The 55,463-nt window shown below is 61.2% G+C and carries 59 protein-coding genes, 2 tRNA genes and 1 pseudogene (2 of these 62 only partly in view); 34 read left to right on the top strand and 28 right to left on the bottom strand.

What is annotated here, in order from left to right; all coding sequences use genetic code 11:
• The 4 genes from FHT75_RS17110 to FHT75_RS17095 form a co-directional block, all read right to left on the bottom strand.
• On the bottom strand, positions 1-706 hold the 5' portion of the coding sequence (locus FHT75_RS17110) for an ABC transporter ATP-binding protein (protein ID WP_063475429.1). The gene continues 353 nt to the left of window position 1, outside the view; only the first 706 of its 1,059 coding nucleotides appear in the window; it begins with the start codon at positions 704-706; the stop codon falls past the left edge of the window.
• Between the two features lie 7 nt (positions 707-713).
• A complete protein-coding gene (locus tag FHT75_RS17105; protein ID WP_047614729.1) occupies positions 714-1,505 on the bottom strand; it encodes an ABC transporter permease in 792 nt (263 codons plus the stop codon).
• Positions 1,502-2,326 (bottom strand): ABC transporter permease, encoded by an 825-nt coding sequence (locus FHT75_RS17100; RefSeq protein ID WP_063475430.1) that lies wholly within the window; start codon positions 2,324-2,326, stop codon positions 1,502-1,504. Before FHT75_RS17100 ends, FHT75_RS17105 begins: the two co-directional genes overlap by 4 nt.
• Positions 2,327-2,446: 120 nt before the next feature.
• Positions 2,447-3,487 carry an ABC transporter substrate-binding protein gene (locus FHT75_RS17095; RefSeq protein ID WP_047614733.1) on the bottom strand — a complete coding sequence of 347 codons (1,041 nt, stop codon included), beginning with the start codon at positions 3,485-3,487 and terminating at the stop codon, positions 2,447-2,449.
• A 72-nt stretch (positions 3,488-3,559) separates the two neighbouring features.
• On the opposite strand from FHT75_RS17095, the pseudogene FHT75_RS17090 reads away from it, so the two are divergent.
• Positions 3,560-5,635, top strand: a pseudogene (locus FHT75_RS17090) (adenine deaminase).
• Positions 5,636-5,743: 108 nt separating this feature from the next.
• Positions 5,744-6,034 carry a DUF6074 family protein gene (locus FHT75_RS35880; RefSeq protein WP_080759889.1) on the top strand — a complete coding sequence of 97 codons (291 nt, stop codon included), beginning with the start codon at positions 5,744-5,746 and terminating at the stop codon, positions 6,032-6,034.
• Here the strand turns inward: FHT75_RS35880 and FHT75_RS17080 are convergent.
• From FHT75_RS17080 to FHT75_RS17050, 7 genes are all read right to left on the bottom strand, one after another.
• Positions 6,007-6,525: a hypothetical protein gene (locus tag FHT75_RS17080; RefSeq protein WP_063475432.1), complete on the bottom strand. Its 519-nt coding sequence runs from the start codon at positions 6,523-6,525 to the stop codon at positions 6,007-6,009. The two genes, FHT75_RS35880 and FHT75_RS17080, sit on opposite strands and share 28 nt — an antisense overlap.
• Positions 6,522-7,142 (bottom strand): hypothetical protein, encoded by a 621-nt coding sequence (locus FHT75_RS17075; protein WP_063475433.1) that lies wholly within the window; start codon positions 7,140-7,142, stop codon positions 6,522-6,524. The genes FHT75_RS17080 and FHT75_RS17075 overlap by 4 nt, the downstream gene beginning before the upstream one ends.
• Positions 7,139-7,756 (bottom strand): hypothetical protein, encoded by a 618-nt coding sequence (locus tag FHT75_RS17070; protein ID WP_047614741.1) that lies wholly within the window; start codon positions 7,754-7,756, stop codon positions 7,139-7,141. Before FHT75_RS17070 ends, FHT75_RS17075 begins: the two co-directional genes overlap by 4 nt.
• On the bottom strand, positions 7,753-8,511 hold the full coding sequence (locus tag FHT75_RS17065; RefSeq protein ID WP_063475434.1) for an ABC transporter ATP-binding protein: 759 nt from the start codon (positions 8,509-8,511) through the stop codon (positions 7,753-7,755). Before FHT75_RS17065 ends, FHT75_RS17070 begins: the two co-directional genes overlap by 4 nt.
• Entirely contained in the window at positions 8,508-9,572 is a 1,065-nt protein-coding gene (locus FHT75_RS17060) for a FecCD family ABC transporter permease (RefSeq protein WP_082849731.1), read from the bottom strand. Before FHT75_RS17060 ends, FHT75_RS17065 begins: the two co-directional genes overlap by 4 nt.
• Before the next feature lie 4 nt (positions 9,573-9,576).
• A complete protein-coding gene (locus FHT75_RS17055) occupies positions 9,577-10,680 on the bottom strand; it encodes an ABC transporter substrate-binding protein (protein ID WP_183845035.1) in 1,104 nt (367 codons plus the stop codon).
• 113 nt (positions 10,681-10,793) lie between these two features.
• Positions 10,794-11,885: an alpha/beta hydrolase family esterase gene (locus tag FHT75_RS17050; RefSeq protein WP_063475435.1), complete on the bottom strand. Its 1,092-nt coding sequence runs from the start codon at positions 11,883-11,885 to the stop codon at positions 10,794-10,796.
• A gap of 257 nt (positions 11,886-12,142) precedes the next feature.
• Between FHT75_RS17050 and FHT75_RS17045 the strand changes: the two genes are divergently transcribed.
• The 3 genes from FHT75_RS17045 (at position 12,143) to FHT75_RS17030 (ending at position 13,732) form a co-directional block, all read left to right on the top strand.
• Positions 12,143-12,457 (top strand): PepSY domain-containing protein, encoded by a 315-nt coding sequence (locus FHT75_RS17045; RefSeq protein WP_063475436.1) that lies wholly within the window; start codon positions 12,143-12,145, stop codon positions 12,455-12,457.
• Between the two features lie 36 nt (positions 12,458-12,493).
• Entirely contained in the window at positions 12,494-13,105 is a 612-nt protein-coding gene (locus FHT75_RS17040; RefSeq protein ID WP_063475437.1) for a general stress protein, read from the top strand.
• Between the two features lie 219 nt (positions 13,106-13,324).
• Positions 13,325-13,732, top strand: a complete 408-nt coding sequence (locus FHT75_RS17030; RefSeq protein WP_047615366.1) for a low affinity iron permease family protein — start codon at positions 13,325-13,327, stop codon at positions 13,730-13,732.
• Here the strand turns inward: FHT75_RS17030 and FHT75_RS17025 are convergent.
• From FHT75_RS17025 to FHT75_RS17015, 3 genes are all read right to left on the bottom strand, one after another.
• Positions 13,729-14,088: a low affinity iron permease family protein gene (locus tag FHT75_RS17025; protein ID WP_063475439.1), complete on the bottom strand. Its 360-nt coding sequence runs from the start codon at positions 14,086-14,088 to the stop codon at positions 13,729-13,731. The genes FHT75_RS17030 and FHT75_RS17025 overlap by 4 nt on opposite strands.
• 139 nt (positions 14,089-14,227) lie before the next feature.
• The gene (locus FHT75_RS17020) at positions 14,228-16,345 is read right to left on the bottom strand and encodes a catalase (RefSeq protein ID WP_063475440.1); all 2,118 of its coding nucleotides are present in this window, start codon (positions 16,343-16,345) and stop codon (positions 14,228-14,230) included.
• Positions 16,346-16,538: 193 nt separating this feature from the next.
• Entirely contained in the window at positions 16,539-17,435 is an 897-nt protein-coding gene (locus FHT75_RS17015; protein WP_047614757.1) for a membrane protein, read from the bottom strand.
• A gap of 324 nt (positions 17,436-17,759) precedes the next feature.
• On the opposite strand from FHT75_RS17015, the gene FHT75_RS35875 reads away from it, so the two are divergent.
• A complete protein-coding gene (locus FHT75_RS35875) occupies positions 17,760-17,939 on the top strand; it encodes a hypothetical protein (protein WP_080759894.1) in 180 nt (59 codons plus the stop codon).
• Between the two features lie 268 nt (positions 17,940-18,207).
• On the opposite strand, the gene FHT75_RS17010 is transcribed toward FHT75_RS35875, so the two are convergent.
• A complete protein-coding gene (locus FHT75_RS17010; protein ID WP_017991185.1) occupies positions 18,208-18,462 on the bottom strand; it encodes a hypothetical protein in 255 nt (84 codons plus the stop codon).
• Between the two features lie 135 nt (positions 18,463-18,597).
• Positions 18,598-18,672, bottom strand: a tRNA-Asn gene (locus tag FHT75_RS17005).
• 117 nt (positions 18,673-18,789) lie between these two features.
• On the opposite strand from FHT75_RS17005, the gene FHT75_RS17000 reads away from it, so the two are divergent.
• Both FHT75_RS17000 and FHT75_RS16995 read left to right on the top strand, forming a co-directional pair.
• A complete protein-coding gene (locus FHT75_RS17000) occupies positions 18,790-19,107 on the top strand; it encodes a hypothetical protein (protein ID WP_047614760.1) in 318 nt (105 codons plus the stop codon).
• A gap of 95 nt (positions 19,108-19,202) precedes the next feature.
• A complete protein-coding gene (locus FHT75_RS16995; RefSeq protein WP_063475441.1) occupies positions 19,203-19,541 on the top strand; it encodes a hypothetical protein in 339 nt (112 codons plus the stop codon).
• Here the strand turns inward: FHT75_RS16995 and FHT75_RS16990 are convergent.
• On the bottom strand, positions 19,538-19,876 hold the full coding sequence (locus FHT75_RS16990) for a KTSC domain-containing protein (RefSeq protein ID WP_063475442.1): 339 nt from the start codon (positions 19,874-19,876) through the stop codon (positions 19,538-19,540). The genes FHT75_RS16995 and FHT75_RS16990 overlap by 4 nt on opposite strands.
• A gap of 260 nt (positions 19,877-20,136) precedes the next feature.
• On the opposite strand from FHT75_RS16990, the gene FHT75_RS16985 reads away from it, so the two are divergent.
• Positions 20,137-20,210: transfer RNA gene (locus FHT75_RS16985), tRNA-Cys, on the top strand.
• Between the two features lie 118 nt (positions 20,211-20,328).
• On the opposite strand, the gene FHT75_RS16980 is transcribed toward FHT75_RS16985, so the two are convergent.
• Positions 20,329-20,667, bottom strand: a complete 339-nt coding sequence (locus FHT75_RS16980) for a tyrosine-type recombinase/integrase (RefSeq protein ID WP_082849732.1) — start codon at positions 20,665-20,667, stop codon at positions 20,329-20,331.
• 32 nt (positions 20,668-20,699) lie between these two features.
• Here FHT75_RS16980 and FHT75_RS16975 point away from each other — a divergent pair, with 32 nt between their 5' ends.
• Positions 20,700-20,846: a hypothetical protein gene (locus FHT75_RS16975; protein ID WP_176707381.1), complete on the top strand. Its 147-nt coding sequence runs from the start codon at positions 20,700-20,702 to the stop codon at positions 20,844-20,846.
• On the opposite strand, the gene FHT75_RS16970 is transcribed toward FHT75_RS16975, so the two are convergent.
• Genes FHT75_RS16970 through FHT75_RS16960 form a run of 3 tightly spaced genes read right to left on the bottom strand, consistent with a single transcriptional unit; the run spans position 20,828 to position 22,130 of the window.
• Complete coding sequence (locus tag FHT75_RS16970) at positions 20,828-21,463, bottom strand: hypothetical protein (RefSeq protein ID WP_063475443.1); 636 nt, start codon at positions 21,461-21,463, stop codon at positions 20,828-20,830. The two genes, FHT75_RS16975 and FHT75_RS16970, sit on opposite strands and share 19 nt — an antisense overlap.
• A complete protein-coding gene (locus FHT75_RS16965; protein ID WP_063475444.1) occupies positions 21,460-21,729 on the bottom strand; it encodes a hypothetical protein in 270 nt (89 codons plus the stop codon). The genes FHT75_RS16970 and FHT75_RS16965 overlap by 4 nt, the downstream gene beginning before the upstream one ends.
• Positions 21,726-22,130 carry a hypothetical protein gene (locus tag FHT75_RS16960; RefSeq protein ID WP_125853747.1) on the bottom strand — a complete coding sequence of 135 codons (405 nt, stop codon included), beginning with the start codon at positions 22,128-22,130 and terminating at the stop codon, positions 21,726-21,728. The genes FHT75_RS16965 and FHT75_RS16960 overlap by 4 nt, the downstream gene beginning before the upstream one ends.
• Here FHT75_RS16960 and FHT75_RS16955 point away from each other — a divergent pair.
• A complete protein-coding gene (locus FHT75_RS16955) occupies positions 22,099-22,416 on the top strand; it encodes a hypothetical protein (protein ID WP_125853749.1) in 318 nt (105 codons plus the stop codon). The two genes, FHT75_RS16960 and FHT75_RS16955, sit on opposite strands and share 32 nt — an antisense overlap.
• A gap of 167 nt (positions 22,417-22,583) precedes the next feature.
• Here FHT75_RS16955 and FHT75_RS16950 read toward each other — a convergent pair whose 3' ends face one another.
• Positions 22,584-23,846 carry a hypothetical protein gene (locus FHT75_RS16950; protein WP_063475447.1) on the bottom strand — a complete coding sequence of 421 codons (1,263 nt, stop codon included), beginning with the start codon at positions 23,844-23,846 and terminating at the stop codon, positions 22,584-22,586.
• A gap of 77 nt (positions 23,847-23,923) precedes the next feature.
• Between FHT75_RS16950 and FHT75_RS16945 the strand changes: the two genes are divergently transcribed.
• A complete protein-coding gene (locus FHT75_RS16945; protein ID WP_063475448.1) occupies positions 23,924-24,208 on the top strand; it encodes a helix-turn-helix domain-containing protein in 285 nt (94 codons plus the stop codon).
• A 244-nt stretch (positions 24,209-24,452) separates the two neighbouring features.
• Complete coding sequence (locus tag FHT75_RS16940) at positions 24,453-25,142, top strand: hypothetical protein (protein WP_183845036.1); 690 nt, start codon at positions 24,453-24,455, stop codon at positions 25,140-25,142.
• 106 nt (positions 25,143-25,248) lie between these two features.
• On the opposite strand, the gene FHT75_RS16935 is transcribed toward FHT75_RS16940, so the two are convergent.
• The 3 genes from FHT75_RS16935 to FHT75_RS16925 form a co-directional block, all read right to left on the bottom strand.
• Entirely contained in the window at positions 25,249-25,872 is a 624-nt protein-coding gene (locus FHT75_RS16935) for a hypothetical protein (protein WP_063475450.1), read from the bottom strand.
• Between the two features lie 362 nt (positions 25,873-26,234).
• Positions 26,235-26,714, bottom strand: a complete 480-nt coding sequence (locus FHT75_RS16930; RefSeq protein ID WP_063475451.1) for a hypothetical protein — start codon at positions 26,712-26,714, stop codon at positions 26,235-26,237.
• A 433-nt stretch (positions 26,715-27,147) separates the two neighbouring features.
• Positions 27,148-27,450 carry a hypothetical protein gene (locus FHT75_RS16925; protein ID WP_063475452.1) on the bottom strand — a complete coding sequence of 101 codons (303 nt, stop codon included), beginning with the start codon at positions 27,448-27,450 and terminating at the stop codon, positions 27,148-27,150.
• A gap of 531 nt (positions 27,451-27,981) precedes the next feature.
• Here FHT75_RS16925 and FHT75_RS16920 point away from each other — a divergent pair.
• The 6 genes from FHT75_RS16920 (at position 27,982) to exoR (ending at position 35,956) form a co-directional block, all read left to right on the top strand.
• Complete coding sequence (locus tag FHT75_RS16920; protein ID WP_174824495.1) at positions 27,982-28,647, top strand: protein-L-isoaspartate O-methyltransferase family protein; 666 nt, start codon at positions 27,982-27,984, stop codon at positions 28,645-28,647.
• 277 nt (positions 28,648-28,924) lie between these two features.
• A complete protein-coding gene (locus tag FHT75_RS16915; protein ID WP_063475453.1) occupies positions 28,925-29,797 on the top strand; it encodes a DUF2497 domain-containing protein in 873 nt (290 codons plus the stop codon).
• 115 nt (positions 29,798-29,912) lie between these two features.
• The gene (locus FHT75_RS16910) at positions 29,913-32,756 is read left to right on the top strand and encodes a valine--tRNA ligase (protein WP_047614767.1); all 2,844 of its coding nucleotides are present in this window, start codon (positions 29,913-29,915) and stop codon (positions 32,754-32,756) included.
• A 399-nt stretch (positions 32,757-33,155) separates the two neighbouring features.
• On the top strand, positions 33,156-34,433 hold the full coding sequence (locus tag FHT75_RS16905) for an OmpP1/FadL family transporter (protein ID WP_047614769.1): 1,278 nt from the start codon (positions 33,156-33,158) through the stop codon (positions 34,431-34,433).
• A gap of 229 nt (positions 34,434-34,662) precedes the next feature.
• Complete coding sequence (locus FHT75_RS35660) at positions 34,663-35,133, top strand: hypothetical protein (RefSeq protein WP_245294588.1); 471 nt, start codon at positions 34,663-34,665, stop codon at positions 35,131-35,133.
• 19 nt (positions 35,134-35,152) lie between these two features.
• Complete coding sequence (gene exoR / locus FHT75_RS16895) at positions 35,153-35,956, top strand: exopolysaccharide production regulator ExoR (protein ID WP_047614771.1); 804 nt, start codon at positions 35,153-35,155, stop codon at positions 35,954-35,956.
• Positions 35,957-36,007: 51 nt separating this feature from the next.
• Here exoR and xth read toward each other — a convergent pair whose 3' ends face one another.
• Both xth and erpA read right to left on the bottom strand, forming a co-directional pair.
• Positions 36,008-36,799, bottom strand: a complete 792-nt coding sequence (xth, locus tag FHT75_RS16890) for an exodeoxyribonuclease III (protein WP_047614772.1) — start codon at positions 36,797-36,799, stop codon at positions 36,008-36,010.
• 124 nt (positions 36,800-36,923) lie between these two features.
• Entirely contained in the window at positions 36,924-37,256 is a 333-nt protein-coding gene (erpA, locus tag FHT75_RS16885) for an iron-sulfur cluster insertion protein ErpA (RefSeq protein WP_063475454.1), read from the bottom strand.
• Between the two features lie 222 nt (positions 37,257-37,478).
• Here erpA and FHT75_RS16880 point away from each other — a divergent pair, with 222 nt between their 5' ends.
• The 13 genes from FHT75_RS16880 (at position 37,479) to FHT75_RS16820 (ending at position 53,022) form a co-directional block, all read left to right on the top strand.
• Positions 37,479-38,696 (top strand): deoxyguanosinetriphosphate triphosphohydrolase, encoded by a 1,218-nt coding sequence (locus tag FHT75_RS16880; protein ID WP_047614775.1) that lies wholly within the window; start codon positions 37,479-37,481, stop codon positions 38,694-38,696.
• A 65-nt stretch (positions 38,697-38,761) separates the two neighbouring features.
• Positions 38,762-40,519 (top strand): arginine--tRNA ligase, encoded by a 1,758-nt coding sequence (argS, locus tag FHT75_RS16875; RefSeq protein ID WP_063475455.1) that lies wholly within the window; start codon positions 38,762-38,764, stop codon positions 40,517-40,519.
• A 61-nt stretch (positions 40,520-40,580) separates the two neighbouring features.
• Positions 40,581-43,781: an SPOR domain-containing protein gene (locus FHT75_RS16870; RefSeq protein ID WP_063475456.1), complete on the top strand. Its 3,201-nt coding sequence runs from the start codon at positions 40,581-40,583 to the stop codon at positions 43,779-43,781.
• A gap of 112 nt (positions 43,782-43,893) precedes the next feature.
• Positions 43,894-44,907: a beta-N-acetylhexosaminidase gene (nagZ, locus tag FHT75_RS16865; protein ID WP_047615369.1), complete on the top strand. Its 1,014-nt coding sequence runs from the start codon at positions 43,894-43,896 to the stop codon at positions 44,905-44,907.
• Positions 44,908-44,925: 18 nt separating this feature from the next.
• Positions 44,926-45,783 carry a segregation and condensation protein A gene (locus tag FHT75_RS16860; RefSeq protein WP_047614779.1) on the top strand — a complete coding sequence of 286 codons (858 nt, stop codon included), beginning with the start codon at positions 44,926-44,928 and terminating at the stop codon, positions 45,781-45,783.
• The gene (gene scpB / locus FHT75_RS16855) at positions 45,780-46,496 is read left to right on the top strand and encodes an SMC-Scp complex subunit ScpB (protein ID WP_063475457.1); all 717 of its coding nucleotides are present in this window, start codon (positions 45,780-45,782) and stop codon (positions 46,494-46,496) included. Before FHT75_RS16860 ends, scpB begins: the two co-directional genes overlap by 4 nt.
• Positions 46,497-46,681: 185 nt before the next feature.
• Complete coding sequence (locus FHT75_RS16850) at positions 46,682-46,873, top strand: twin-arginine translocase TatA/TatE family subunit (RefSeq protein WP_003538990.1); 192 nt, start codon at positions 46,682-46,684, stop codon at positions 46,871-46,873.
• 51 nt (positions 46,874-46,924) lie between these two features.
• Positions 46,925-47,536, top strand: a complete 612-nt coding sequence (tatB, locus tag FHT75_RS16845; protein WP_063475458.1) for a Sec-independent protein translocase protein TatB — start codon at positions 46,925-46,927, stop codon at positions 47,534-47,536.
• Positions 47,533-48,360, top strand: a complete 828-nt coding sequence (tatC, locus tag FHT75_RS16840; RefSeq protein WP_047614785.1) for a twin-arginine translocase subunit TatC — start codon at positions 47,533-47,535, stop codon at positions 48,358-48,360. The genes tatB and tatC overlap by 4 nt, the downstream gene beginning before the upstream one ends.
• A 101-nt stretch (positions 48,361-48,461) precedes the next feature.
• Positions 48,462-49,745 carry a serine--tRNA ligase gene (serS, locus tag FHT75_RS16835; protein ID WP_063475459.1) on the top strand — a complete coding sequence of 428 codons (1,284 nt, stop codon included), beginning with the start codon at positions 48,462-48,464 and terminating at the stop codon, positions 49,743-49,745.
• 4 nt (positions 49,746-49,749) lie between these two features.
• Positions 49,750-50,523, top strand: a complete 774-nt coding sequence (surE, locus tag FHT75_RS16830; RefSeq protein WP_017964058.1) for a 5'/3'-nucleotidase SurE — start codon at positions 49,750-49,752, stop codon at positions 50,521-50,523.
• A complete protein-coding gene (locus FHT75_RS16825; protein WP_047614790.1) occupies positions 50,520-51,173 on the top strand; it encodes a protein-L-isoaspartate(D-aspartate) O-methyltransferase in 654 nt (217 codons plus the stop codon). Before surE ends, FHT75_RS16825 begins: the two co-directional genes overlap by 4 nt.
• 244 nt (positions 51,174-51,417) lie before the next feature.
• The gene (locus FHT75_RS16820; protein WP_063475460.1) at positions 51,418-53,022 is read left to right on the top strand and encodes a peptidoglycan DD-metalloendopeptidase family protein; all 1,605 of its coding nucleotides are present in this window, start codon (positions 51,418-51,420) and stop codon (positions 53,020-53,022) included.
• Positions 53,023-53,113: 91 nt separating this feature from the next.
• On the opposite strand, the gene FHT75_RS16815 is transcribed toward FHT75_RS16820, so the two are convergent.
• A complete protein-coding gene (locus FHT75_RS16815; protein WP_183845037.1) occupies positions 53,114-53,986 on the bottom strand; it encodes an ATP-binding protein in 873 nt (290 codons plus the stop codon).
• Between the two features lie 206 nt (positions 53,987-54,192).
• On the opposite strand from FHT75_RS16815, the gene yajC reads away from it, so the two are divergent.
• Complete coding sequence (gene yajC / locus FHT75_RS16810; protein WP_047614795.1) at positions 54,193-54,540, top strand: preprotein translocase subunit YajC; 348 nt, start codon at positions 54,193-54,195, stop codon at positions 54,538-54,540.
• 45 nt (positions 54,541-54,585) lie between these two features.
• Positions 54,586-55,463: the beginning of a protein translocase subunit SecDF gene (gene secDF / locus FHT75_RS16805; protein ID WP_097623109.1), read on the top strand. It continues 1,663 nt past the right edge of the window; 878 of the gene's 2,541 nt are visible here — the first part of the coding sequence; its start codon is at positions 54,586-54,588; the stop codon falls past the right edge of the window.

The raw sequence follows: 55,463 nt of genomic DNA, 5'->3' as shown, positions 1-55,463 counted from the left end.
CGACGAACCGGGCGACGAAGGCATTGGCCGGCTGGCGGTACAGCACCTCCGGCGCATCGAGCTGCATGATGCGCCCGGCATTCATGATCGCCACCCTGTCGGAGATCGAGAATGCCTCTTCCTGGTCGTGAGTGACGTAAAGCGATGTCGTGCCGTTGGCGCGCTGGAGCTGCCTGATCTCGACGCGCATGTCGATCCTGAGCTTTGCATCGAGATTGGAAAGCGGCTCGTCGAACATCAGCAGCGGCGGCTCGATGACCAGTGCCCGGGCGAGCGCCACGCGCTGTTTCTGGCCGCCGGAGAGAGCCGAAGGCAGGCGGTCGGCGAAGGCGGAAAGGCCGACGCGCTCCAGCATGGCCATCGTTCTTTTCGTCCGTTCCGGCTGGGGAACATGACGCTGCCTCAGGCCGAAGGCGACATTGTCCTGCACGCTCAGGTGAGGAAAAAGCGCGTAGTTCTGAAAGACCAGACCAATGTCGCGCGCATGCGCAGGAAGGCCGGTCAGGTCGCGTTCGCCGAGCTTGATGCTGCCGCTGGTCGGCTGCAGAAAACCGGCCACCAGGCGCAATGTCGTCGTCTTGCCGCAGCCGCTGGAGCCGAGCAGGGAAACCAGCTCCCCGGCCATGACTGAGATCGACAGGTCCTTGAGAACCTCAGTGCTACCGTAATGGGCGGAGATGGAATCGATGGTGAGGGATACGGTCAAGAGCGTTCTACTTTGTCAGGAAGGTGAGACCGAGCGTGGCCTCGACGACGGCCATGACGCCGACTGTCACGAACATCAGCAGCACCGATACCGAGGCGATCGTCGGATCGAAGAACTGTTCCATATGCGCAAGGATCTGGATCGGCAGCGTCGAGATGCCAGGACCGGTCAGGAAGACTGACACCGACACGTCGTTGATCGAGGTGATGAAGGCGAGGATGAAGGCGGCAATGACCCCGGCGCGGATATTTGGCAGGACCACGGTCAGGAAGGTTTTCAGCGGCGGGCAACCCAGGCTGATCGCCGCCTCCTCGACGGAAAAATCGAAGGCCGCCAGGCTGGCGCCGACGACCCGCACCGAATAGGGCAGGATCAGCAACGCATGACCGACCAGCAGGCTGATGAAGATCGGAAGCCCGAGGCCGATCGTGACCGACTTCATCAGCGAGAATCCGAAGACGATCTCCGGCACCAGGATCGGCAGGACGAAAATGGTGGAAAGCCAGCGCGGCAATTCCACCCGGTAGCGGTTGATCGCATAGGCGGCCGGGATGCCGATCAGCAGCGATAGCGCCGTGCCGAGAAAGGCGACCTGCAGGCTGGTCAGCGCCGTCGTGCGGAAGGCCTCGATCTCGAAGATATTGACGAACCAGCGCAATGTCAGGCCCTGCGGCGGGAAGGTCAGATAGGTCGTGTCGCTGAAGGCCGCACCGACGATGATGACCAGCGGTGCGAGCAGGAAGAAGAAAACGCAGGCCGCGAAGGCGGCGAGGATCGGGTGAACGCGCCTGTCCATCACACCGCCGTCGGATTGAGCCGGCGTGCAATGCGGCTCATGATGAGGACGACGCCGAGCGTCAGCACCACCATGATGGCGGCGATCGTCGATGCACCCACCCAATCGAAGGTGACCATGGCGCGCTGGTAGAGGAAGGTCCCCATCATCATCTGCTTTTCTCCGCCGAGCAGTTGCGGTGTCGCATAAGAGGTGAAGCTGCCGGTGAACACCAGCACGGCGCCGACGATGAGGCCGGGTGTCGCCAGCGGCAGGATCACCTGAAGGAATGTCATCAGCGGTCTGGCGCCGAGCGAAGCGGATGCATCGATCAGATCGCGCGGGATGCCCTCAAGCACGCCGACGAGCGTCAGGATCATCAGGGGAACGAAGAGATAGACCATGGCGACGATCACCGAGCCTTCGGTATAGAGCATCGAAAGCGGCTCACTGAGGATACCGGTCGAGATCAGCATGGTGTTGAGGATGCCGTTCTTCCCGAGAATAATCAGCCATGCGAAGGATCGGACGACGACACCTGTCAGCAGCGGAAAAACCGCTGCGATGATCATGATACTCTTCGCGCGGCCGGGCATTTGGGCGATCACATAGGCGGTGATGAAACCCACGGTGAGGGAGATCGCGGTGGTGATCAGAGCGATCTCCAGCGTTCGGTAAAGAACCGCCCGGCGAAAGCCGCTGCTGAAAAATGTCACATAGGGCGCAAACACGCCCGTCGGTTCCGCAAACGTCGCCGCGATGGTGATGGCGACGGGAACGATGAGAAGCGCAACGACGGCAATCGTCGCCGGCATCGTCAATCCCCATCTGGCAAAATGCTTCATCTCAAAACTCGTGGCATGTCCTGATATCGGGAGCGCCGCATCTCGGACTCGGATGTGCGGCGCTTCCAGGTCTGACCGAGGCCCGGCAATAAACCGGCCTCGGGCCGGGATACCGGCAGCTTACTGAGCGAAGACTTCGTTCCAGCGGTCGATCCAGTCGGCCTTGGCGGCATTCATCTTGGCATAGTCGATGCGGGTGAGGCTCGCGACCATATCCGCGCCATAGGTCCAGATCTTCGCCTGATCCGGAGTCAGGCTGACCTTGGTCGAGATCGGCGCATCGACGCCTTGTTCGGCTTCAGCCTGCTGGACGTCCTTGGACAGGATGAAGTTGATGAACTGATGCGCCAGTTCGACATTTTCCGAACCCTTCGGGATGTTCACCGTATTCAGCGTGGCGATGTCGCCGTCCTTGAGCTTGGCCCATGTCATCGTCGGAACGGCCGCCTGCATCGATGCCAGGGTAAAGTCCTGGGCCAGCGCAACGCGCACTTCGCCTGTCGATATCAGGTTTACCAGCTCCGAGCCGGTGTTGTAGTTCTTGACGACATTGGGCTTCAGCGCCTCGATTTCCGAGAAGGCCTTGTCGGTGTCCTCATAGGCATCCGCGCCGCCATGCTTGCCGGCTTCCAGAACGACCAGCGGGCCGGCGGTGGTGGTGATGCCGGGCAGGGAGACGGAGCTTTTCAGATCGTCGCGCCACAGGTCGCCCCAGGCAGTGATCGGCGGGTTGACCTTGGCGGAATCATAGACGATGCCGACGCGCCCGATCGTATAGGCGGGGCCGTATTTGCCCTGAGGCGCCTTGCCCAGTTCGTAGATATCCGCAAGGTTGGGGATCTTCGAGGGATCGATCTCCTGGAACAATCCCTGTTCGATGCCGAGCTGCGAGAAGCTGTCGGTGAGGTAGATGACATCGACGCCCTTGCCATCGCGCAGTTTCAGCTTGTTGAGCCGGTCGGCGTTGTTGCCGGTCTCGAACACGATCTCGCAGCCGCAGATCTTCTTGAAGGGCGTGATGATGTTGGCGTTCATCTTCTCGCCGTTATAGCCCCACCAGGAGATGGTCAGCGTCTTCGATTGCGCATGGGCCGCAGCGGTGCCGCCGGCGGCGGCAAGCAGCGCAAGAGACAGGATTCGGGCGAAACGTCTGGCCTTCATGAGCAATATCCTTCTGTGAAAACGGCGTTGATAATCGGGATCATGCCCCTTGGATTTGAGGGATACTATTTTTTGATCGATCGGCTCGCAAGCTCAATACTTGGGCAAATGCGTACTTGCTTGGGGAATTTTCCAAGATCGAACCATCAGTAGCTCTCGGTTGATGACGTCTTGTTGTTGATCGCAAAACGTGTTGCGCCAGCGCTTTACACATTCGCGCGTGGTCTTTACGGTCCGCGGCGGTTCCAGCGTCTCACGGGCATTTCATTCATGGTTACCTCGCGCACCGCACTTCCTGATGACTTGCTGATCAATGCGTCCGACGAGGTTCGGACGCGCCAGGATCTTGTGCTGACGGCGCTCGGACGCCGGCCCGCCGACAGGCTGCTGCGCGTCGGCAGATTGCTCGATGTCCACACCAGGACATGGCTCGACGATCAGGAGATCGTCATCAAGGGCCGCCGTATCGCCTATGTCGGTCCTGCCGGCAGTTATGTTGGCGAGGTGAACGAGCGCTTTTCCGAGCCGGACCTTGCGGCCGTGCCGGGCTTCGGCGAGGCACACAAACATATCGAAAGCTCCCATCTGACGCCCGAATGGGAGGCGGCGCTGGTAATGCCGCATGGCGTGACCTGGACGTGTGAGGCGAGCCACGAATTTTCCAACGTCAACGGCGCCCGCAACCTGGAATTCTGGCTGGAAGCGCGCCGGCGCGGATCGCCGATGAAAATCTTTCCCCTGCCTGGCTCCGCCGTGCCGCCGACCGCCTACGAGTGGGGTGGCGGCTGGTTCGGTTACGACGAACAGAAGGCCTTCCTGTCCGAAAGCCTGATGGTCGCCGGGCTCGACGAGGTCATGGACTGGCCGTCCATATGCGATCCCGGCAATCCTTCCTACAACAGGCTGTGGGGCATGATCGGCGCCACCTTCGAGCAGCGCGGCGTCGTCGAAGGCCATGGTGCCGGACTGCGCGACATGGCCTCGATCAACGCCTTTGCCGCGGCGGGTCTCGCCTCCGATCACGAAGGCTGGTTTCTCGATGAGATCTGGCAGAAGCTCCTCCACGGTCTATTCATCGAGCTCAGGCCGCATTCCCTGCCGGAGGTCATCCGCGGCCTGATCGACAAGGGACTGACGGACTGGTCGCAGATCGCCCTGGTGACCGACGACCGCAGCGCCTCGGACACGCTGAAAATCGGTGCGACCGACCACAATGTCCGCCTCGCCATCGAAAACGGCCTTGCGCCGGAGATCGCCATCCAATGCGTCACCCTCAATCCGGCGCGCCATATGCGGCTGACGCCGTGGGTCGGATCGATCGCACCGGGCCGCTTCGCCGATATCGTTCTTCTCAGCGACGTCGGCAGCCTGTCGATCGAAAAGGTGTGGGCGGACGGGCGTTCTGTGTCCGAGGGTGCGACCTTCATTGGCGTGCGCCCGGAAATCGACTGGCCGCAATGGGCGACGCGCACCGTGACCATAGACAGGACGGTCACGGCAGACGATTTCCGCATCGAGGCGCCGCCGAACCGGGCCACGGTCAACGCAGCACTTTTGCGGCCGTTTCACTGGCACGACGATTTCATCACCATGGAATTGCCGGTGGAAGATGGCCTCGTGCAGCGGGATCCCGCGCGCAATGTTACCAAGTTCTCGATTGTCGACCGGTTTTCCGGGGAGGCCAAGATCTCCAGGATGTTCTGGCTGGGCACCGGACCGCGCACGCCGGAGACGGCGCTCGCCTCCACGCTCGGGCACGACAAGCACAATATCTGGACGGTCGGTTCGTCGGACGAGGCGATGGCGCTGGCCGTCAATGCCCTGAACGAGCAGCAGGGCGGCTGGGCGCTGGTATCCGGCGGCAAGATTCTCGCCCGCGTCCGCTACGAAGTCGGCGGCCTGATGACGGCTCGTTCGGCCGAAGCGCTCGATGCGGAGATGCAGGCTCTTTATGCGGCCGGTGCCGGGATCGACTGGATGTACGAACCGACATTTTCGCCTCGATGGTGGCCGGGCTTTCCCGAACGCCTGTCGTTTGCAACGCTCACCTGCTCACCCTGGCGCTGGGTCCTGGTCGCGCCGTCGGAGCTGGCGCCGGAGGGGTTCGTGAACGTGCTCACAGGCAAGACCCATCCGATTGTCTGGTGACATTGCGGAGCGCCAAAAATCCACCTGATTGATCTTCTGACTGCAGCAATAGAAAGCATTAACCATAGTCCCTTAGATAACGAACAGGATCAAGGGAACCTGTGTTCGATGGCTGATGAAATGACCCACCGCCCCGCCGCTTCCAGTGAAGGCAGGGTGATTGCTTTCCCCTCCGGAACCGGAACTGCCAATATCGAGCGTTGCGCCCGCGAACTCGGCCGACGGCATGGCGCGGATGCGCTGGAATTCTGGAAGGCCGAATGCCGCAGGCTTGCCGATCAGCTTCTGGCGGCCGGGATACCGGAGAGCGACGTCCGTCAGCGGGTGATGTGGTTTCAGGAGGATGTCCAGAACGAACTCGTCCTCAGCCATCAAAAGCGGGCCGTTGCCTCTTCGTAAACTGCCTCTGGCGGCAGCGCCAGCAACCGGTCGGCCATCTCCTGCTTGAGCCAGGCGAGGCGCTCCTCTTCCGCGGGCGTCCGGTTGGTCTTGCGGCCGAGCGTGATGAACTCCTCGCGGACATGGCCGTCACGCAATTGCAGGGTGACGGTTCGTCCGCGATAGCTGAGTTCGAAGACGTAGCGAGCGAGGATGTCGCCGCGCTCCGTCCGGTCGAGCGAGGGGTCGACGCTATAGCGTCCTTCCGTCAGCGCACGCGTCACCATTTCAAAGGCGTCACGCCCGCCGGGACCGCGAAAGGCCGTGCGGATCGAGATTTCGCGGCGCTCCGGTGGTCCGTCGACGCTGAGCAGCGGAAAGGCACGCTCCATCACCTTGAAGGCATGGGCGACACCGCCGGGAAAACCGTAGCCGTGATAGTGCATGATATCGGCAAAGCCGTAGGCAAGCGGCTTGCCGTCTTCGAGAACTTCGATCCTCGCTTCGCTCATTCCGATCTTCCATTGTCCAATTCCCGGCGCATCCAGGGGAGAAAACCATCCAGGAAACGCGTCGTCGCCGGCATGAAATGCGATCCGTGGTGGAAGCAGGGGTCGAGGCTGGTGATCACCATGCGCCCCGCCGTCGTGACCTCGTCCACATAGAGGATCGGCTTGCCTTCCTCATTCACCGCAAGTACCTCGACGCCCTCGGGTGGATCGAACCAGCCGTGAAGATGCCAGGTCAGGTCGTCCTGCCCGAGATGTTCGAACAGTGAATGGTGCGGGGAGGCGATCCTGACACCGAGATCGGCGCCCTCGGTCAGCCACCACCACCAGTTCGTCGGCTGAGGCGTGAAATGGATGGCAGGCAGGAACGCCTGCCAGGCCGTCTCGCCGGTCGCGACGATCGTGCCGCCCTGGTCGAGATAGTCGCGCAGCTGCGCTGCGTGCGGCGCCAACCGGTCCGCCGGTGTGCGGCAGGGAATGAACAGCACCTGGTGTTTGCCGAGTTCGACCGAGGGCAGGTCCTCCGGCCGCACCAGGCTGTCGAAATAATGCCGGTAACGCGGCGCTTCCAGCGTCTCGATATGGTAGTAGGCGCCAGGATGGATCGCGAGCACGCTCATCGGTTCAGTTCCCCCGCCAGCCAGGCGATGGCGCGGCCGGCCAGATGCTTCTGGATGTCGGGGTCGTCTCCGCAACCCCAGAATTCGTTGCCGGCATGCGACAATATCTCTCCGCCCGCCGGCCGCGCCCAGATCCAGTCGATGGGCACCGCAGCCGGTCCCAATGTATTGATCGCGACGGCGCCTGATGGCATCGGATTGTGTCCCCGGCCGTAGAACCCGGCGACGCCGCGGTTCGTTTCCAGCATCCTCTGATCGATGCCGGCAAAGACCGGATGATCGAAGCGCCTGATTTGGGCGAAGTCTGACCGCTTCGGCTGCGGCATGGGAATATAGACGCCGAGTTCCGGCAGGATCGGCCGGAGCATATGGCCGTTGAAGATCCACCGGCCGCCGCGATCGAGGAAGGACGCCACCGCCGAGGCATATTTGAGAAAGCCGATCTGATCGAGATGGATGGTGGTGATCAGGCCGCTTGCGGCGGCAAAATGCGCCTCCGCAAGCTCCGTCTCGCGTACCGTCATCAGCTTGCCCTGCGCGGTTGCCTCCGCGAAAGCCGGCGCGCTCAGGGTGAAGGGGTCCTGATAGTGCGACTGGATGAGAAGAATGGTCATGCGGCGCGAATTCCTGCAAAGGCGGGCAGGACCGCCTGATGTCTTTCGCCTGCCGGACCGACAAGCTCGACAACCCGCATCGGCACCCCGTAGAGCCGTTCCAGATGGTCCGGCGTGATCGTCTCCGCGACCGGGCCGAACAGCGATTGACCATCAGGCATCATCAGCAGTGCGTCGTCGGCGGCCGCGAGCGCATGGTTCGGATCATGTGTGGTGAAGGCGATCGCCTTGTCGCGCGGCTCGCGAAGGCTCTTGAGCAGGTCGAGCAGCCGCTCCTGGTTGCGAAGGTCGAGTGCCGCTGCCGGCTCATCGAGGACGATCGCCTGCGAGCCGGTGGCGAGCGCCCGTGCCAGAAGCACGAGCTGCCGTTCGCCGCCGGAAAGCCGGTCGAAGAAATGATCGGCAAAGCGGGCAGCGCCCGCCCGCTCGAGCGCGGCATGGGCAATCTCGAAATCATCAGGTCCCGGCTGTCCGAAGAGGCCGAGATGCGCTGCCCGTCCCATGACGGTGACATCGATGGCGCGGTAGCGCTGGTTGCTGCTTCCGGTCTGCGGGACATAACCGACAATGGCGGGCGCGACGCGGCTGCCTTCGTCCAGCCGTTGAAAACCGAGCAGTGCTTTCAGCGTCGTCGTCTTGCCGCGCCCGTTGGGGCCGAGAATGGCGAGCGACCGCCCGACGGCAACCGAGAAGCTGAGACGGTCGAGAATGATGCGCGTCCCGAACCTGACGACCGCATCCGTCAAGCCGATCATGATCCCGTCCTTTCCCGATAGTGATGACGCAGCAGCGTTGCGAAGATCGGCGCGCCGACGAGGGCGGTAATGACGCCGAGCGGGATCTCCGCCGCCGTCGCCGCGCGGGCGAGCGTATCGATGCAGACCATGAACCCTGCGCCGAGCACGGCGGCCGCCGGCAGCAGCGCGCGGTGATCATGACCGACCAGCAGGCGGGCGGCGTGGGGAATGACGATGCCGATCCAGCCGATGATGCCGGAGACCGCGACCTGGCTGCCGACGATGACGGCGATGAGGCAGAAGACCAGCCATCTCTCGCGTGTCGTATTGGCGCCGAGGCTGCGGGCCTCGGCCTCGTCGAGCGACAGGATGTTGAGCCGGAAACGGAGCATCCACAGGAAGCAGCTTCCGAGGATGAGGCCCGGTGCCGCCACCAACGTGCGTTCCCAGGTGGCGGTCGCAAACGATCCCATCAGCCAGTAGACGATGGCGGGAAGGGATGTGTTGGGATCGGCGATGAATTGCAGCAGCGAGACGACCGCCGAGAACATCGAACTGATGACCAGTCCCGACAGGATCACGGTCACCGTTTCCGACCGGCCGTTGATGCGCGAGAGCAGTCCCACCAGGATGACGGCCGCCATGCCGCAGAAAAACACCATGGCGATCAGCGGAAATCCCCAGATACCGAGCATGATCGCCAGGGCGCCGCCAAAGGCTGCACCCTGGGATATGCCCAATATGTCGGGCGAGACCAGGGGATTTCGAAACACACCCTGAAGGCCGGCGCCCGAGATGGCGAGCCCGGCGCCGGCAAGTGCGGCCAGCACCACGCGCGGCGCCCGCACCAGCAAGACGATGCGTTCGTCGATCCCGGCAAGCTCCCGCGACGGATCGCTGATCCCCTGCCAGATCAGCTCCAGCGCACGTCCTGGCGGCACCGAGAACCGTCCGACGCAGAGGCTGACGGTGAAGGCAATCGCCAGCAGCGCCAGCAGCAAGGCGAAAATCAGCGTCTGCCTGGCGAGGTGGATTCGGCGGGCAGCGGGCACCGCCTCGTCCTGCGTCATCGTCGTCATGACATTACCTAGCCTCGAACTGCGCGTAGTCGGCGGAGGCGCCCTGATCCTTCAGCCAAAGGATATTGTCGATATCGCCGTCGGTCAGGTCGTAGTTGTAAAGCGTCTTGTAGGCCGTCTTCATTTCCGCCCGCAGATCGTATTTGAAGATATCGGGATGGAGCAGATTGGCGGTCCACATCCACGACAGCGGCGATTCCTGGTTCGGCGGATCCCAGCGATAGCCGCCGAGCGGCATCTTATAGACTCGCTTGGATTTGGCGGCATTGGTCAGGGACAGGATCGGATCCTTATAGACCCAGTCGACGTTCAGCTTCGCCTCGAAAGCATTGAGGAAGATGACGTCGGGGTTCCATTGCGCGATCTGTTCCTTGTTCACCGAGACCGTGCCGTTGAGTTCGGCAGAGGCGTTTTTCCCGCCCGCAACCGCGATGGACCAGGCATTGTAATTGCCCTTGGTGCCCGATGCGCTGATATCGGACAGCGCGCGGCCGAGATAGAGAACGTTCGGCCTCTTGTCATCGGGAATAACGGTCGCCTTGGCTTCGATATCCTTCTGGACGCGGTCGCGCCATTCCACCAGTTCGCCGATCCGCTCGGGCTTGCCGATCGCCTTCGAAGCCATGGTCATATAGTCGCGGGTCAGCTCTTCCGTGCCGTAGAGGATCAGCATCGTGGTGAGGCCGGCATTGGTGATCGGTGCGACGATATCGGCGCCGCGATCGCCCCACTGGATCACGAGGTCGGGATTGGCGGCGGTCAGCGCCTCGACATTCGGCACGAAATTCGGCGCAGTCACGTCGGAGGGAATATCCTTGGCTTCGGGGAAGATCTTTCCGAGAATCCCTTCGACCACGGCACTCTTCGCCGTCGGGTTCATGCCGACGAGCTTCCTGGTGCTGCCATCCAGCGCAATGACGGTGGACGCCATCGGGATGACGATCGAGACGACGCGCTCGGCCGCTTTTGCCAGCCGTACCTCGCGGTTTCCCTGATCCTTGAAGACGATCTCTTCGGCAAAAGCTGCCGGTGCAAAAAGCACGGCGGCAAGGGCTGCCGCCATGCGGCGGCGGCAAGCAGTTGCGATAACAAGCGAAAGCGGAACCATGGTGTCTCCCCGTATAGGCATATGCGATGAGCGCCATTCCTATTCCGCGTATTTAATCTTGTCTACAAATCTCCACTTTAATTAGCGACGTGTCGTGGAACCCTCATCGATACCTAGCGCAGCAGCCCGGCGGACCGGAGGGCATCTTCAATGACCTTCTGAATACCGCCACGGTCGCTGCCCGCGCCAAATGGATCCGGGGTATTTTCCGGTTGAGTAGCTGAGGGCCTCGCGTCGCGCCGTTTCTCAAACGAGGGAACGAGACCCCAGGACCTGGCAATTTCGACAGTCGAGGAAATTCCGACGTCAAGCATGAAGGGGCCGCTTGCCCCGTAGCCGGTGCCGACATCGAGTGGCGTGCCGTGACCCATGCCGGCAATCGTATAGAGTTCGATCACCTCGCTACCGTGCGGATCGGTCCAGACCTGACGCTGATGTTGTCCGATATCTTCGATGCGCGCCGGCGATGCGCCGACGCCGTGGACATGTCTCCATTGCTCGATGATCGCATTCGCGTTGGATGCGGCGACGGTTCTGTCTGCGGTCCCCTGCCAGAGTGACAATGTCGGCCACGGGCCTTCGTGTTTTGAAGCGTTTCTCAACCGCAGTTCAAGCTCTTTGCCAGTCGGGCCACCTTGACCGCGCATCCGGTCGAACGCTTCGGGAATGGTCGCGGCACTTGCGTATGGCAGGCCTGCGATGATCGCGCCGCCGGCAAAAACCTCGGGATAGGTCGCGAGCATGGCGGCGGCCATGGCGCCGCCGGCCGACAGCCCCGTCACAAACACACGTCTGCCGTCAATACCGTGTTCCGCAACGACCTTTGCGATCATCTGGCGAATGGAAGAGACCTCGCCATAATCCCGGCGAATATCCTCCGGGTTGAACCAGTTGAAGCAGAGGTTTGGATTGTTTGCCCTTTGCTGCTCGGGAAACAACAGCGCGAAGCCATAGTCCTCGGCCAATCGCGACCACCCGGATCCGCTATCATAGCCGGCGGCGGTCTGGGTGCAGCCGTGCAGGACAACGACCAGGGCCATGTTTTTCCCGCGCTTCGACGGCAAATAGGTGTAGCCCCCCAAGGCACCCGGGTTTGTGCCAAACGCGTCCAAGGCGACGAGATCGGAGTTGCCCTGCGTGGGTTGAGTGCGAAGTGTTCCTCGCAGCGCAGCAAGGCGTGCAAGGGTGTCTGACATAGATCTCATGAAACTCTCCGCCAATCAGCAGCCGGGATGGCGGTGATGCCTGACTAAACGCTTCAGCCTACGAAAGGTTGCTGCACTGCACAATGTTTATTTTTGGAACGGCAGCCTTTCCAAGGGCGGGCGCGCTCTTCTGAGGAGCGCACCCGCTAAGTTATTCAGATATCTTATTTTCTTTTAGCAAAACGAGGGAACATACCCGCTTGGACCGGGTTATCAGCGGCAATCTTCCCCATGAAGATACGAACGCGAGGAAACCAATGAAAAAGATTCTACTGACAACGGCTGCCTTCCTGATGGCGGCCACCGTTTCGCTCGCCCAGAGCCAGACACCGACGACAAGCCAGGAAACGCCGGCTGTGGCGACGCCTGATACCAACAACCCGGGCGCGCCTGTCCAAGGCAAGAACAGTTTCACCGAAGACCAGGCCAAGTCGCGGCTTGAGGATGCGGGCTACAGCGCCGTCACCGGTCTCAAGCTTGACGATCAGGGCGTGTGGCGTGCGTCCGCGACCAAGGATGCCAAGCAGGTGCAGGTGGCACTCGATTACCAGGGCAACATCGTCGTCAAGTGACGGCCGCGCCTTTCCTCAACATCGAAGGATAACATTATGAAGACTGTAACAGGACTGTTCGACAACTACGAAGCTGCGAAGTCGGCCGTTGGTGAGCTCGAAGCCGCCGGCATTGCATCGAAGGAAATCAGCATCGTTTCGAATACCGGCGATGGCCGCACCGTCGAGGGGCAGGGCAGTAACGCTGCCGAAGGCGCCGGCACCGGCGCCGGGATCGGCGCTCTCGCAGGCGGTGCCGGCGGTCTGCTCACGGGTCTTGGCATGATCGCCATTCCGGGTGTCGGCCCTGTCGTTGCCGCGGGATGGCTGGTCGCAACGCTGGCCGGAGCAACTGCCGGCGCAGTCGTCGGAGGGGCCGCAGGCGGCGTGGTTGGCGCGCTCGTCAAATCGGGTGTGCCCGAAGAAGACGCCCACGTCTACGCCGAAGGCGTCCGTCGCGGCGGCTCGCTGGTCACAGCCCGCGTCGAGGATGATAAGGCCATGGCGGCCAAGGCGATTCTCGACCGCTCCGAAAGTGTCGACATTGCCGAGCGGCGCGCATCCTATACCAAAAACGGCTGGGAGCGCTTCGACGATACGCTCGACCCCTATACACCGGCCGAAGTGGATGCCGAACGTGGCCGGTATTCGACCGGCCCGCGTATCTGATCTTCTCCGAATAGTTTTGGAAAGCCGGCCTCACCAGGGCCGGCTTTTTCATGGCGGCGGTTCAACTTGTGAAGGCTGCCAATTCGATGGCAGTTTGCTGGCAGCAAAGAGGGCCGCCCAACTGGATTGACCTCGGCGGCGCGAGGAACTTCGGCCTGGATATGGAGTTGATGTTGTCGATTGACAGCACTGATGCTGCGATCGAACGAGGCCTTTCAGATGTCGAACAAACCTAACTTCTTCTCTTCCTTTGCAACTGCCGTCGCCGACCTCTCGGGAAAGCCGTTCACCTTTGTCGCGGCTCTGGCGCTTGTGTTCGTCTGGGCGGTGTCCGGCCCGTTTTTCGGCTATTCTGAAACCTGGCAGCTTGTCATCAATACCACCACGACCATCATCACATTCCTGATGGTGTTTGTGTTGCAGAACAGCCAGAACCGTGACGGAAAGGCTTTGCAGGCCAAGCTTGACGAACTCATCCTGACGAGCCAGGCCGCCAACAAATTTGTCGGTATCGAAAAGCTGGAGGAGGGCGAACTCAGGGAAATGAGCAAGACCCTTGCCGAAAAGGCAGAATGCGTCGAGGAAAAAGCGGATGAGAAATCTGCCGCAGAGGCAGCGTCCGCCTAATTCGCGCTCTCTGAGATTTGGCCGTGATGTTGCTGGCGCATTCCCTCGATTGCGTCGGCGTCGTTCTTCTCAGCCGCAATCCAGTGGTTTCCTGCCTTGCTTGAGCGGATCAACTCATCGAGCTTGGCATGGAGTGCCATCATGTCCCGATTCTGGGAGTGCTGCACCAGCAGCAAAATGAAAAATATAGTGAGTGTCCCGAGCATGTTGGTCAGCAGAAACCACTGCCGTGGGAAGGAAATGCTGAGACCCACTGCCGCCCATAGAGCTATCAACGCGATCAGCATGACCGGGACCACACGATGCCCTGCCCATGAGACGGCCAAGTCAGAGATCTGTCGAAAGCGCCAGTGCATACGGCTCTCCACAGCGCGTAAAAGGAAGATAGAGCAGATCGGGACAGCTTCCATCGCCCGGGCTGATAAATAGACGCTGCAAACGACATAAAACCCGCGTTTCCACGGGTTTTATGTTACGAACATGACGACGAGACGGTCAATTCAATTTGACCGATGGCTCCCGACCCCAGACCCGCAGTTTGCCAAGCGCCTTGATAAAGGCGCTGACATCCTTCGCCGCTCCGAGTGCAATCACGCCCTCATCCAGAGAATCGGCAATGCCGGCTTTTTGCATCAGCGGCAGCGCTGTCTCCACATAGCCGATGAACTTGCAGTGCACGAAGGCATCCGCCACGAAATCGCGGGCCGTTGCCTCCTTCAGCAGATCGCCGGTTCCCTCGGCCGAGGGGAGGAGGGCGACGGCGTCGTAAAGCACCGAAGGTCCGCCGTCGATCATCTGATGCGCCTCGATCCAATTGCCGTCCGAGAGCGTCACGCCGCCGATCTTCGGCGCGATCACTTCGAATGTTGCCTTCTGCTCGGTGATCTCGGCAAGCAGCGCCTTGAAGACAGCGCCATCGCTGCCGTCGCTGACAAGAATGCCGAGCTTGCGTCCTTCGAACCGACCCGGGCCGCGCTCGATAATGCTGAGCGCCGGCGACGGCTCGAGATCCTGCCGGGTCGGCATGGCCGCGTCGGCAGGCTTCGGCATCGACTTGAAGCCGAGGGCGTGGCCAACCTTGCTGGCCAAGGTCTCATCGATGTTCATCAGATGCGAGACCATGCGCTCGCGAATGACCGGCGTTTCGACCTTGCTCAGTTCGAAGATCAGCGCCGCGGCAATATGGCGTTGCTCCGGCGGGGTCTGGCTGATGTAGAATTGCCGGGCCTGGCTGTAATGATCGGCAAAGCTTTCCGGCCGCAGCCGAACCTTGGGACCCTGTTCCTCGGCGGGGAAGTGGCGATAGCCCTGCACCGGCGATTCCCGTGGCCCCTGATTCCAGGAGTTCGGCTGGTAATTGACCCGTCCGACAGGATTGCGCATCGCCATATGGCCATCCTGCTGAAAATTGTGGAAGGGACACTTCGGCGCGTTGATCGGCAGATGTGTGAAATTCGGACCACCCAGACGTTTCAGCTGCGTGTCGAGATAGGAGAAGTTCCGTCCCTGCAGAAGCGGATCGTTGCTGAAGTCGATGCCGGGAGGAACATTCTGCGTCATGAAGGCGACCTGTTCGGTCTCCGCAAAAAAGTTCTCCGGCATTCGGTCGAGAACGAGACGGCCGATCGCTTTGACCGGAAGGATCTCCTCCGGAATGATCTTCGTCGGATCGAGGATGTCGAAGTCGAACGTGTCGGCGAAGTCCTGATCGAAGAGCTGCACGCAGAGTTCCCATTCCGGGAAGGCTCCCGACTGGATCGACTGCCAGAGGTCGCGGCGATGGAAATCCGGATCCGCACCATTGATCTTGACTGCTTCGTTCCAGGCGACGGACTGCAGACCGAGTTTCGGTTTCCAATGAAATTTGACGAAGGTCGACTCATCCGCTGCATTGACGAAGCGGAAGGTATGGACGCCGAAACCCTCCATGAAGCGGAAGGATCGTGGAATGGCGCGGTCCGACATCACCCACATGATCATGTGCATGCTTTCGGGCGTCAGCGTGATGAAATCCCAGAAATTGTCATGCGCCGACTGCGCCTGCGGAAATTCCTTGTCGGGCTCCGGCTTTACCGAATGGATGATGTCGGGAAACTTGATTGCATCCTGAATAAAGAAGACCGGGATATTATTGCCGACCAGGTCCCAATTTCCCTGCTGGGTGTAGATCTTCACAGCAAAACCGCGCACGTCGCGCGCCAGATCAAACGAACCCTTGCTGCCGGCGACGGTCGAAAACCGCACGAAAGCCGGTGTTTTTTCGCCGGGCCGCTGGAAAAGATCGGCCCGGGTATAGGCGGCCAGGGATTCGTATGTTTCGAAGTAGCCATGGGCGCCGTAACCGCGGGCATGGACGACCCGTTCGGGGATGCGCTCGTGGTCGAAATGAAAGATCTTCTCGCGGAAGTGGAAGTCATCGATGAGGGTAGGGCCGCGGGCGCCGACGCGAAGCGTATTCTGATCGTCGGACACGGGGCCGCCTTGAGCGGTGGTCAGCACAGGCTTGCCGTCTTCGGCAAACTGATGAAGCTCGCCGCCTGCGCCGCGGTGCAGCTTCTGATCATGGATCGTTGCATTGTCCGAGGGCGAGGTTTTGGACGTGTTCTTGGCCATCTATATTCTCCGGAAAGGGTGACCTAACCGAAGCTCCACAACGGCCACATGTTCCGCTTGATGCGAAATAAACCGCCACTGAGGAGAGAAGCCGCTTCACTGCGGCCGATAACCAGCCACACGAGGCAGGGATAGCCCCAGATAAAAATGGGACGCGGAGCCTTTCGACCTCGCGTCCCCGTTTCGTCCGTCCCTAGGTTCGGGAGGTAACGATAAGATCTTCCTCTTCGTCGCGTTGCGATCCGCCGAAAGCTGCGGCGGCCGCGGCGATGAAAGCCCCGATCAGAAGTGACAACGAGCCGAGCAAGGCCGTTGTGGAGGCCGCCTTGCGTGCCTCATCGGCGGCTTTCTGGGCAGCGACCTTGGCGTCTTCGATGCGCTTCAGGACGGCGTCGACGCGGGTGCGTGCATCGGCTTCGGAAAGGCTGGTGCGCGCAGCGACGATCGTGGCAAGATAGGCCTTGTCGTCATCCGGGATCTGGCCGGCGGCGGCACCGTTGAGGAGAATACGGGAGACCTCAGCCGTTGCCGCAGTATCATCGGATGTCGCGCCTGCTCGGGCCTGTTCAGGACGCAGCAATGCGTCGGTAAAATAGGCGGTGGAGAGATCGACAGGCGATGAAGTCGACGATGCTGCCGTACCGGCGGCAGTGGCGGCCGAACTTACGGCTTGTGCGCCCGCACCGGCAAGCGAAGTCAGCGACGAGGCGAGAAATCCGGCGACGAAGATCGTCGCCAGCGCCCAGCTTATGAAGCCATGCGCCGTGTCACGGAAGAACACCTCGTCAGTGTGGACGGCCGCCCACTTGGTTCGCAGCCGCCCGGTGATATAGCCGCCGAGCCCGGAGGAGAGCCATTGCACGACAACGAGCCAGATCGCTGCCGTGACCCCCACGGTGCCGAGCGAACTGCTTTGCCCCGACCAGGGCGACACCATCGTCAACCCGACCCCGGATCCAAGCAGCAACAGAATGAGGGTCACTCCGATGGCCGCAGCGGCGCCGCCGAAGATAGGCCCCCATGCCATGGCGGATTTGGAGGATTCGACCGGAGTAGCAATCTCTCCGGCACCTGTCATTGAAACCGACATGATCTGTTCCTATCGCATAAACAGAGCAAGAAGGATGATGATCGGCAGTGGAACACCAAGCAGCCAAAGCAAAATACCGCGACCCATGAAAGACCTCCTGTCAGAACCTGACGTTACGTGGTTGATGCCACTCAACTTTGAACCACGGTCTTTGTTCCCGGCCGGCTTGGTCATCGACGATGCTGATAGGAAGCGACAAGAATCTTCCGCATTCGGAACTAACGCAAGCCGGGCAGCGCCCCTATATCTTCAGGCGAAAGGTGATCTGGAAGGGAGAGCAGCGGCTTTCATCGCTCGGTCACGGCCTAAACGGGAGAAGCATCGATGAACAGATTTCGGGCATTTGTCGCAGCCGGCGCAATCAGTCTTGCCGTCATGGCCTCGGCCTGCTCGACGCCGCCGAATTCATATGGCACGGCATCAGGATATCAGCCGGGCGATTCAATGAACCGGGCCTGTGCGGACGGCTTCCGTCCCGGTGACGGCCGTTCGTGTAGCTATTAGAGATAGCCGCCTCTTTGTCGCTTGCGAGAGAGGTGCTGCGTAAGCGGTCATTCCGTTTAGTGACAGCCGCAACGGCAGCGCCGATCGCAGCGTCATCGAACAGTATCGGGCCGAATGCGCCGCCTATTCCGATTCCTATCGCCATGGCGATCGGAGAGCTCGACCGATTTGACGCCGACTGGATTGCGGACGATGAACGGCACGAGAGCTTGTGGCAGATCCAGAGGCTGGCCGCGCCGGATTGTCCTTCGACGGCCCATCCATCCCATTACCGTTTTTTCCGGAGATCACCTGGCAAAGCGTCAATGAGTTGATGCACTTTTCCGGTAGCGAACGCGATGTCCTCGCGCGGCAGATGGACTGTTATCTCAATCTCTTCCCACCTGCCGCCATGGTCTTTTGCGAACCTGACGGCGGCTTCCAAAGATGTGAATTGCACGGCCGGTGCATTGGCGGTCCAGAACTGCACGCTGCAGTCCGCCGCACTGTAATCTAAAAATGCTTTTTCGGGATCTAACGCCATGGAGTTTGCTTTACACCGCCGGCGGTTGGTTGGCCAGCGAATGCCTACCCGTCGTAAAAAGCGCGTTGTCCGCCGAGGGGGAAGAAAACGCCTGATTTCGGATTCATCAACGAAACAGGCGTTTGCTTGAAAAAATGGCTCCCCGGGCCGGATTCGAACCGGCGACCTGTCGATTAACAGTCGAATGCTCTACCGCTGAGCTACCAGGGATCACTGCTTGGCGCGGTGTGAGTGGGCTAATACAAACGCTTTCCCGATTTGCCAAGCGGTTTTTTCAAAAAAATGAAATGAACTTGTATTTGGGTTGCCTGGGCCCATCTCTGGGGAATGACAAAAGGGAATGATCGCAGAGAGACGAGGGGCGGCGAAAAGCGCGAGGCGCGGGCAAGGCGCTTCGGCATCGATCATGCCAGCGGCAGGCTTGTGCTCGGCTCCTTCAGCATCGGCTTGCCGCGCTCGCGCATCGCGCGGATGGGGCTCGGCGTAGCTCTCATCTTGTGCGGGTTCCTGGGCTTCCTGCCCATCCTCGGCTTCTGGATGCTGCCGCTTGGCTTCATCGTGCTCTCGCACGATCTGCCGTTTGCGCGCCGGCTTCGGCGTCGGCTGGCGGTCTGGTGGCACAGGCGGGGGAAACCGGCTGGCTGACGGCCGCCCCCGTGAAGGGTTCCGTGGAACGGTGGAGCGCTTTTCGCATTTGTGGTTTATGAAGTGTAAGTGCGCCACAATGCCCAGGTGACGAAATGAAGCTATTTTTTGTGGTTGTCCTGTCCGCGGCGAGCATGCTCTCCGGCGCTCCCGCCGAGGCCCAGAGTGTCGACAGCGGCGGTTTCGACGCCCGCGGCATCTGCCGCCGGCCCGAAGGCTGCGTGGTCGATCATGGCCAGGGCGGCTATAGCGGACCTCGCAACTATCGCAACTTCAACGGTCGCAACGAGCGCAATGGGGACAATGACCGCGACCGGATCAATCGTCGTTATCGTTCTCAGAACAGAAGCGACAATTTCGCCCCCACAGCCAACCGCCTTGCCGCCGGCCCTGTGATGGAACTGGGCGTGCCGCCTATGCAAATTCGGGTCTAGTTGGATCTGAGTTCGCTTTCCTCGAAAACTCCGCCATGGTCCGGGTCGAGGCTGGTCGCCATCAACAGGCTGCAGGCGGCAAGGAGGAGGACGAGCTTCATGGTGTAAGACGCCACGGAAACCGGTTGCCGACGGCCCTGTGATACGCGAGACGGCGCTATGTAATATCTATAATAGAAGTGCGGATCATCCGTTTCCAGCAGGTTCTGATAGACGTGCGGCGGGATGTTCGTGTGTTTCATTGGCGCAGAACCGGGAAACTTGACATGGAGATCCCTGGTTTCGCCGTCGTATGTCGCATGCATATGCTTAAATTTGAGGGCAGCCCAATCCATCGCAGCTCCTTACCCTCCCGAGGATAATTGAGGCCCGGACGGCGATCGAAGTCAAGCTGCCAATTTGTTTCAAATGCAATCATTGGCAGAAAATGGGGCATCGCGACGGTCATGGAAATTCCAGCCTGCACCCGTGCCGTTCCGGGATCGAAAAATGCCCTTTTCAGTAGAGGTGGAATGGCGTTTTTCCGAAATGCCCTCTTGCGATTTCCTTACGATCATTCTAAACGCTCGCCACGGCTCAGATAACGAGCGCGTGAGGCCTCGTGGCGGAGTGGTGACGCAGAGGACTGCAAATCCTTGTACCCCGGTTCAATTCCGGGCGAGGCCTCCAACAATCTTTCACCGCATCGATAAGCGATTGCAAAACCTTGGTAATTTCCGAGGTGTGGCAGTTTGGACTTGAACCGTTCCGCCACACCAAAGGCGGGGTGTGGCAGTGTGTTCCCGGTTTATCCGTTCGCCGTCTCGGATTCGGCGGCGACCGCGAGCAGTTTGGTACCGACGCCATCCCAGTTGATTCGTGCGACAGTCTGCCGCGCCAACCGAGCGCGATCGGCATTTCTCGTATAAATTTTTGATGTTTTTCCATCGCGCCAGGCGAACATCGCCTCGAGCATGCTATCGGTCGCCTCGTTGTGGGCGACGTCAGTAGCCAATCCCTTGCGGACGGAATGAGCGGTGAGGTGGCCGATGGCGGCCTGTCGGAACCAATCCGATATCCGATTTCCGAGACCCTTGATCGAGAAGGGCTTGCCGAATTCGGTTACGATGTAGGTGAGCGCCGTCACCTTTGCATTGAGAGCACCGCCTCGAGAATCGGATGGATGGCGATCTCGATGTCATATGGCTTGCAGTTTCGGTTCTTGAAAAGCCTGAGCTTGAATATGTCCTTGCGGCGATGCTGCGGGCCGAGCTGCGAGACATCCGAAACTCGAAAGCCAGTAAACATCAAAATGGCGAGGCATAGGACCGCCTTGGAGCGCATTCCGTGGTGGTCCATGAACCTGCAAGCTCCTCGGGCGTCGCCGTCGCGTGGCCGTCTGTATGGACGGCGAATGGTTCGGCCAGCCGCGCAACATTCGGAACGATCGTCTTGCCGCCCTTCTTCGTGTCGAACACCTGGCGCAGCACCTTTAAGCGCTCGTCGGCTGCGAAGGGAGTGCCGTTCTTGCGATCGCGCAGAACCTCGATGTTGTTGTGGTCGAGGTGGGCAAGGGGCATATCGCCAAACAGTCGGCTATCCGTCGGCGTGACGGGCTCAAGCCACATTGCCTCCATGATTTTCCGCCTCGCTTGCTGCGTCGTCAGATCAAGCGTGGTAAAGACATCGCTTCGCATATATTCCATGCAGAGCCAGCGAAGGTGTTCGGCTTGACGATCGACGATATGGTGCGAGCGCTCCTCGGCTCGCCGTCGGGCGGCATTCCTGGCTTTCCAGTAGGCTTTGGAAAATTCTTCGCTTCCGATGTCGTCAGGAAGGCGGCAGACACGCTTTCCATCGATGCGCAGATAATAGCGCACCGTGCCGTGCCGGCTCTTGTTTCTCTCCACATAAGGCAGATCGATATTGGCCACGTCGTTCATACGGACGCCCTCCAGCTGTCGCCGGCGTCGACGTCCTCTCCCTTGCCTACCGGGACACCCTCTTCCGGCCATTCCGACATCGATGCCTCGATCTCGGAAACCAGCCAGACCTTGCGGGTGTGCCAAACTTTTGGCTTAGGAAGAAAGCCCTCCGCAACCATCACGTCAACTGAATTTGCACTGACGCCGATCGCAAGCGCGACTTCGGCCCGGTTGAGGGCAAGCCGGGGCACTTTTCTGCTGATCGACGTTGGATCGGCACTCATGGCTCTCTTTTCCAATTCTCGAAATCAGAGCGTAAGGATTTCCAGCGCGCAGCGGCTGCCTCGTCGGTATCCAGTTCGTTGAGAGACTGGATGTTGAGGATCGAATGCATGCGGGTTTTGATGCGCTCGAAGTCGGTGGCGTCGCGCAGCTGGTGGCGTTCGATCAGGTACTGGCGGAAGGCCTGGTCGTTCCGGCACTTCATGGCGCAATCAGCGGCATAGCGTTTCGGTTTTGGCTGCCTGTCGAGGAGCTGGCGATAGGCGCGGCCGCAGCGGTCGAGCATGTTGAGCAGGAACTGCTGGCGCTCGCCGGCACGGATCAGGAAGTCTTGGAACGTGAAGGGCGCGTCGGCCGCGATCGCGGCGATCGTGCGCGGGCCGCCGTCGACCGGATCGCGCACGACGCGGGCGAGGTTTGTCCCGTCGGCCTCGATCACCCAGTCGGCGCCGACCGCCTGGCGCGATGAGGTCTACCGGCGGCTCGCCAAATGCGGCGGCGTCGACGTCGGCGCGATTTACCCGCCTGAGGCGGGCGGCAGGCTGTGGCGCTGGCGGATCTGGCTGACGGCGAGCGGGACGAAGGCCGAAGGCACAAGCGGAACCGAAGCCGAGGCGCAGCGGCGCGTCGAGGAGCGTTTCCGGCAATTCCTGACGGCGGCGTCTCTGTCGCCGTCAGGTTCGAACTGACTGAAATACGAGGGGCAGACTATGAGCAACTTAGCGCGCAATGCGGCATGCGAGCGCACCGGGACCATCGTCCGACGACTAGGCCGCCTCCAGCCCGATCACCAGGCGCTTGCCCGTGGCCGCAAGGCGGGCGGTTTTCCCGAGACGCGGCCACCTATGCGCTCACGTCATCCGCCAACCTTGGGAAGATCTTGTCCATATTTCATGATGTCGGTCATGCTCGGCGGGTCGATCGTCTCCGGCCCGTGGCCGGGAGCTCGACGGAACATCGCCTCCAGCAGGGCGCCGCGATCCTGCAGCGTCGCGGCGCCCTGCTTGATCAGGAAGAGGTAGGTGTTGAGCATCGTGATCCGCTGAGAAGCGTCGTCCATCAGAAGCAGCGAGCGATTGTTATAGCGAACGATCAGTTTAATAGCCCAGACGACGAAGCCAATCGGCACTCCGATCAACAGCAGCCGACCGAAGGCGATCAGCGTGGCGGCGACGCCCTCCTGCGGAACGCTCTGAACGTTGATGACATTTCGTTCGATCTCGGAGAGAAAAGAGAGGACTTCTTCGCGGTAGAGGTAGGCCGCCACGGGAGCGCCGGTCAGGACGGTGAGGAGCAGGAAGAGCGAACTATAGTATCCGATGCCCGCCCTGACGGCACGACGCCCCCAGAGGCGTCGCGTCTCCCGCAGGCCGAGCTGCTCGCGCATCTCGAATTCTGCCAACTCGATACGCTCTTTTACGCTGGCGAAACTATGTTGCGTCAACAGCGCCTCCTGGCGGATCACCTGCTGCTCGGTCTGGAGCCGGCTGACATCCTCCCTGACCACCGCAAGATCCGACGATGCTTTTCCAGCGTCTTGCTGGACCAGTATCATGCGTCGCTCGATCCTTTGCAAATCGGCGGATCTTTTCCCGCTCGTCTCCTCTTCCACGACGGAATCGATCTCGTGTTCCTGCCACCGGATGTAGCTTTGAAACTCGGCAGCTATCGCCGGCTCCCCGTAGTCGATTTGGCGATCATATGGTTGCAAGTGGAATGGAAGGACGAAGCGAAGTTCGGCCAGCAGCTGTCCAGCCAACTGGCAAAAAAAGCGGACGGCGCCCTTTCCCTCTTGTGCGGACGCGCCGACGGCGAGCGCTTCGTCGAATGCTTCAAGGTCGTCTGCCAGTTCCCTCATATTATTGACGGCCTCTGCGATCATGGGCTCGATCGCATTGGACGCGGCTTCGAGCCGGGAGCTAATATCGATCAACACACCAACGACGCGGTTGGTGTCGCCGATATGCTCGCGCGCAAGCTGGATCTCCTTATTGACGATGAACAGCCATCGGTTGAGCTGGAAGCGCCACGCCAGTTCTCTGGCTTCAGGCGTGACGAGCGTTCTCTTCTCCCCACCTTTGAACGGAGACTGAAGGAACTGATAAGTGGCTTGATCCATGACCGGCTCCGCGAGGTTTTGGGGGATTTATGCAGTAAAATCCGGTCGGCACAAGGTGCAGTTGCAGGTGGTGTCGCATGAGCCATGACGCCACCAATTGGGCCAGCAAGCAGCGCGGCATCAGCTGCGCTGAGGCGAGGGTGCTATGGCACCTCTCTGACTGCCATAATCCCGTCTTCGGCTGCTATCCCAAGCAGGAGTATCTGGCCGACGCCTGCGATATCGACGAGCGCTCGGTGCGCCGCTGCCTGGCCTCATTAGGCGAGAAAGGCCTCGTCAACTGGGTCGAGCAACGCGAGGGAAAGAACCGTAAGGCAAACCGCTACAGCATCGCTTTTGAGCCCGGCTTCCGCCGCTTCTAAGGTAGTGATTCGGCCGAAAATGAACCGGACAATTTGTCCGCCTCAAGCGAGGCCTCAACCGGACAGGAAGTCGCCCTTGAACCGGACTCAGATGGCGCTTTGAACCGGACTCCTGAGTCCTCAATAGAACCTGTAAGAGAGAGAGAGAGAGAGAGAGAGAGAGGTTTCGGAAGATGATCCGAAAGCGCTGCGGAAGCGGTTCCAGGCTCTCATCATCGGCCGCCATGACAATCCATGGCCGGATGTGCTTTCCTCGGCTCCAGAATGGGCTTTCCAGCAGTTCGTCAAGCTGTCGCCGGAAGAGCGGCTGCGGGCTGAGGACCGGCGCGATGCCTATCTCGCCGCGTGCCCGAGGCTGCAATCGGGCAAGCCGAAGGCGGCAGCGCTCGGGGTCTATCTTCGCGACAGGATGTTCGACCTCGTCGAGGCGATCGCCCCGCAAGCCGTCAGCCGACACGCTGAGAAGCGGCGGCAGGAGGAGAGCATTCCCGTTGCGCCCTTCGGCCCGATCTGGGCTGGCAAGCGGGCGCTAGCGCTGCTGGACGGCCCGGTAGCGATCGACCTGCCCGACAATCTGCTCGAACTCGCGGTGGAAAGTTACAATCGCCTGCGCCGATCAAGCGAGACCGTGGCCAGGACCTGGGCCAATAATCGCGGCATTACCGTGGATGGCAACGAGCTGGTGTTTCCCGACGATTACCCGGCGCAGGAGCGGCGGCGCCGAGAGGTCGCCAGAGGCTATCCCGAGGCGCACGGGCTCGACCGGCTCGCCAAGGAACGCGGCAAGAGCGTGGCCGATCCTCGCTTCTCCATCCTCAGCGAGCTTTGCGAGGCGGTTCCGGTCGGCTCGAAAACCTACGAGCTGTGGCGCTCTTATCACCAGCAGCGGTTCATCTTGCTGATGTCGCAATGCGGAGCTTCCAGCTTATCCTAAAAACACCGCCTGAAGGCCTGATGCGCCAGATGGCAGCGCTACGAAAGTGCTACGTCTGCCTAGCTATCTTTGGCAGGGGTGTGAACTGGAGGAGTGGAATAGGGGCTCAGCGAGCGCGAAATCCGCGCACAATCCATAGGACGAGGAATCCAAGCGCGAAAAGGATCGCGGGCGGAACGAGGGCCAACCACGCGGCGCCCTTCAGTGCCTCGGTCCGCTTCTTGGTGATGACTAGATTGCGGACCTTCGACGCCAGCTCATAGACCTCTTTGGCCTGCTGAGTCTTCACCGCCTCAGGCTCGCTCTTGCCAACAAACAGAACAGTGTCCGGCACACCCACGTCAATCTGCTCGCTCACCCCACGGGTTATGCCTTCTTCAAGGGTGCGGTAAGCATCGGAGTACCGCTCCACCATGACCGGATCTTTGACAAAGTTGATGGTGCCGATTGCTGAGAGGACGCGATTGGCTGCGTCCTCGCCGGATGAACCGGTCATCGAGTAGACGAACCCGTCAGGCGTGTTAATCGCGTAGTTCGACCAGGCTGCGCTAGCGCGGCTCTTTTCCTGCTCGGCCAGCTGGCGAGCGGGCGATATGTCCTTGCGGAAATAGTAGCCGGTTCCCGTGATGTGGAGTTTGACGACATCGTCGTACATCAGCAGGCCAACGAAAATCACCCATAAGCCGCTCGCAACGACCCACAGCCTTACCAAACCACGCGTGATATTCATGAAGTCGCCCCAACCAGAGGCCGCACTATACATCGGGTTGTGCGAACGTCCAGATTGGCGCGCGCAGCGATTGTCCCTCAATATCTAAGGGTGAACTCTTCTGGTCGCGTCCACCTTTCCGCGTCGCCGTCCTCGGCCGCATCGTGGTGCTTCCGGATTCCGGCGAACCTGTTGCTCGCCCGCCGAAATTCATCACCTACGCGACGGGCAGGGGATGGGTCAGCGGACGGACCACTCTCAGGCCATCCCGCTGTGTCTCGCGCATCACTCCGCGCAATCGCCGCTCCCATACGGTCACGCTATCCATAAGGGCACCAAGACCTTAGGCGGAGTTGTTGGCCCGAACGCTGGAACTGCTTAGACTATGACGCCTTGGATTGGCCGGCAAAGCCGAATAAGGCCCAAACCAGTGATCCTCCCGCTATCAAAACTCCAAGCGGTATCCCAAAAGCAATAAGAGCGATCCAGCCGAGCGCCTGCCATGGGCGCGCCGGATAAAGAGGAACTTTGGCCTCGATGTAAGTTTTGGTGACCAACTGCTCATCGTCGAGGTCTTTGTATTCGGGAAACAGAACTCGGAACTTCTTTAGCTCATACCAGCAGCGCTCCCACGGCTCCTTTTCCGTTATCCCGGTCGCGAGCTCGAAATCGACCTTGAGGGAACCCCGTGTCTGGTAGCAAGAAACCGGTATCATCACCTCGTCGTTCGCCGGAATCGCAGCGAGTAGGCTGCTCTTATCAAATTCGCTTTTCATGGAGCTGTAGGTAAAGACGAAAACCGTAGTGACAAACATGACTGATAGAACCAGCCACAACCGGAAAAGCCCGCGTTTGATGTTCATAACGATGCCCCAACCCGCTTGAGATAAGCACAACTGGTGGCTGCTGGTCTAGGCGCCAATAGCGGGCCCATAGGTCATCGCCGCTCCGAATGCCTGCGGTTCTGGTGCTGCATGGGATTGGTGATCTGGCTTGAGATTTCCTCGCCGGTCGGAGCGTGCCTCAAGATGGTTTCAAGCGTGCAGCTTCCGGATACGCTGGCGACGGGGCGCTGGATGATCGCGATCTGCCAAAATAGGCGTGGCAGGGTGTGGCAGCCGCTATTGATTTCGCAAGTGAATTATTTCACGAACGGTGTGGCAGAGAGTTTGGCAATAAATTGAAAAAAAAGAATTGTTCTGTTCCGGGCGAGGCCTCCAACATCTTCCCACATGACAAACCCGTCTGAAATGCGCCCAAACGATGGGCGCTGCATGGGTGCTTCAGGCGCAAATGCTACCAGACCCGCCGGCCAGGCGAAAAATCGAATTGTGACGGATTGATTCCCGTGAGGCGGTAGAGCGCCTTCAGGCCGCCTTTGCGGATTTCCGCCTGATATTGCAGATCGCTCAATTCAGACCGGTCATCGATTTCAGGGCCGGCGCCGAGCAACCGTCGCATGCCCTGCGGCGAGATGCGGGTGAAGCTACGAATGTCGCCGCTGCTGTATTTGATCAGCAACAGCCGGGCCGCGGCGTTGTAGTGAAGGGCTTCTATACCGCGCGATTGGATCAGGAAGGTTTGCATGCGCGCACCCATAGCGGAAGGTGAGGGCACTGCAACAAAATGGTTGACGTAACGTTAATGCGTGTGCGGTCGCAAAGGGTTGGAACTGTTGGCAAAATGCGCGCCACCTGCGGTCGCGCCGCTGTTTCAAGAGGAATGGAGCGCATGTCAAAACTGCGTCCGCCGGCGTGAGGTTGCCCCAGACGCCATGCGGGGGAGATCGCCGAGCGCAGTTCAGCGCGCCCTATCGCCTCCAGGTCGTTTCGCCGTCCAGCAGCCCGCAGCAGAATATGCCGACAAGCGCTGCGAGGATGAAGAAATCGAACAGCGTGAAATATTCGAAAATCGCAGACATGGCCTGCTCCTCCCATTTCCTCCGTTGCAGATCATATCATGAAGGGGCAGAAGCTTCCACGCTGGAGTTGCAGCGTCCACTCCGTCTCCTGTGGCGCGGAAGAGGCGTCTGCCGGATTCTTTTCGCCGGCGGCTGCCAAGCCTTGAAAGCATCCGTGGCGGGGATTAAGAGACGAAGGACAGGAACCGCTTTTCAAAGAGCGAGAGGACATGATGGATTTCGAAGCAGCGCGCGTAAAGATGGTCGATACTCAGGTTCGCACCACGGACGTTACCTCCCATTCCGTGCTGATGGCGCTTCTCACGGTGCCGCGTGAGGCTTTCGTGCCGGAGAAGGCGAAGCTGCTGGCCTATATCGACAACGATGTCGAAATATCAGCCGCCGCACCGGGAAAGCCGGCCCGATTCCTGATGGAGGCGTCGCCGCTCGCCAAGCTGCTGCAGCTCGCCGCGATCACCAAGGATGATTTCGTCCTCGAAGTCGGTTGCGGCACAGGTTACACCTCGGCGCTGCTGTCAATGGTTGCGGGCTCCGTCATCGCGCTCGAATGCGACGAGACGCTGGCCGCGGAGGCGAAGGCCAAGCTTGCCGATTACGCCAAAGTCGAGGTCGTCACCGGCCCGCTCGAAAAAGGTTATGCAGCCGGCGCTCCCTACGATCTGATTTTCGTCAACGGCGCCGTCGAGGAAGTTCCAGCAGCCCTTCTCGGTCAACTGCGCGATGGTGGCCGCCTGATCACGGTCGAGGGTTACGGCAATGCCGCCCGCGCCAAGGTCTTCGTCGCCGAACGCGGCGCGGTTTCGGAAAACGTCTTCTTCAATGCCTCGGTCAAGCCGCTGCCGGGTTTCGCCAAGGCGCGCGAATTCGTTTTCTGACATCGTTCTTGTCGACGAAATTCAACGACGGGCGCCATCGGCGCCCGTTTTTTTATGAGCGCCGCTGGAAAGCCTTCACAAACATAATTTATCCTGACGCCGCCACAAAATCACGGCAGGCTTTGCGGGTGGCAAACATTGGGTAACAAAACTGTGCATGGCCGCATTCATTTGATTCGCGATGATTTTTTTCCCGCCTGGGGTATTCTAAGGTCGTGGTGATTCGGATGAATGCTCCACACCATCCGGTCGTTGTTTTGGAATAACGGGGATAGATATGGCTCAGCCAAGTGTAGCGCGTGAACCGTCCATGGAAGAAATTCTGGCCTCCATCCGCCAGATTATCGAAAGCAATGAGCCCGGCGCTGGCAAGGCGATTTCCCCATCCCTGCCGCCGGTCTACGGCGCCGACGAGGATGAGAACAGCTCCGAAATCCATTTGACGGTCGACGACACCTATGCCGGTGTGGAATTCCCCGAACCGGTCATGCGCTCTTCCGATCCGCGTTTTGTCGCCGCCAATTCGGCCGGCACCCCCGAAGCGGAAGTGCCGGCCCGCGCGCTGTCGCTTGCCGATGTCGCCGCCCGCGTGCGCGCCGCCTCCGAGCGCAGCGCCGTGCAGGCCGGTCAGGCACTGCGCGAAATTCCGAGCGGCTTCCGTCAGCCCGAACCGCAGCCGGCCGCAATACCGGAGCCGCCGCGCGCCGTGGCGCCACAACCCCAACCGCAACCCTCACAGCCCTTTTTCCCGGCTGCCGCAGCGCCTGCTCAGCATGCTCCGATCCAGCAGCCGGCCGAGCCGGTGCTGACGGAAGCGCCTGGGGTGGCCGTCGCCGAGCCGGCGCCTGCCGTCGAAACAGCGCCGCCGGCTATGGAGCCTGCTCAGTCGTCGGTCGAGCGTTTCCTGCCGAGCGTTATGGACGAGGTCCAGCCGGCGCTGCTTTCGGAAGATGCCGGCCTGCAGATCAGCCGTTCCTTCGAGGAGCTCGCCGCCGCGATCGACGGTGCTGAACGCCGTTCACTGGACGAAATCGCCGAGGACATGCTGCGCCCGATGCTGCGCGAATGGCTTGATGACAATTTGCCGACACTGGTCGAGCGGTTGGTGCGCGAAGAAATTGAGCGCGTGGCACGCGGCCCGCGCCGCTGATCGGATTGCTTTTTCCTGAAATGCCGCTCCGGTCTCCGGGGCGGCTTTTTTATTGACTTGCCCGTGGCCATCCTATTTACAACCTCCATCCTCGAACCTCGAAATTGGTCAGAAAATGCTCGACAAGACCTATGATTCCGCTGCCGTCGAACCAAAAATCGCCGCGAAATGGGATGAGGCGGACGCTTTCCGCGCCGGCGCGAACGCCAAGCCCGGGGCCGAGACCTTCACCATCGTGATCCCGCCGCCGAATGTCACCGGTTCGCTGCATATGGGCCATGCGCTGAACAATACGCTGCAGGATATCCTGGTCCGTTTCGAGCGCATGCGCGGCAAGGACGTGCTCTGGCAGCCGGGCATGGACCATGCCGGCATCGCCACGCAGATGGTCGTCGAGCGCAAGCTGATGGAACAGCAGCTGCCGGGCCGCCGCGACATGGGCCGCGACGCCTTCATCGACAAGGTCTGGGAATGGAAGGCCGAATCGGGCGGACTGATCTTCAACCAGCTGAAACGTCTGGGTGCATCCTGCGACTGGTCGCGCGAACGTTTCACCATGGACGAGGGCCTGTCGAAGGCCGTTCTCGAGGTTTTCGTCACGCTCTACAAGGAAGGGCTGATCTACAAGGACAAGCGTCTGGTCAACTGGGATCCGAAGCTCCTGACGGCGATCTCCGACCTTGAAGTCGAACAGCACGAGATCAAGGGCAATCTCTGGCATCTTCGTTATCCGCTGGAGCCGGGCGTTACCTACCAGTACCCGATCGCTTTCGACGAGGAAGGCAAGCCGACCGAATGGGAAACGCGCGACTATATGGTCGTTGCGACCACGCGACCGGAGACGATGCTGGGTGATACCGGTGTTGCCGTCAATCCGGAGGACGAGCGTTACAAGTCGATCATCGGCAAGCACGTCATCTTGCCGATCGTCGGCCGCCGCATTCCGGTCGTTGCTGACGGCTACGCCGATCCGACCGCCGGTACCGGTGCCGTCAAGATCACGCCTGCGCATGACTTCAACGACTTCGACGTCGGCAAACGGGCTGGCCTGCGCGCGATCAACATCCTGAATATCGACGGCACGATCACCATCAAGGACAATGAGGATTTTCTCGAAGGCCTCGACAATCCGGCGGCGCTGCATGGCGCCTGGGATCGCCTGGAAGGGCAGGACCGTTTCTATGCGCGCAAGGTCATCGTCGAGATTTTCGAAGAGGCCGGCCTTCTCGACAAGATCGAGCCGCACAAGCACATGGTCCCGCATGGCGACCGCGGCGGCGTGCCGATCGAGCCGCGGCTGACCGAACAATGGTATGTCGATGCCAAGACGCTCGCCGAGCCGGCGATCGCCTCGGTCCGCGAAGGCCGCACCAGGATGGTGCCGAAGAGCTGGGACAAGACCTATTACGAATGGATGGAAAACATCCAGCCCTGGTGCGTCTCCCGTCAGCTCTGGTGGGGTCACCAGATTCCCGCTTGGTATGGCCCGGACGGCCAGGTCTTCGTCGAAAAGACCGAGGAAGAGGCGCTGCAGGCGGCGATCCAGCATTACCTCTCGCATGAGGGGCCGATGAAGGCCTATGTCGAGGACCTGCTCGAAAACTTCAAGCCGGGCGAGATCCTGACGCGGGACGAGGACGTGCTCGACACATGGTTCTCCTCCGCGCTCTGGCCCTTCTCGACGCTCGGCTGGCCGGACGAGACGCCGGAGCTGGCACGTTATTACCCGACCAACGTTCTCGTCACCGGTTTCGACATCATCTTCTTCTGGGTCGCCCGCATGATGATGATGGGCCTGCACTTCATGAAGGACGAGGACGGGCAGCCCGTCGAGCCCTTCCAGACCGTCTATGTCCACGCGCTGGTGCGCGACAAGAACGGGCAGAAGATGTCGAAGTCGAAGGGCAACGTCATCGATCCCCTGGAACTGATCGACGAATACGGCGCCGACGCGCTGCGCTTCACCTTGGCGATCATGGCCGCGCAGGGCCGCGACGTGAAACTCGATCCGGCCCGCATCGCCGGCTACCGTAATTTCGGCACCAAGCTCTGGAACGCCACGCGTTTTGCCGAGATGAACGGGGCGAAGAGCGATCCGCATTTCGTGCCGGAGGCGGCCGAGCTCACCATCAACCGCTGGATCCTGACGGAACTTGCCCGTACGGAACGTGACGTTACGGAAGCACTCGAAGCCTTCCGCTTCAACGATGCCGCCGGTGCGCTCTATCGCTTCGTCTGGAACGAGGTCTGCGACTGGTATCTCGAACTCTTGAAGCCGGTCTTCAACGGCGAGGACGAGGGCGCCAAGGCTGAAGCCCAGGCCTGCAGCGCCTATATTCTCGAAGAGATCTACAAGCTGCTGCATCCCTTCATGCCCTTCATGACCGAAGAGCTTTGGGCCCATACCGCAGGCGATGGCAAAGAGCGCGACACACTGGTCTGCCACGCCGAATGGCCTGCGCCCTCCTATGCCGACGACGGCGCCGCCGACGAGATCAACTGGCTGATCGACCTCGTCTCCGGCATCCGCTCGGTGCGCGCTGAAATGAACGTGCCGCCGTCGGCGACAGCCCCGCTCGTCGTCGTCAAGGCCAACAGCCTGACGCGTGAAAGGCTGTTCCGCCACGACGCGGCCATCAAGCGGCTTGCGCGCGTCGAGGCGATATCGCTGGCGGAGGACGCGCCGAAGGGTGCCGCACAGATCGTTGTCGCCGAGGCCACCATCTGCCTGCCGCTCGGCAAGCTGATCGACCTTTCCGCCGAAAAGGCTCGGCTCGAAAAGGCGATTGCCAAGATGGAAGGCGAGATCTCCCGGATCGACGGCAAGCTCTCCAACGAGAAGTTCGTCGCCAATGCCAATCCCGAAGTGGTCGAGGCCGAACGCGAGCGCCTTGAGGAACTGAAGGGTCAGATCGGCAGCCTGACGACCGCTCTTTCCAGGGTGAGCGAAGCCGGGTAAATTTCCCCGACCCATTTTGGTAAGTTATTTCAAAGACGCGCCCTCTGCGGGGTGCGTCTTTTTTACTGCTGCCTCATGCGATTCGGTCCCGAACCAGCAGATTTTAGGCGTCTCAGCCTGTGGATTGTTGTCGTACAAGGGGCCTACCGGCGAAAAGTGCCACTGTTGTCGGATTGATACAGCTTCTGCAATGTTTGGAATGAAAACCCAAAAGTACCGCTGAAATGCCGCCAAGTTCGAAAAAAATTTTATTAACCAGATTTTTTGACGTGTCCGTCAATTTCTTTACGTAAATTAGCCACTGCAATGGCCGGGAGCGCCGCTGAGGGGCGCGTTGCCATATCACGCGAACACTTACTAGAGTGGGGTCACATCAATTGCTGGAGTGGGGGAGACACAATGGCATCTCGTAGGTTTTCCAAGGGCATAACATCGCTCGTTCTTTTTTCGTCGCTTGCATCGCCATCCTTTGCCGGCGGTCTGGAGCGCGGCGGATACAATATCGACCTTCTCTTCGACAATTCGCGGTTTGCCGTGCAGTCCGGTGCGACCTATGTCATGCCGCAGCGTAAGCTGAAGAACGTCAAGGACACCGATCCCACCGATGGCCTCGGCACCAACGGCATCGGCGGCGGTTCGACCACGGCGGATGATACCGAGGATTACTGGGTCCCCTATCTCGGCGTGAAGGTTGGTCTCGGCGACTCGATCGACTGCATGGGCGATTTTTCGACACCCTTCGGCGCACACACCAATCCCGGCGCTGACTGGCTTGGCGTCAACGACAATATCGAAACCAAGATCAGCACCCGCAATTACGGCGCCACCTGCTCCTATCGTTTCGATATGGGTCCCGGCCAGCTTCGCCTGATCGGCGGGGGATTCTATCAGACGGTCGAAGGTTTCAAGACGCGCCTCGTGGCGCCGATCACCACAATGCCGGCCGCGCTGATCTATGACGGCACCGGTCGTCTGGATCTTGCCGACCAGGCTATGGGATGGCGGGCGGGCATCGCCTACGAAATCGAGGAATATGCCTTCCGCGCCAGCCTGGTCTACAACAGCAAGGTCAAGTATGACGATCTCACCGGCACGGTCGACCTGACCGAGGTGCCGAAGGCCGCCAATCCCAAAAATCCCTACCTCGGTGTCGTGACGCCGGTCTATGGGGAGGCCGAGGCGCCGGATTCCGTTGAGCTCAAGCTTCAGAGCGGCATTGCGCCCGACTGGCTCGCCTTCGGGTCGGTCAAGTGGACGAACTGGAGCGTGCTGCAGTCGATCGCCTTCTGCCCGAAGGCCACCAAGGGCGTCGTCGCCTGCTCCGCCAGCAGCCAGCTCACCTCGCTCGATCTCTTCTACCGCGACGGCTGGACGGTCAGCGGCGGCGTCGGCCACAAGTTCAACGACCAATGGTCCGGCGCCCTCAGCCTGACCTGGGATCGCGGCACGAGCCAGGGCTACGGCGCCCAGACCGACACATGGACGCTCGGCGCAGGTGTCGCCTATACGCCGGTCGAGAATGTCGAGTGGCGTCTAGCCGGCGCGCTCGGCATCATGACGGGCGGGGATTCCGGTACCTACGTCTATAATGGCCGGACCTATGGCAACGACGTCTCCTATTCCTTCGGCGACGATCTGGTCGCGGCTCTTTCCACCAGCGTAAAGGTCAAGTTCTGATCCTGCGATCCAAGTAAAAGTGTTAAAGCCCGGCAGTTTGCCGGGCTTTTCTTTGGGCGGTCGGCAAGACAAATCGACGTTCCAATTTGTGACGATTCAGCAACACTTTTTTACGACGATTGGCGTAAGGTGGCGGCGGGGCGAATTTGTCCATTTCCCGCCACAAAGAGGGCGCAGCGCTATTTGCAGGCGAGGAGATGGCAGGCTTACGGTGCGTGTAAATAGTAGCATGGGTGGATTTTTTTCCGGTAACACCAGATCGTACGGCGCGATTGGCGACAGTCGTTTGATTGCAGTCGTTTCGCTTTCCGAACAAGGCTGTTCCGGCCGCCAATCCAGCCTTGCGATGACGTCGCCGATCCATCCATTGTCGTCGTTTTCGACCCGTTCGGATGAGCAGCCTAGCTTTGCCGGAGACGTCGATACCGCTTTCGTCACATTTGCTGTTTACGAATGCGATGAGGCGGGAAGGCGGATGCCGCACCTGCCGAAAGAATGCCACGGAGATTGCAGTCGGGGCCATGCCGGGAGCCGGGTGGTTCTGAATGATGGGCTGAGAATAGCGCCTTTGAGAAAAGGCCATTGGGCTGGATGCGACGCGGGTAAGGGAGCCATTGAGCTCGCCGCGGGATCGCTCGCCTCGAAGGAATACATCCGCGGGATGCAGGGCGCGAGCGCCGTTGCCGCCTGCCTGAGATGAACGAAAGAAATCGGTTGAAATGGTGACGTCCGAGTTCAAACTGTTCAAATTCATGCTGATGGGCATGTCGATAGCCGTCGCGCTGGCGCTGTCCGGTCCGTGCCGCGCATTCGATATCAAAGGCGGCGTCAGCAAGGAATCCGGACCCTTCGACCTCTTCAAGTTCGGCTTCAAGGCCTACAAGAACGGCCAGAAGGAAGAGGCGGTGGAAGCCTATAGATACGCCGCCGAAAAGGGGCACACCGGCTCGCGCTGGGCGCTTGCCAACATGTATGCCGATGGCGACGGCGTCACCCAGGATGATTTCGAAGCCTTCAAGATCTATAGCGAGATCGCCCAGCAGGGCGTCGAGCCCGGTTCGGAAGATACCGGCTTCTTCGTCAACGCGCTGCTCTCGCTCGCCAACTATTACAAGCACGGCATTGCCGGCAGCCCGGTCAGGATCGACCTCAGCCAGGCACGCCAACTTTATTTCCAGGTGGCCTCCACCTTTGGCGTCCCCGAAGCGCAGTTCCAGCTGGCGCAGATGATGCTCGCCGGCGAGGGCGGCAATGCCAGCCCGCAGCAGGCGAAGAAATGGTTGAACCAGGCCCGCAAGAGCGGCCATCCCGGCGCCATGGCGGTCTTCGGCAATATCCTGTTCGACGAAGGCCAGACGGCCCGTGGTCTGGCGCTGATGACGGCGGCACTCGACCGCTGCAAGCCCAAGGACTGTGGCTGGATGGAAGCGTTGCAGGAGCAGGCCTTCTCTGTTGCGAACGAGGCCGACCGCCGCACGGCGGTATCCCTCTCGCACAGCATCGCGACCGGTTCCGACGACTAGAGGAGTGCCGTGCATCCTTTCGGACCCACGGCACGGTAAGGCGGAAAAGCCTCAGCCTGCAAAATCGAAATAGGCGATAACAGGCACGTGGTCGGACGGCTTTTCCCAAGCCCGCACATGTTTCTCGATCGCGGCCGACGTCATCCGGTCGGCGGCTTCCGGCGACAGCATCAGATGGTCGATGCGGATGCCGTTGTTCTTCGGCCAGGCGCCGGCCTGATAATCCCAGAAGGAATAGAACTGCGTCGCATCCGTCGTCGCGCGCACCGCATCCGTCAGCCCGAGATTTTCGAGCCGGCGGAACGCCGCCCGCGTCTGCGGCAGAAACAGCGCATCGTTTTCCCAGACCTTGGGATCGAAGCAGTCGTGCGGTTCCGGGATGACATTGTAATCGCCGGCAAGGACCAGCATCTCCTCATAGGCCAGCCGTTCGGCGGCGAACGCCCGCAGGCGCTCCATCCAGGCGAGCTTGTAGGGATATTTCTCCGTGTCGACGGGATTGCCGTTCGGCAGGTAGAGGCAGCAGACACGCAGGATGCGCGTGTCGGGGAGCGTGAACACGGCTTCGAGGAAACGCGCCTGTTCGTCCAGCGGGTCGCCGGGTAGGCCGCGGTTCACTTCGAAAGGGGAACTCTTGGAGAGGATCGCCACGCCGTTGAAGCCCTTCTGGCCGTGCGTCTCGACGTGATAGCCGAGCGCCTCGATCTCCAGCCGCGGAAACCCTTCGTCGACGGTTTTGATTTCCTGCAGGCAGACGATATCGGGATCGGAATCCTTGAGCCATTGCGTGAGATTGTCGATGCGCGCCTTAACGCCGTTGATGTTCCAGGTCGCGATCTTCATGGCTCTGTCCCGTTAGCTTCGTGCGCTTCTTTTATCGCGGTATTTCACCAGGGGACAAGACGATAAACCGGCCGGAAATAGTTCTTCGGCCGGTTCGTTGGGGAGAAGGCCGTGCGTTCAGAAGTCAGATCGAGAAGCTGGTGCCACAGCCGCAGCTTGCCACCGCGTTCGGGTTCTTGATCTGGAAGGATTGGCCAAGCAGATTGTCGACGAAGTCGATCTCCGAGCCTGCCATATAGACGAGCGACAGGCTGTCGATCAGCACCTTGGCGTCGTTCTTTTCGACGACGATGTCGTCGTCGCCGGCGTTATCGGCAAGATCGAACTTGTAGGAAAAGCCCGAACAGCCGCCGCCTTCGACGGAAACGCGCAACGCGCTCTTGCCGGCTTCGGCGCCGACGATCGCAGCGATACGCTTTGCCGCGGCATCTGAAAGGGTTACACTCGTATCCGTCATGTTTCCTCCTGCCGGGGTCAAGATCCGGAGAGAATGGGTTTTGGCACTGAAATGTTCAAATGCCTGATATCAAAGAAACTTACCATAATCCTAGCGAAAAGGCGATGATACGCCGATGCGGTTGAGAAAGCGCCTCTTTGCCGTTTTATCGGGCTATAGGTATGAAGGGCGAAGAGCGGCGTCAATGGGCAGATGCGGCAACATGCAGGATGACGGTGAAGAATGACGATCGATACGCGTGCTTTGGGTTTCGGCAGCAGTGAGAGGGCGGTCTATGCGGCCGACCCCTGGACGAGCCGCGGACGACTCTATCAGGAAGACGGAAGCCCGACGCGCTCCGATTTCCAGCGCGACCGCGACCGCATCGTCCACACCACCGCCTTTCGCCGGCTGAAGCACAAGACGCAGGTCTTCATCGCCCAGGATGGCGATCATTACCGCACCCGGCTGACCCATACGATCGAGGTGGCGCAGATCGCCCGCGCGCTCGCCCGCGCCCTGAAGCTCGACGAGGATCTGGCCGAAGGCGTGGCTCTCGTCCACGATTTCGGTCACACGCCCTTCGGTCACACCGGCGAGGACGCGCTGCACGAGGTGCTGCTACCCTATGGCGGCTTCGACCACAATGCACAATCGCTGCGCATCGTGACCAAGCTGGAGAGGCGTTATGCCGAATTTGACGGCATCAACCTGACATGGGAAAGCCTCGAAGGTCTCGTCAAGCACAATGGTCCGCTTCTGACGCCGGATGGCGTCGGCACGCGCGGCCCCGTTCCCCAGCCGATCCTCGATTATTGCGAGCTGCACGATCTCGAGCTTGCAAGCTATGCCAGCCTCGAGGCCCAGGTCGCGGCGATCGCCGACGACATCGCCTATAATACCCACGATATCGATGACGGCCTGCGTTCCGGTTACCTGACGTTCGAGATGTTAGAGGAAATCCCGTTTCTCGCCGGGCTGATGGCCGAGGTGAGGGAGCGATATCCGCATCTGGAGCCGAGCCGCTTCACCCATGAGATTATGCGCCGCCAGATCACCCGCATGGTCGAAGACGTGATCGGTGTCGCGCAGGCGCGCCTTTCCCTCCTTCGCCCCGAGAGCGCCGGCGACATCCGCGGCGCCGGCCAGGTGATCGCCACCTTTTCCGAGGCGATGGCCGAGACCGACCGGCAGATCAAGGCGATGCTTTTCAAGCGCATCTACCGCAATGCCGATATCATGCGCATCCGCGCCGGCGCGGCAAAGATCGTTACCGATCTGTTTGGCGCCTACATGGCCAATCCCAAGGAGATGCAGAGCCATTACTGGGTCGATCATATCGCCGGCCTGTCCGATGCGCCGAAGGCCCGCCATGTCGGCGATTATCTGGCCGGCATGACCGACACCTATGCGATCAGCGCCCACAGGCGGTTGTTTGACCACACTCCGGATTTGCGATAGGCAGCGGTCGCCCACGCCGAGGGTCGATTTGAGCCTTTGGCACAGCCTATGCATGGAAGAGTGCGATGAACCTTTTTACCGACTTCGAAGCCAGGATCAAAACCGCCCTTGAACAGATCGATCTGGTCAGGGAAAAGCGATCTGAGCTCGATTTCGGCCGCATCACCGTCGAGCCGCCGCGTGACGCGAGCCATGGCGATGTCGCGACCAATGCCGCGATGGTGCTGGCAAAACCGCTCGGAACCAATCCGCGCGCGCTGGCCGATGTCATCATCGCCAAGCTGAAAGAGGATGCCGACGTCGCCGATGTCTCGGTTGCCGGCCCCGGTTTCATCAACATCCGTCTCGCCGTCGGCTACTGGCAGCGGCTGCTCGCCTCGATGATCGGCGCCGGCACCGATTACGGCCGCTCGACGCTGGGTGAGGGCAGGAAGGTCAACGTCGAATATGTCTCGGCCAATCCGACCGGCCCGATGCATGTCGGCCATTGCCGTGGCGCCGTCGTCGGCGACGCGCTTGCCAACCTGCTGGCTTTTGCCGGTTACGGCGTCGAGAAGGAATACTACATCAACGATGCCGGCTCGCAGATCGATGTGCTCGCCCGCTCCGTTTTCCTGCGTTATCGCGAAGCGCTCGGCGAAAAAATCGGCGAAATCCCTTCGGGTCTCTATCCCGGCGACTATCTCGTGCCCGTTGGCCAGTCGCTTGCCGCCGATTACGGCGTGCGGCTGCACAACATGCCGGAAGAGCAATGGATGCCGATCGTCAAGGACCGCACCATCGATGCGATGATGGTGATGATCCGCGCCGATCTCGCGGCGCTGAACGTCCATCACGACGTCTTCTTCTCCGAGCGCACCCTGCATGCCAATGGGGCCGCGGCGATCCGCACGGCGATCAACGACCTGACCTTCAAGGGTTATGTCTACAAGGGCACGCTGCCGCCGCCGAAGGGCCAGCTTCCCGAGGATTGGGAGGATCGCGAGCAAACATTGTTCCGCTCGACCGAAGTGGGTGACGATATCGACCGGCCGCTGATCAAGTCGGACGGCGCCTACACCTATTTCGCCGCCGACGTCGCCTACTTCAAGAACAAGTTCGACCGTGGTTTCGACGAGATGATCTATGTGCTCGGCGCCGATCATGGCGGCTACGTCAAGCGCCTGGAAGCGGTTGCACGCGGCGTTTCGGATGGTAAGGCGAAGCTGACGGTGCTGCTTTGCCAGCTCGTCAAGCTCTATCGAAACGGCGAGCCGGTGAAGATGTCGAAACGCTCCGGCGATTTCGTCACGCTTCGGGACGTCGTCGAGGAAGTCGGTCGTGATTCGGTCCGTTTCATGATGCTCTACCGCAAGAATTCCGAGCCGCTCGACTTCGATTTCGCCAAAGTGACCGAACAATCGAAAGATAATCCTGTTTTTTACGTGCAGTATGCGCATGCCCGCTGCATGTCGGTCTTCCGGCAGGCGAGGGAGGCTTTTCCCGACCTCGAAGTTTCGCCCGAGGATCTCGCGAAAACCGTTGCTGGCATTGGTGATCCGGCCGAATTGCAGCTTGTCGCCAAGCTCGCCGAATTCCCGCGGATCGTCGAGGCGGCCGCCCAGTCGCAGGAGCCGCATCGCATCGCTTTTTACCTCTACGACGTCGCAAGTTCGTTCCACGCGCACTGGAACAAAGGTAAAGATCAGCCGGAATTACGATTTGTTAATGATAAAAACCGAGAATCAAGTATTGCCAGACTTGGGCTGGTGTACGCCGTCGCGTCGGTTTTGAAGTCGGGACTTGCCATTACAGGCACTGCCGCACCGGACGAAATGCGATAACGTCACCATTTCCCCACAATGCGCTGGCATTTGAGCGTTGGCGTTTGCGAGTGGGATAGGCATGGCTGATAAACAACTTGCGTATGATACGCGCGGAAAAGACGATCTGTTTGCCGACGACGATCCGTTGGCCGAACTTGCCCGTATCGTCGGCTTCGAGCCGCGTGTTGCAGCGAATACGATGACCGAGGCGGCTCGGCGCGAGCCGGCCCTCGATCTCGAGGAAGAGCTTGGGCGCGAGTTCGACCGTTACGATTCGCCACGTCCGCTCGCAGAGCTCGACCGGCCCGCCGAGCCGATCTCTGACGACCTGCCTGAAGATTACGTCGAGCCCGTTCTCGATGTTTCTCCCGCTGACGAACGTGCGGAGGCTGCTGAGCCGGTGTCCGTCGCTCCCGATGACGCTGACGAAGACGTGACTTTGGCCGTGGAGAATCAGGACACGCCCGCCGCCGACTGGGCGGAGCAGCTTTCCCCCGAGCCCGCTCCCGAAGCGTCGGTGCAGTCGGTCTTCGGCGGTGCGCGCGACCTCATCGAGGAGCTTGAGCTGTCGATCGGTGCAGCACCGGTCTCTTCGCTGCCGCAACCCGCCAAGGCGCCGCAATGGTCGGCTGCCAGCATCAGGCTGCCGCTCGCCAATTTCCATGCCGCGAAGCGCGAGGAGCCGGTTGTTGCGCCGGCGCCTGTGGCCGAAACGGTCGCAGCACCGGTCGCTGAAGCGCCGTCCGTCGATCTTCCTGTGGTCGAGCCGCAATCTGTAATCGAACCGCCGGCGCCTGTCGCCGCTGTCGAGCCCTCCGAGGAATTCGAATCCGCTTCGCCGTCGCTTGGCTTCCCCGCCGAACTCGATCGCCATGATGAGGTCGTCGCGTCGGAAGAGGCTGCCGAGGCCGAGGAATTCGTCGAAATCGAAGACGAGCTGGAGGATTTCGGCTCCGACGCTGGTTTCGATCTCATTGCCGCGGCTGTCGAAGGCGAGGTCCAGGCCGATGCGGCGCTGACCGAGGTCGTGCCGGAAGTTCCACACACTGCCGGCACGTTCGATCTCGACGATCTGCTGGCCGACGTCTCGCGTTATCCGGTGCCGCAACGCGCCAATCCGGCGCCCGTTTCGCCGCAGCCCGCATCGATCGAGGCGGCACCCGTTCCTGCCGTCCCGGTGGCCGCAGCACCTGTTCAGCCCGAGGTGATCGCGCCCGCACCGGTCGCCGCAGCATTCGTCCGACCTGCTCCGATCGAGCCTGCTCCGGTCTATGCTGCCGAAGCCGCACGGCCTGTCGCGCCGCAACTTGCCGAAGTTGTTGCGCCGCAGCCTGCTGTAACGGCATATTCGCAGGCGCCGCAGCCCGTACCGGAAGCCGACGATCCCTTCGCCGGCCATGATTTCGAACTGGATCTTGCCGGCATCGAACTGGAACTCGCCGATCTCGATTTCTCCGAGCAGATCGAGCCTGCGCCGCAGCCGATAACCCCTGCGCCGCAGCAGGTCGCCGCCGTCGCTCCTCGGCCGGCTCCCGTTTTTGCGCCTGAGCCGCCAGCTCCTGCTCCCCAGCAGGATGCCGCCGCCTCGGTGCGGCCCGCTCCGGCCGCCGTTTCTGAGCCGCAGGCGCCAGCTCCGGCGCCGGCTTTCAACTGGGCGGCGCCTGTCGCCGAATCCACCGAAGACTTGCCTTTCGATCCGGCGATGATCTCCGATCCGGAGGATCGTCCCGAGACCGTCGACGATATGCATGTGCCGGCGCTGCCGCCGGTGGAGCAGCCTGCGCCGGTCGCAAAAACTGCGGATTTCGATTTCGATCTCGACGCAGAGATCGCCAGCTTCTTTGAGCCGGCCAAGCCGCGGGAAACCCCGGCGCCGGTCCGGGATACGGCTGCTGCCGCGGCAAAGCCGGTCAAGCCCACCATCGCCGATGGCCTCGATGATTTCGAACGGGCGCTGGAGGAGGATTTCCGCCGCAGCGTGCGCGAACCGGTCGAGCGCCGTGAAACCTCCGAAGTCCGTATCGAATCGGCAAGCCAGGCCGCTGATTTCAGCCGCGCCCGGTCGATGCGCCGGCTGCTGGCCGGGGCTGTTGTGCTCGTCGTTTTTGCCGGCGTTGGTTATGGCGTCTATTCCTCCGTCTGGAACGGCGAGGGGCTCGGCATTGTTGCAACCGGCGAGCCGCGCGTGATCACCGCCGACAAGGAGCCGGTCAAGGTCGTTCCGGAAAATCCGGGCGGCAAGACCGTGCCGAACCAGGATAAGGCTGTCTACGACCGCGTCGCGGGTTCTGCCGAGGAGCCGAAGCAGAAGGCGCTCGTTTCTTCCGACGAGGCGCCCGTCGATGTCGTCCAGCGTACCCTGACACCGGAAGCGCTGCCTGAGGACGACGAGAACGCCAATGCCGGTGATCAGGTCACGCCGACCGCGGTCGGTGAGACGCAGGATCCGCGTCTGCTGCCGAACCAGGACAATGCCGACAACGCTTCTGCAACCGATGCCGACAAGGCGCCGTCCGTTTCGCCGCGCAAGGTCCGCACGATGATCGTCAAGCCTGACGGCACCTTGGTCGCCCGCGAGGAGCCGGCGCCCGCTGACCAGCCGACACAGGCGGCGCAGTCTGCCCAGCCGACGCAGTCGGCTCTGCCGCCGTTGACGGCCCAGACGACGCCATCGACCCCGACTGCGCCTCCGGTCGCCGGAACGGCCGCAAGTTTCCCGGCAAGCGCCGAGGTTGCTTCCGCCGATGCTCGTTCTGCAGCACCTGCTGAAACCGCGCCGGCTGAGCCGCCGCTTGCAGGCAGCGCCGACGCGCAGGCCGCAAATCCCGCCCCGGTCGAGCCGCCGGTGCGCCCGGTCAAGACCTCGGCGATTGCCGATACCGCTCCGATCCCGACCGCCCGTCCGGTCGACCAGCCCGTCAACGTCGTCGGCACCGTGACCGAGAAGGGCAATGTCCGGCCGCCTGCACAGCAGACGACGGCTGAGGTCGCGGCCGCAGCACCGGTTGCCGCAAAGCCGCAGCAGGCTGCGTCCGCCGGCGGCTACGGCATCCAGATCGCCTCGCTGCCGTCGGAAGACGAGGCGAACAAATCCTATGCCAACCTGTCGAAGAAATTCGCCGGTGTGCTTGGCGGCCGTAGCCATGAGATCCGCAGGGCCGATATCGCCGGCAAGGGCACGTTCTACCGTGTTCGCATTCCGGCCGGTTCCAAGGACGAGGCGGCTGCGCTCTGCGAACAGTATCGCGCCGCGGGCGGAAGCTGCCTGATCTCCAAGTAAGAATCAGGCTCATTGATATCGGAAGCGGCGGACCGGATTGGTCCGCCGCTCTTTTTTGTGCATCGCGCTGGACCTTGCTCGCATTTGGCCGGGCGCCGTCTATGATTCTCACATGACCGAATCAAAAGCGATGATCCTTGGCTGCAGCGGCCTTGCCCTCACATCCGAAGAAAAGGCCTTTTACCGGGGCGAACGGCCCTGGGGCTTCATCCTCTTCGGGCGCAACATCTCCGAAGCCCGGCAGATCACCGATCTCGTCGCCGATCTGCGCGAAAGCGTCGGCTGGCATGCGCCGGTGCTGATCGACCAGGAAGGCGGCCGCGTCCAGCGCATCCGCCCGCCCATTCTGGCGCGTTATCCTTCCGGCCAGGCGCTCGGCGATCTTTATCGCCGCGACCCGGCGCTTGGCCTGCGGGCCGCATGGCTGATGTCGCGGCTGCATGCCTTCGACCTTTCGAGCCTCGGCATCGATGTCGATTGCCTGCCGGTGCTCGACGTGCCGGTGGAGGGCAGCAGCAACGTCATCGGCGACCGCGCCTATGGCGGCGATCCCGACACCGTCATCGCCATGGGCCGGGCGGCTGCCGAAGGCCTGAAGGCCGGCGGCCTGTTGCCTGTGATGAAGCATATGCCCGGCCACGGCCGCGGTTTCGCGGATTCACATCTGGAACTGCCTGTCGTCACCGTCTCGCGTGATGAGCTGGAGACCCACGATTTCCCGCCCTTTATCGCGATGAAGGACGAGTTGATGGCGATGACCTGTCACCTCGTCTTCACTGCCATCGACCCGGACAATCCGGCGACGACCTCGCGCAAGGTGATCGACGGCATCATCCGTCAGCATATCGGCTTTACCGGTCTGCTGCTCTCCGACGACAGCTCGATGAACGCTCTTTCCGGTACGATCGGTGAGCGTGCGGCGAATATCATTGCAGGCGGATGCGATATCGTGCTGCATTGCAATGGCGATATGGACGAGATGCGGGATGTCGTGGCAAATGTTCCGCCGCTCGCCGGCATCTCGCTTGCCCGCGCAAAAGCGGTGGAAGCAGGCTTCGCGGCGCCGGATAGGTCCGACGAAGCGGAATTGAGGGTGGAATTCGAGGCGATGTTTGCGACGGTCTGATCGTAAGGGAGCAGCTAGGTGAGCACGGTCAAGGGCACGGAACGTCCGCAGGCGGCAACGCCGATGGACAAGCTGTGGCAGGATAACGGTGCCGAGCGCGCCAGCCACGAGCCAGCGCTGGTGATTGACGTCGCCGGCTTCGAAGGCCCGCTCGACCTCTTGCTCTATCTCGCCCGCAACCAGAAGGTCGACCTGTCGCGCATCTCGGTGCTGGCGCTTGCCGAGCAATATCTGCTCTTCATCGAAAGCGCCCGGCGGATCCGCATCGAGCTGGCCGCCGATTATCTCGTCATGGCCGCCTGGCTTGCCTATCTCAAGTCACGGTTGCTCATTCCCCAGCAGGTCAAGGATGACGGTCCTTCGGGCGAGGAACTGGCGGCAACGCTCGCCTTCCGCCTGAAACGCCTGGAAGCCATGCGCCGGGCGGCGGAGGGCCTCGTCAATCGCAACCGTCTCGGCCGCGATATCTTCGTGCGTGGCGCCCCCGAGCATATTCCCGACCGTCAGCAATCCGCTTATGCGGCAAGCCTCTACGATCTCCTGACCGCCTATGCGGCGCTGCGGCAGCGCAATGCCGTCACCCAGGTGACGATCGAGCGGCGCAGTGTCTGGTCGCTGACCGATGCCCGCGAGCTGTTGACCCAGATGATCGGCGAGATCGGTGACTGGACGGCGATGGAGCATTACCTGCTGCGTTATCTCGCAGCACCCGAGGAACGCGTCACGGCAATCGCCAGCGCCTTTGCCGCCTCGCTGGAGCTGGTGCGTGAGGGCAAGCTCGAAATCCGTCAGGATGGCGCCTTTCAGCCGATATACATGCGCCGCGGTCCGAAACATGCCACGCTGCAGGTGGTGGAGCAGGAGCAGCCGGCTTGATCGATCCGAAGAGCGAAGAGGATTTCGAAGGCGATTTCGACGACAGGAGCCGCGAACTGCAGGCCGAGATCGAGGCCGAGCGCATCGCCGAGGCGCTGGTCTTCGCCTCGTCGCAGCCGGTCTCCGAAGGCTTCCTCGCCGAGCGCCTGCCTGAGAAGACCGACGTGCGCGCCATCATGCTGCGCCTGAAGGAGCAGTATGCGCCGCGGGGCGTCAATCTGGTCCAGGTCGAGGGCGCCTGGGCCTTCCGCACTGCCGCCGACCTGTCATTCATCATCCGCCGTGATGACAATGAGGTGAAGAAGCTTTCGCGCGCAGCATTGGAAGTGCTGGCGATCATTGCCTATCACCAGCCGGTGACGCGCGCCGAGATCGAGGATATCCGTGGCGTCCAGACCTCGCGCGGCACGCTCGACGTGTTGATGGAGGCCGGCTGGGTGCGGTTCCGCGGCCGCCGGCGCACGCCGGGCCGGCCGGTGACATTGGGCACGACACGCGATTTCCTCGACCATTTCGGTCTCGAAGAGCTGCGTGACTTGCCGGGTCTCGAAGAGTTGAAGGGAGCGGGCTTGCTGTCGGGCCGCATTCCGGCGAATTTCAATATTCCCTCGCCGTTGATGAACGACGAACTGACCGAGGACGAAGACCCGATCACCCAGATGGACCTCGAGGAATTGGGGTTGTTGGCGCCGCGCGGCACCTCTGAAGATTGAGGGGTTTGCGTCTTGCTTTTGCCATGCATGGCGAAAACAATAGAACCAGCACTTTTCGGCGGGTCAATGGCTTGTCACAAAGGGCGATACCGTGACATTAAGCGCAGTTCAAAGGGCTTGATGTTGGAAACGGTGTCGGAAATCCTTACATCGTGGGAACATAGAAACAGGGAGTAAGCGTAATGATGGGTTCTTTTAGCATGTGGCACTGGCTGATCGTTCTGGTCATCGTGCTGTTGTTGTTCGGTCGCGGCAAGATTCCGGAACTGATGGGCGACGTTGCCAAGGGCATCAAGAGCTTCAAGAAGGGCATGACGGACGAGGACGCGCCGGACACGGCAAAGACCGTCGATCACAAGGCCGACGAAACGAAGTAACCAAGTCCGGGAAAAAGCGCAGCCCCCGCGCTTCCCGTCCAGGAGCCTTGCATGTTCGATATTGGCTGGACCGAGCTTTTGGTCATCGCGGTCGTACTGATCGTGGTGGTCGGTCCCAAGGATTTGCCGCCGATGCTGCGCGCTTTCGGCAAGATGACGCAGCGCGCCCGCAAGGTGGCGGGTGAATTCCGTGCGCAGTTCGACGAAGCGTTGCGCGAAGCCGAGCTTGACGATGTCCGCCAGACGATCAGCGACGCCCAGAAGCTCAACCCGGTCAACAGCCTGCGCGAGGCGATGAACCCGCTTCGCCAGATGGGCAACGAGATCAAGGCCGACCTGCAGAAGTCGACCGTGGTCACGGAAAACAAGACCGAGGTGCCGGCTGCTGTTGTCTCTGCCCCGACGCCGTCGATGAGCCTGCCGGAAACGCCGCCGCTGGTACCCGCGCCTGCGCAGCCTGAACCCGTCGCAGCAGCGGCTGTCCAGGCCGATACGGTTGCCGCCAAGCCGAAACCCGTGCGCAAGCCGCGCGTCAAGGCTGCCGACAAAATCGATGCTGCGGCGGCCGTTGCCGTGCCTGTGGAAAAACCGAAGCGCGCGACGGCAGCCAGGAAGCCTGCAACGCCGAAGAAGCCGGCGCAGACGAAGAAGGACGAGGCATGAGCGGTGATATCGAAGACAAGCCGCAGCCGCTGATCGAGCACCTGATGGAGCTGCGCACGCGGCTGATCTGGTCGATCGGCGCGTTTTTCGTCGCCTTCATCGCATGCTTCTTTTTTGCCAAGCATCTCTTCAATTATCTGGTCATTCCCTACAAGACGGCCGTGGTGTGGGCGCATCTCGATGTCGAGAAGGCGCAGCTCATCTACACCGCGCCGCAGGAATTCTTCTTTACCCAGGTCAAGGTGGCGATGTTCGGCGGCCTGGTGGTCGCTTTTCCGATCATTGCCGCCCAGGTTTACAAGTTCGTGGCGCCGGGCCTCTACAAGAACGAACGTCAGGCCTTCCTGCCGTTCCTGATCGCTTCGCCGGTCCTGTTCCTGATGGGCGCTGCTCTCGTCTATTTCTTCTTCACGCCGATGGTCATGTGGTTCTTCCTGTCGATGCAGCAGGCGCCGGGTCATGACGAGGTGGCGATCTCGCTGATGCCGAAGGTCTCGGAATATCTGAGCCTCATCATGACGCTGGTCTTCTCCTTCGGCCTTGTCTTCCAGCTTCCCGTCGTCACCACGCTGCTTGCCCGTGTCGGCCTGCTGACGTCGCAATGGCTTGCCGAAAAGCGCAAGTTCGCCATCGTCCTCGCCTTCGTCGTTGCCGCCGTGCTGACGCCGCCGGACCCGATGTCTCAGATCGGCCTTGCGATACCGACGATCCTTCTCTACGAGATTTCCATCTATGCGGCGCGACTCGTGGAGCGCCAGCGTGCCCGGCAGGCGGTCGAAAAGGACACCGGATCCGCGGACGTTGCCAAGACGGACAGCGTCTGAGCGGCGATCCCAATCCCCCTTTGTGAGCGCCGCTTAACATCCGGTCGAGGCCCGATCAGGCTTTGGCCGGGTCATCTCTGTTGCAACGACCTGGAACGACGATGCTCGATATCAAATGGATCCGTGAGAATCCCGAAGCGCTCGATGCCGCCCTTGCCAAGCGCGGGGCGGAGCCTCTGGCCCAAAGTCTCGTTGCCCTCGATGAAAAGCGCCGCTCCGCCGTGCAGAAGGCGCAAGACTTGCTGTCTCGCCGCAACATCGCCTCCAAGGAGATTGGCGCGGCGATGGCTCAGAAGAACGGCGAGCTCGCCGAGAAGCTGAAGGCCGAGGTCGCAGAATTGAAGACCCTGCTGCCGGCGGTCGAGGAAGAAGACCGGCAGCTGACGGCCGAACTGAACGACGCACTCTCGCGCATCCCGAACATCCCCTTCGACGACGTCCCGGTCGGCAGGGACGAGCATGACAATGTCGTCACCCGCACCGTCGGCGAAAAGCCGCGCTGGAACCACGCGCCGAAGGAACACTTCGAAATCGGCGAGGCGCTCGGCTATATGGATTTCGAGCGCGCCGCCAAGCTCTCCGGTTCGCGCTTCACGGTTCTAACCGGGCCGCTCGCCAAGCTCGAGCGCGCGCTCGGCCAGTTCATGATCGATCTCCACACCAGCGAGCACGGCTATACCGAAGTCAGCTCGCCCCTGATGGTGCGCGACGAGGCCGTCTATGGCACTGCCCAACTGCCGAAATTCGCCGAGGATCTCTTCAGGACGACGGACGGCCGCTGGCTGATCCCGACGGCCGAAGTGACGCTCACCAATCTGGTGCGCGAAGAAATCCTCGATCAGGACAAGCTGCCGCTCCGCTTCACCGCATTGACGCCGTCTTTCCGCTCGGAAGCGGGATCCGCCGGCCGCGATACGCGTGGCATGCTGCGCCAGCACCAGTTCTGGAAATGCGAACTCGTCTCGATCACCGACGCCGAGAGCGCCGTTGCCGAGCACGAACGGATGACCGCCTGCGCCGAGGAGGTGCTGAAACGCCTCGGCCTGCATTTCCGCACCATGACGCTTTGCACCGGCGACATGGGCTTCGGTTCGCGCAAGACTTACGACCTCGAAGTCTGGCTGCCGGGACAGAATGCCTTCCGCGAAATTTCCTCCTGCTCGGTCTGCGGTGATTTTCAGGGCCGGCGGATGAATGCGCGCTACCGCGGCAAGGATGACAAGAACAACAGGTTCGTCCACACGCTGAACGGTTCCGGCACCGCCGTCGGTCGCTGCCTGATCGCTGTCCTTGAAAATTATCTGAACGAGGACGGCTCCGTCACGATTCCGGACGTTTTGCTCCCCTATATGGGCGGATTGACCAAGATCGAACGGGCGGCCTGAGGCGATGCGCATCCTGCTTACGAATGACGACGGCATTCACGCCGAAGGGCTCGCCGCCCTGGAGCGGATCGCGCGCACGCTGTCCGACGATGTCTGGATCGTTGCGCCCGAAACCGACCAGAGCGGCCTGGCCCATTCGCTGAGCCTGTCTGAACCGTTGCGGCTGCGCAAGATTTCCGACAAGCATTTCGCGCTGCGCGGCACGCCGACCGATTGCGTCATCATGGGCATCCGGCAGGTGATGGACATCAAGCCGGATCTCGTGCTGTCAGGCGTCAATTCAGGTTCGAACGTTGCCGACGACGTCACCTATTCCGGCACGATCGCCGGCGCCATCGAGGGCACGATGCAGGGCGTGCGCTCCTTCGCGCTGAGCCAGGCCTATCTCTATGAGGACGGCGCGCGCATCGTGCCGTGGGAGGTCTGCGAAACGCATGCCCCAGCGCTCCTGGAAAAGCTGATGGTGCTGGACCTGCCGGAGGGCACGTTCCTCAATCTCAATTTCCCGAACTGCCGTCCCGACGAGGTCGATGGCGCGGAGGTGACCATGCAGGGCAAGCTCGCCTTCAACCTGCAGGTCGACGCGCGCTCCGATGGCCGGGGCTTTCCCTACTACTGGCTGAAGTTCGGCGAACGCGCCGGCGCCTTCATCGAAGGCACCGATATTCACGCCTTGAAGCATAATAAGATCTCGGTAACGCCTTTGAAACTTGATCTGACCGATTATTCCGTGACGGACCGCGTGGCGCGGGCCTTGGGATACGGAGCACAAGTTTGACGGCTAAACTGGCGGAGAAGGAGGGCTTTGCGGCGCTCGTCCTCAGATTGCGTGCCGAAGGCATCTCCGACCTCGATCTGCTGACGGCGGTCGAGCAGACGCAGCGGTCACTGTTCGTGCCGCCGCAATTCGCCGACGACGCCTATTCGAGCCGGACGATACCGATCGAATGCGGCTCCTTCCTCGAAGGCATCGATTTTGCCGTCCGCATCCTGCATCACCTGAAGCTCAAACCAGGACAGCGCGTTCTGGAGATCGGCACCGGCAGCGGCTTTACCGCCGCCGTCATGGGCCGCATGGCCGAGCGTGTTCTGTCCATCGACCGCTACAAGACGCTGACCACGGCAGCGCAGCGACGCATGGAATCGCTTGGTCTGCGCAGCGTCATCGTTCGCCATGCCGACGGAAGCGCCGGCATGCAGGGAGAGGGAACTTTCGACCGCATCCTGGTGACGGCCGCCTTCAATGCCATGCCGCGCTTTTATACCGACCAGCTCGTTTCCGGCGGTTCGATGATCGCGCCACTGATGATTTCAGAAAACGAGTGCCGCATGGTGCGGCTGACGAAAACCGGCAGCCGTTTCGAACGCGAGGAACTGTTCGAAGCTCCCTATCTGCCGATCGTTCCGCGGCTTGCCTCGCTGCTGTAGGGCCTGGCTGCCGCAGGCATAAATGTTTTTCGGCCGGATCGGCCTGAAATCTGAATATGCATCACAATCAGAAAAGCGCTCGAAGTTTTGGGCATCATGCTCTGCGCACTGCGATTTTTTACCCCTAAGCCTATGGTTATCAACTTCTCAAAAATATCGCACTGATTCCAGCATCTTAACCGCGTGGTAATACTAACGCGTTTTAATAGACTCACAAATGGTTGCGTTCTCAGTGGGTCGAGTCATGCGTTTCAGTCTTTCGCCAAAGTTCGGGAAGTCGGCCGGTAATCTTCTGGTTGTTGGCCTGCTGGCAAGTGCCGCAACGGGCTGCAGTTCCGATGTGACACGGTTTGGCGGCTTGTTTTCCTCCTCAGGGCAGGATCAGATCACCACAAGTTCCATTCCGCGCAGGAATATGAACGGTTCTCAGGGTGATCCGGTGCCGCGTGCCGATCTCGGCGGTTCGGCCGTTGCGAGCCAGCAGGGCTATGGCGGCGGCAATGACGCGCTGAATCAGCCTTATCCCGCCCGCCCAAGTTACGATCCGATCCGCGCGTCGAGCTCGAGCGCGCGTCTGGCTTCCGCGCCGGTCTCGGTACAGCGGACAGAACTTGCCGCACCGTCGGCTGTGGCGCCATCCCGCCAGCGGGAAAAGGAAGTTGCGCTCGCCCAGCCTTTCCCGGCTACGCCGCAGGCTGAAAAGCCGCGGTTGGTGGCGCCGGCGGCACCCAAGGTGACGCCCGATTCTTTGACGACAGGCACGACGCCGAGGGTTTCCGGCTGGTCCGCAACCAATGCCCCTTCGGTGACGCTGCGTCCGGGTGAAAACATTGCCACGCTCTCCAGGCGCTTCGGTGTTCCGGAAAAGGAAATCCTTCGCGTCAACAATCTGAAGACCGCATCTGCCGCCCAACCCGGCCAGGCGATCCTGATCCCGACCTTCAACGGCGGCAATGCCGCCAAGGCGGCATCGCAGACGGCCGATCTCTCCAAGCCCGGCAAGCTGCCGGAGCCGGTCAAGGCGCCGGAGCAGAATGTCGCTGTCGTTCCAGGCGCCAATTCCGCCCGCGACAAGACCATGGCGAACGCCGATGTCACCGGCAAGCTTCCGGTCGGCGCCGGCAAGGATCCGAAAGCGCCCGCCGGCACCTATGTCGTCAAGCAAGGCGATTCGCTGGCAAAGATCGCCAAGGCGACCGGTACCAATGTCGACGATCTCAAGGTCGCCAATAGTCTTTCGGCTAGCTCGCTGCGCGTCGGTCAAGCCCTGAAGATCCCGAACGGCACCGCCGACAACATCAAGACCGCCTCGATCCCGGCCGAGAAGGTCGATCCGAAGCCGACCCAGCCGGCTGCCGCCCAGCAGACGGCTTCCGTTCAGCCCGCGCCCTACAAGGCGCCGGCTGCCACCCAGACCGTCGACGATGTCGAGAAGAAGTCGGACGTCAGCTCCGACGCGCCGGAATCGACCGGCATCGGCAAATATCGCTGGCCGGTGCGCGGCCAGGTCATTGCTTCATACGGCGCCAACGTCAACGGCAACCGCAATGACGGCATCGATATTTCGGTACCGCAGGGCACGCCGATCAAGGCTGCCGAAAACGGCGTCGTCATCTATGCCGGCAACGGCCTGAAGGAACTCGGCAACACGGTTCTCGTCCGTCACGACGACGGCACCGTCACCGTCTACGGCAACGCCGATACGCTGAGCGTCACTCGCGGCCAGAAGATCCAGCGCGGCCAGACCGTCGCGGTCTCCGGAATGAGCGGCGACGTCAAGCAGCCGCAGGTCCATTTCGAGGTGCGCAAGGACGCGTCCCCGGTCAACCCGATGACTTTCCTGGAATAGGTACAGCGTACCAGGAAGCGCAAAAGCCCGGCCACCCGCCGGGCTTTTGTTTTTTGGCATGTCGTCCGAACTGCGCCTGATGCTAGGCGATTTAGGCTCTGTCGATGTGAACGCGCATGCGCCCGGCCAGATCCTGGATATACTGCCAGGCGACACGGCCGGAGCGCGCGCCGCGGGTCGTCGCCCATTCCAGCGCCTCCGCATGCATCTTGCTGCGGTCGAGCCCGAGCTTGAAGTGATCGGCATAGCCGTCGATCATGCCGAGATAATCCTCCTGGGTGCATTTATGGAAGCCGAGCCAGAGGCCGAAGCGGTCGGAAAGCGAAACCTTCTCCTCGACCGCCTCCGACGGATTGATCGCCGTCGACTGCTCGTTTTCCATCATGTGCCGCGGCAGAAGATGGCGCCGGTTGGAGGTGGCGTAGAAGAGCACATTGTCCGGTCGTCCTTCGACGCCGCCGTCGAGCGCTGCCTTCAGCGACTTGTAGGCGGTGTCGTCGTGATCGAAAGAGAGATCGTCGCAGAAGACGATCACGCGGTGCGGTGTGTCCTTCAACAGGTCGAGCAGGTTGGGAAGGCTGGCGATATCCTCGCGATGGACTTCGACCAGCTTCAGCGAGACGCCGCTTTCGCGCCTGACATCCTCGTGCACGGCCTTGACCAGCGAGGATTTGCCCATGCCGCGCGCGCCCCAGAGCAGCACATTGTTGGCGGCATAACCGTCGGCGAAACGCACCGTATTCTCATGCAGGATGTCGCGCACGTGATCGACGCCGCGGATGAGCTTCAATGCCACCCGGTTCGGTCGCTTGACCGGCTGCAGATGCTGGCGCGATGGTGCCCAGACGAAACAGTCGGCGGCATCCCAGTCGTTGAGGGTAGGCGCCGGTCCGGCAAGACGCTCGACGGCGTCTGCGAGCCGTCTCAGTTCGGCAAGCAGGGCTGTGTTGATTTCCTCGGTCATCGGTGGCCTCCTGATTTCTCACTGCGGCAATCTGCTTTGATCTTTGGATGCCGGGTACCATGGCGTTTTGACGGCGGAAAGGTTATGAGGCAGCGGAATCGGTACTGTTTCCGGCTGTTTCTGTTGCATTCATCGAAGCGGTAACTATAGTCCGGCAACCTGAAAAGAGAGGCGGAGTTCCGCCGCCCAAGCCTGAGGAGTTTAGCATGTTCATCACCCCGGCATTCGCCCAGAGCGCGACCGATACCGCAACGGGATTCGGCGGCTCCGGTTTCGAAATGATCATCCTGTTCGTGCCGCTGATGGTCGTCTGGTACTTCCTGCTGATCCGTCCGCAGCGCGCACAGGCAAAAAAGCGTGAGGAGACCCTGAAGGCGATCCGTCGCGGCGACCAGGTCGTCACCGGTGGCGGTCTCGTCGGTAAGGTCACCAAGGTCATCGACGACAAGGAAGTTGAAGTCGAGATCGCTGAAGGCGTTCGCGTGCGTATCGTCCGCAGCGGCATTTCGGACGTCCGCGTCAAGGGTGAACCAGTCAAGGCCGACGCAGCGTAACAAGCGATAACGGCAGGACCGCCGGATCGGAAGATCGTCGAGAGAATGTTGCATTTTTCCCGCTGGAAAACACTTCTGATTTGGCTGGTCGCGTTTGCGGCCATCGTCATCGCTGCGCCCAATTTGCTGACCGAGGCGCAGCGTTCCTCTCTGCCGGACTGGTTGCGCCACGACCGCATGACGCTCGGCCTCGACCTGCAGGGCGGTTCGCATATCGTTCTGAAGGTCGAGCGTTCCGATATCGTCAAGGACCGCCTGGAGCAGGCGGTCGCCAATGTGCGCAACGCGCTGCGCGGCGCCGGCATCCGCTACACCGGGCTGACCGGCAATGACCAGACCGTCACCGTCCGGATCACCGATCCGGCCCAGACACAGGCGGCGGTCGATCTCCTCAAGCCTTTGACGACGGCTGCGGGACGTTCAGGACCAGAGATCGCGCTGCAGCAGGGCGGGGAGGGGCAACTTTCGCTGCAGATTTCCGACGCCGGCATTACCGCCGACGTCGCCTCGGCCCGGACCCGGTCGCTCGATATCGTAGGCCGCCGCATCGCCGGATTCGGCTATGACAATTTCCTCGTTCGCCCCGATGGCGCCGATCGAATTGTCGTCCAGGTGCTGGGCTCGCTCGATGCGGAGCGGCTGAAAAACATCCTGAACCAGCCGGCCAAGCTTTCCTTTCATCTGATCGATGAAAGCATGTCGGGGCAGGAAGCGCTGAACGGCCGTTGGCCGGCCACATCGCAGGTGCTCTATTCGCTGGACGATCCGCCGGTACCTTATCTCGTCGACCGCACCGCCTTCGTCACCGGCAGCAACATGGTCGATATCGAGCCTGTCGTCGACCCGCAGACGCAGGATACCTCGATCACCTACCGTCTCGACGCCGAGGGCACGCAGCGGCTGGCGCAGGCGACCGGGCAGAA

The sequence above is a fragment of the Rhizobium sp. BK112 genome (assembly GCF_014193215.1).
Taxonomy (GTDB): Bacteria; Pseudomonadota; Alphaproteobacteria; order Rhizobiales; family Rhizobiaceae; genus Rhizobium; species Rhizobium anhuiense.
The sequence above is the reverse complement of the archived record's forward strand: the minus strand, read 5'-3'. Positions and strand labels throughout refer to the sequence as shown.

Bases quoted from the DNA above. Each gene is read 5' to 3' on its own strand.
- FHT75_RS16965 (WP_063475444.1), bottom strand. From the start codon at position 21,729: ATGAGTGCCGATCCAACGTCGATCAGCAGAAAAGTGCCCCGGCTTGCC.
- FHT75_RS17095 (WP_047614733.1), bottom strand. From the start codon at position 3,487: ATGAAGGCCAGACGTTTCGCCCGAATCCTGTCTCTTGCGCTGCTTGCC.
- FHT75_RS16935 (WP_063475450.1), bottom strand. From the start codon at position 25,872: ATGAATATCACGCGTGGTTTGGTAAGGCTGTGGGTCGTTGCGAGCGGC.
- FHT75_RS17060 (WP_082849731.1), bottom strand. From the start codon at position 9,572: ATGACGACGATGACGCAGGACGAGGCGGTGCCCGCTGCCCGCCGAATC.
- FHT75_RS17080 (WP_063475432.1), bottom strand. From the start codon at position 6,525: ATGAGCGAAGCGAGGATCGAAGTTCTCGAAGACGGCAAGCCGCTTGCC.
- FHT75_RS17010 (WP_017991185.1), bottom strand. From the start codon at position 18,462: ATGGCGTTAGATCCCGAAAAAGCATTTTTAGATTACAGTGCGGCGGAC.
- FHT75_RS16920 (WP_174824495.1), top strand. From the start codon at position 27,982: ATGATGGATTTCGAAGCAGCGCGCGTAAAGATGGTCGATACTCAGGTT.
- argS (WP_063475455.1), top strand. From the start codon at position 38,762: ATGAACCTTTTTACCGACTTCGAAGCCAGGATCAAAACCGCCCTTGAA.
- erpA (WP_063475454.1), bottom strand. From the start codon at position 37,256: ATGACGGATACGAGTGTAACCCTTTCAGATGCCGCGGCAAAGCGTATC.
- FHT75_RS17070 (WP_047614741.1), bottom strand. From the start codon at position 7,756: ATGACCATTCTTCTCATCCAGTCGCACTATCAGGACCCCTTCACCCTG.
- xth (WP_047614772.1), bottom strand. From the start codon at position 36,799: ATGAAGATCGCGACCTGGAACATCAACGGCGTTAAGGCGCGCATCGAC.
- FHT75_RS16925 (WP_063475452.1), bottom strand. From the start codon at position 27,450: ATGGGTGCGCGCATGCAAACCTTCCTGATCCAATCGCGCGGTATAGAA.
- FHT75_RS17000 (WP_047614760.1), top strand. From the start codon at position 18,790: ATGACAAAAGGGAATGATCGCAGAGAGACGAGGGGCGGCGAAAAGCGC.
- yajC (WP_047614795.1), top strand. From the start codon at position 54,193: ATGTTCATCACCCCGGCATTCGCCCAGAGCGCGACCGATACCGCAACG.
- FHT75_RS16870 (WP_063475456.1), top strand. From the start codon at position 40,581: ATGGCTGATAAACAACTTGCGTATGATACGCGCGGAAAAGACGATCTG.
- FHT75_RS17020 (WP_063475440.1), bottom strand. From the start codon at position 16,345: ATGGCCAAGAACACGTCCAAAACCTCGCCCTCGGACAATGCAACGATC.
- FHT75_RS35875 (WP_080759894.1), top strand. From the start codon at position 17,760: ATGAACAGATTTCGGGCATTTGTCGCAGCCGGCGCAATCAGTCTTGCC.
- exoR (WP_047614771.1), top strand. From the start codon at position 35,153: ATGGTGACGTCCGAGTTCAAACTGTTCAAATTCATGCTGATGGGCATG.
- FHT75_RS17055 (WP_183845035.1), bottom strand. From the start codon at position 10,680: ATGGTTCCGCTTTCGCTTGTTATCGCAACTGCTTGCCGCCGCCGCATG.
- FHT75_RS16815 (WP_183845037.1), bottom strand. From the start codon at position 53,986: ATGACCGAGGAAATCAACACAGCCCTGCTTGCCGAACTGAGACGGCTC.
- FHT75_RS17045 (WP_063475436.1), top strand. From the start codon at position 12,143: ATGAAAAAGATTCTACTGACAACGGCTGCCTTCCTGATGGCGGCCACC.
- FHT75_RS16930 (WP_063475451.1), bottom strand. From the start codon at position 26,714: ATGAACATCAAACGCGGGCTTTTCCGGTTGTGGCTGGTTCTATCAGTC.
- FHT75_RS17100 (WP_063475430.1), bottom strand. From the start codon at position 2,326: ATGAAGCATTTTGCCAGATGGGGATTGACGATGCCGGCGACGATTGCC.
- FHT75_RS16850 (WP_003538990.1), top strand. From the start codon at position 46,682: ATGGGTTCTTTTAGCATGTGGCACTGGCTGATCGTTCTGGTCATCGTG.
- FHT75_RS16995 (WP_063475441.1), top strand. From the start codon at position 19,203: ATGAAGCTATTTTTTGTGGTTGTCCTGTCCGCGGCGAGCATGCTCTCC.
- FHT75_RS16905 (WP_047614769.1), top strand. From the start codon at position 33,156: ATGGCATCTCGTAGGTTTTCCAAGGGCATAACATCGCTCGTTCTTTTT.
- FHT75_RS17040 (WP_063475437.1), top strand. From the start codon at position 12,494: ATGAAGACTGTAACAGGACTGTTCGACAACTACGAAGCTGCGAAGTCG.
- FHT75_RS16880 (WP_047614775.1), top strand. From the start codon at position 37,479: ATGACGATCGATACGCGTGCTTTGGGTTTCGGCAGCAGTGAGAGGGCG.
- FHT75_RS17025 (WP_063475439.1), bottom strand. From the start codon at position 14,088: ATGCACTGGCGCTTTCGACAGATCTCTGACTTGGCCGTCTCATGGGCA.
- FHT75_RS17075 (WP_063475433.1), bottom strand. From the start codon at position 7,142: ATGAGCGTGCTCGCGATCCATCCTGGCGCCTACTACCATATCGAGACG.
- tatB (WP_063475458.1), top strand. From the start codon at position 46,925: ATGTTCGATATTGGCTGGACCGAGCTTTTGGTCATCGCGGTCGTACTG.
- FHT75_RS35660 (WP_245294588.1), top strand. From the start codon at position 34,663: ATGGGTGGATTTTTTTCCGGTAACACCAGATCGTACGGCGCGATTGGC.
- FHT75_RS17065 (WP_063475434.1), bottom strand. From the start codon at position 8,511: ATGATCGGCTTGACGGATGCGGTCGTCAGGTTCGGGACGCGCATCATT.
- serS (WP_063475459.1), top strand. From the start codon at position 48,462: ATGCTCGATATCAAATGGATCCGTGAGAATCCCGAAGCGCTCGATGCC.
- FHT75_RS17015 (WP_047614757.1), bottom strand. From the start codon at position 17,435: ATGTCGGTTTCAATGACAGGTGCCGGAGAGATTGCTACTCCGGTCGAA.
- FHT75_RS16990 (WP_063475442.1), bottom strand. From the start codon at position 19,876: ATGGATTGGGCTGCCCTCAAATTTAAGCATATGCATGCGACATACGAC.
- FHT75_RS17030 (WP_047615366.1), top strand. From the start codon at position 13,325: ATGTCGAACAAACCTAACTTCTTCTCTTCCTTTGCAACTGCCGTCGCC.
- surE (WP_017964058.1), top strand. From the start codon at position 49,750: ATGCGCATCCTGCTTACGAATGACGACGGCATTCACGCCGAAGGGCTC.
- FHT75_RS35880 (WP_080759889.1), top strand. From the start codon at position 5,744: ATGGCTGATGAAATGACCCACCGCCCCGCCGCTTCCAGTGAAGGCAGG.
- FHT75_RS16970 (WP_063475443.1), bottom strand. From the start codon at position 21,463: ATGAACGACGTGGCCAATATCGATCTGCCTTATGTGGAGAGAAACAAG.
- FHT75_RS16975 (WP_176707381.1), top strand. From the start codon at position 20,700: ATGGATGGCGATCTCGATGTCATATGGCTTGCAGTTTCGGTTCTTGAA.
- FHT75_RS16910 (WP_047614767.1), top strand. From the start codon at position 29,913: ATGCTCGACAAGACCTATGATTCCGCTGCCGTCGAACCAAAAATCGCC.
- FHT75_RS16915 (WP_063475453.1), top strand. From the start codon at position 28,925: ATGGCTCAGCCAAGTGTAGCGCGTGAACCGTCCATGGAAGAAATTCTG.
- FHT75_RS16945 (WP_063475448.1), top strand. From the start codon at position 23,924: ATGAGCCATGACGCCACCAATTGGGCCAGCAAGCAGCGCGGCATCAGC.
- FHT75_RS17050 (WP_063475435.1), bottom strand. From the start codon at position 11,885: ATGAGATCTATGTCAGACACCCTTGCACGCCTTGCTGCGCTGCGAGGA.
- tatC (WP_047614785.1), top strand. From the start codon at position 47,533: ATGAGCGGTGATATCGAAGACAAGCCGCAGCCGCTGATCGAGCACCTG.
- FHT75_RS16820 (WP_063475460.1), top strand. From the start codon at position 51,418: ATGCGTTTCAGTCTTTCGCCAAAGTTCGGGAAGTCGGCCGGTAATCTT.
- nagZ (WP_047615369.1), top strand. From the start codon at position 43,894: ATGACCGAATCAAAAGCGATGATCCTTGGCTGCAGCGGCCTTGCCCTC.
- FHT75_RS16950 (WP_063475447.1), bottom strand. From the start codon at position 23,846: ATGGATCAAGCCACTTATCAGTTCCTTCAGTCTCCGTTCAAAGGTGGG.